The organism is Gemmobacter caeni (assembly GCF_003054195.1).
In the GTDB taxonomy this organism is placed as follows: Bacteria; Pseudomonadota; Alphaproteobacteria; order Rhodobacterales; family Rhodobacteraceae; genus Gemmobacter; species Gemmobacter caeni.
Window position 1 is genome coordinate 451747 of sequence record NZ_QBKP01000001.1, and the last position, 54491, is coordinate 506237.

The following is a 54491-nucleotide window of genomic DNA, read 5'->3' on the forward strand; positions in this document are numbered from 1 at the left end:
TGCAATCCGGCCTCTGGGCGCTGTTCTTCGCGCCCTATTACACCGCCGCCGTGACCGCGCTTGGCCTGCATACCGGCATCGCGCTAAGGCGCCGCACCGGGCAGCACTGGGCCTTCCCCCTGCTGACCGCCGCCGGGCTGGCGCTGGGGATCGGCCTTGTTCTGCTGATGGCGGGCCTGATTCATGATTACACTGTGCCGCAGGAATGGCGCGCCGCTTTCGGATAATGCACCGCCGCCACCTTGCCAGCCCGGCCCTTGCGGATTAAGGGGGCGCAACCCCACATCCCCGTCAGGAAAGGCCCGCCGATGATCCCGCGCTACTCCCGCCCCGAGATGGTCGCCATCTGGTCGCCCGAGACCAAGTTCCGCATCTGGTATGAGATCGAGGCGCATGCCTGCGACGCGCAGGCCCAGCTTGGCGTGATCCCCAAGGCCAATGCCGAGGCCGTCTGGCGCGCGAAGGATGTGGAATTCGACGTGGCCCGCATCGACGAAATCGAGGCGGTGACCAAGCATGACGTCATCGCCTTCCTGACCCACCTGGCCGAACATATCGGCTCGGAAGACGCGCGTTTTGTCCATCAGGGCATGACCTCGTCGGATGTGCTGGACACCACGCTGAACATCCAGCTTGTCCGCGCCGCCGACATCCTGCTGGCCGATATGGACCGGGTTCTGGCCGCGTTGAAGACCCGCGCGTTTGAGCACAAGGATACCGTGCGCATCGGGCGCAGCCATGGCATCCATGCCGAACCGACCACCATGGGCCTGACCTTCGCGCGGTTCTATGCTGAAATGGATCGCGGCCGTGCCCGTCTGGTCGCCGCGCGCGAGGAAATCCGCACCGGCGCGATTTCAGGCGCCGTCGGCACCTTCGCCAATATCGACCCTTTCGTGGAGGAATATGTCTGCGAAAAGCTGGGTCTGGTGCCGGAGCCCGTCTCGACCCAGGTCATCCCGCGTGACCGCCACGCCATGTTCTTCGCCACGCTGGGCGTCATCGCCTCGTCGATCGAGAATATCGCCATCGAGATCCGCCACATGCAGCGCACCGAGGTGCTGGAGGCGGAAGAATTCTTCAGCCCTGGCCAGAAGGGTTCGTCGGCCATGCCGCACAAGCGCAACCCGGTGCTGACCGAAAACCTGACCGGCCTCGCGCGGCTGGTGCGCATGTCGGTGGTGCCGGCGATGGAGAATGTGGCGCTCTGGCATGAACGCGACATCAGCCATTCCAGCGTCGAACGCGCCATCGGCCCGGATACGACCGTGACGCTCGACTTCGCGCTGAACCGTCTGGCGGGGGTGATCGAGAAGCTGGTGATCTACCCCGAGAACATGCTGAAGAACATGAACAAGTTCAAAGGGTTGGTCATGTCGCAGCGCGTGCTTCTGGCGCTGACTCAGGCAGGGGTAAGCCGCGAGGATGCCTACCGTCTGGTGCAGCGCAATGCGATGAAGGTCTGGGAAAAAGGCGCCGATTTCAAGACCGAACTGCTGGCTGACCCGGAAGTGACCGCCGCGCTGTCGCCCGCCGAGATCGAGGAGAAATTCGATCTGGGCTATCACACCAAACATGTGGATACGATCTTCGCCCGGGTGTTCCGCGCGTAACAGCGCCGGGCGCAGGAGGGTGGCATTTCAGTGGGGCGGGCCGTTGGGCCTGCCCCTTTTTTCATCGAAAGGCCCCGTTTCCCTTGAAAGATCCGGCGGGTATCGGACCAAGGTCCGGCCCATGCAGGTTCCACACCCTGAAAGGCCGGAAACGTGGTATCCTTTCCCAAACCGGAGAACCGCCATGCGCCTGATCCCTGCACTACTGCTTGCCGTCACGCCCTTCGCCGCCTTCGCCGCCGGGTCTGATGACACCGAGCCGCCGAAACCCACCGAAACATCGCAGACCTGCAAGAACGGTCAGGTCTGGGACGACAAGATCAGGGCCTGCGTGAACCCCGAGGAATCGCGGCTGGACGACGACGCCCGCTTCCGTGCCGTACGCGAACTGGCCTGGGCCGGACGCCCCGCCGACGCGCGCCGGGTGCTGGCAGCCATGCACGAAGGCGACAGCGACCGCGTGATGACCTATGACGCCTTCACCCTGCGGATTTCCGGCCGGATCGAGGACGGGCTGGCCCGTTATGAACAGGCGATTTCGGCCAATCCCGCCAATATCCTCGCCCGCAGCTATTACGGGCAGGCTCTTGTTCTGCAAGGTGAATACGGCATGGCCCGTGAACAGCTCGCCGCCATCGACAACCGTGAAAGCTGGGCCTGGCGCGCCCTGAACCATGCCATCGAGACCGGAGAAACCGCCAACTATTAAGGAGGGAACCATGCGCCTCAGAATTGCTGTTCTTGTCTGCCTCGCCCTGCCTGCCCCCGTGCTGGCCGAAGGCTGCCACCAGCAAACCGCCATGAACTGCGCCGAAGGGATGCAGTGGAACGCAGGCACCAAATCCTGCGAACCCATCTCCAGCTAAGCGCCCGTTAACCGGCGCCTGTCAGCCTGACCCCGGAAGAATCACCGGAGGCGACATGGCGCAGGCGCTTGCTCGGATCAAACCTGTCCAGATTGCCGTGCCCCGGCCACCGGGCACGGCGCTGCATTTGTCACGGCGGCAGAAGGCGGCAATCATCGTGCGGCTGATGCTGGCCGAAGGCTCACCCCTGCCGCTGTCCTCGTTGCCCGAGGCGATGCAGACCGAACTCGCACAGCAGATCGGCGAAATGCGGCTGGTGGATCGCGGCACGGTGCAGGCGGTGGTGGCGGAGTTTCTGGAGGAACTGGAACAGGTCGGGCTCAGCTTCCCCGGCGGTCTGGAGGGCGCATTGTCCCTGATGGATGGGCATATTTCCGGCGCGGCGGCAGCGCGGCTGCGCCGGATGGTGGGGCTGCGCCCCGATGCCGACCCATGGGACCGGATCACCGCCCTTCCCCCCGATCTGCTGCGCCCGGTGCTGGAGGTTGAAAGTACCGAAATCGCTGCCATCATGCTGTCAAAACTGCCCGTGACGAAGGCGGCGGCGCTGCTGGGCAAGCTGCCCGGCGACAAGGCGCGGCGCGTCGCCTATGCCATGTCACGCACCGCCAATGTCGATCCGGGCACGGTGCGGCGGATCGGGATGTCGCTGCTGACCCAGCTCGACAACCAGCCCGCCAAGGCCTTTGATGCGGGGCCGGTGGAACGGGTGGGGGCGATCCTCAATGTCTCCCCCGCCGTCACGCGAGAGGAGGTCTTGCAAGGGCTGGACGAAACCGATCAGGGCTTTGCCGAACAGGTGCGCAAGGCGATTTTCACCTTCGTGCACCTGCCGCAACGTGTGGCCCCGCGCGATGTGCCGCGCCTGACCCGCGCGGTGGACCAGCCGACGCTGGTCACCGCACTGGCAGGCGCCCGCAGCCCCGATCAGCAGGCGGCGGCAGAATTTATCCTCTCGAACCTCTCGCAACGTATGGCGCAAACCCTGCGTGAGGAAATCGCCGAACGCGGCAAGGTGCGGGACCGTGACGCCGAAGCCGCCATGACCAGCGTGATCGAGGCGGTTCGCGGCATGGAACGTGAGGGCGAACTGACGCTTGTCCGCAGTGAGGAAGAGGAGGAATGACCCTGCCCACCGCGTCTTGCCCTTCCCGCGCCCCGCCCCTAGGGTCTGCCGGACCCAGACAGGCGAAGGCAGATGCACCAGACCGAAACCACCCGTGGCATCCTGCTGATGCTGATCGCCATTGCGACCTTCACCAGCATGGATGCGCTGGCCAAGACCATGGTGGCCGATTACCCGGCACTTCAGGTGGTCTGGGCACGCTATACCGGGCAGACCGTTATCGTGACGCTGGTCTTCCTGCCGCGTCTGCACCAGCTGTTGCGCACGCGGCATCCGGGCCTTCAGGCGCTGCGCTCGCTGTTCCAGTTCGGCGCAACGGCCTTTTTCTTCCTCAGCCTCGGGCATATTGGCCTCGCGGAGGCGACCGCGATCACCGATCTGAACCCGGTTCTGATCACACTGGGCGCGGCATTGTTCCTGGGCGAGAAGCTGGGCCCGCGCCGGCTGGTCGGGATTGGCCTGTCGCTCGTGGGGGCGATGATCATCATTCGCCCCGGTCTGGGCGTATTCCAGCCCGCCGCCCTGCTGCCGCTGGCCTGCGCCTGCTGCTATGCCGCCTTCGCGCTGGCGACCCGGTATGTTGGCCGCAGCGAGGGGTCATCGACCGCACTGCTGTACTCCGCGCTGTTCGGCACATTTGCCACCAGCGTTATGATGCCGGGCATCTGGCAACCCATTGCCAGTGCCGACCTCTGGAAATTCCTGCTGATCGGCGCGCTGGGGTCGGTGGCGCAATTCTTTCTGATCCGCGCCTTCACGGTGGCGGAAGCCTCGGCCATCGCTCCTTTCGGCTATGTCGGGATCATCTTCGCGACAGGCTGGGGCGTGCTGCTGTTCGACGAATGGCCCGATCTCTGGACTGTCGTCGGCGCCCTTGTGATCGTGGGGGCGGGCCTCTATGTCTGGCATCGCGAAACGCGGGATCGCCCGCGCCACCCGAGACCGGAATGAAACCATCGGAAAAGCCGCGATTCCGCGTGGATCACTGGCTTCAGAACCTCGTCCTGCGTGGCCTGATCGGGACGCTGCTGACCCTGCCCTATCGCTGGCGGGTGCCGCTTTGCGGCTGGATCTTCGCGCGGGTCATCGCCCCGCTGGCAGGCTATGACCGGCGCATCCGTGACAATCTGGCCCGGATCTTCCCCGACATGCCCGAGCCCGAGGTACGCCGCATGTTGCGCGCGGTGCCTGACAATGTGGGGCGCACGGTGATCGAACTGTATTCGGGCGCCCCTTTCATCGAACGGGCACTGGCCGCGCCGATGCACGGCCCCGGACTTGCCGCGCTGGAAGAGGCGCGGGCGGCGAACCGCCCCGTGGTGCTGGTGACCGGGCATTTCGGCAATTACGATGCCAGCCGCGCCGCGCTGATCGCACGGGGATTCCGCGTTGGCGGCCTTTATCGCCCGATGACCAACCGCTATTTCAACGCGCATTACGTCGCCGCCATATCGCGCATTGGCACGCCGCTGTTCGCGCGCGGGCGGCAGGGCATGGCCGGGATGATCCGCTTCCTGCGCGAAGGCGGGATTCTGGGCATTGTGCAGGACCAGCACATGAACCTGGGCGTGAAGCTGAAATTTTTCGGCCATGACGCGATGACAGCGCTGTCGGCGGCTGAACTGGCCCTGAAATATCACGCGCTGGTGGTGCCGACCTATGCAATCCGGCAGGAAAACGGGCTGGATTTCGACATTCTGGTCGACGCGCCGATCCCTCATACGACAGCAGAACAGATGACCCAGGCATTAAACGACCATCTGGAGGCGCATGTGCGCGACCATCTGGATCAGTGGTTCTGGATACACAAACGCTGGAAGGTTTAGTTCACGCGTTGCGCGGCCAGAATCTCTGCCGGACCGGCGCGCTGGATCAGAACCACCGCGGGCTCATCCCCCGCCAGCGGCAGCGTGAGATCAAGCGGCGGCTGGCCCGGCCATTCGGCCACCGGCTGCCAGTCGGTGACGATGTTGCGGTAGGTCACAGTACGGCCCGCATTCTCGCCGCGTTCAATATTCACGGTTTCCTCGGGGCGATACCGGACAAGCTGAATTTTCATCGGCAGGCCCGGCCCCTCGGCCGATTGCGCGCGGACGCGGATCTGCCCGCCCTCGTGCTGCACCTCCAGTGTCACCGGCGACCCGGCCCCCCGCGCGCTGCGAATGGCCTCCAGCACGGCTTCGGGGTCATTGCCTTCCACCCGCGTGCCGCCATTCACGATCATCTGCGGGGTATAGATCGTGCGGCTGCGCACGGCGCGGGCATAGGCTTTCTGGCGGGCGGTAAAGCCGGGCTGGGCCAGATGGTCCTCCCAGCCGATGTAATCCCAGTAATCGACATGCAGGGCCAGCGGGATAACGGCGGGATCGGCGGCCAGCGTCGCCAGCAGGTCATCGGCGGGCGGACAGGACGAACAGCCCTGCGAGGTATAAAGCTCCACCACCACCGGCCGGTCGGCTGCCGTCTGCGCCTGCCCGGCCACGGCAAAAGCAAGCCAGAGGCCGCATGCGGCTTTGAGTGCATCGCGCATCATGGTCTTCCCGATCCCCTCGTGATGTATCGGTTCTAGCCAACAAGCCCCCCGCTTGCCAATCAAGGTTTTGCGAGAGCCCGCGAGGCAGCGTATCCTGACGCCGGGCGACCTGCGGGCGGTGCCCGGCAAAACCGTGCCGAGCGGATCAGAAAGCGCTGGATTTTCGGCATACAATTGCATACAAAGCCCGCAGATTCCCTTGCGTGATGCGCCGCATTGCGGCATGACCGGAGGGAATACCACGTACCCGAGCCCGAATTTCCGAGCCACAGCCAGGAGGCGACCATGACCGTCACCGTCGGACACGACAGCAGCAAAACGAGAAAGACCCTGACCGCAGGCGGCCAGTCGGTTGCCTATTACTCGATCCCCGCCGCCGAAGCCGCCGGTCTGGGCGAGTTCGCCAAACTCCCGGCCGCGCTGAAGGTCGTGCTGGAAAACATGCTGCGCTTCGAGGATGGCAAGACCGTTTCGGTCGATGACATCCGTGCCTTTTCGGACTGGGGCAAGATGGGCGGCAAAAACCCGCGCGAGATCGCCTACCGCCCCGCCCGCGTGCTGATGCAGGATTTCACCGGCGTTCCGGCCGTGGTGGACCTTGCCGCGATGCGTGACGGCATCATCGGCCTTGGCGGCGATGCACAGAAGATCAACCCGCTGAACCCCGTTGACCTCGTGATCGACCACTCGGTGATGATCGACGAATACGGCCATCCCCGCGCCTTCCAGATGAACGTGGACCGCGAATACGAGCGGAACATGGAGCGTTACGTCTTCCTGAAATGGGGTCAGAAGGCGTTCAACAACTTCCGCGTGGTGCCGCCCGGCACCGGCATCTGCCATCAGGTGAACCTGGAATACCTCTCGCAGACCGTCTGGACCGATACCGACCAGAATGGTGAACTGGTTGCCTATCCCGACACGCTGGTCGGCACCGACAGCCACACCACGATGGTGAACGGTCTGGCCGTGCTGGGCTGGGGCGTGGGCGGCATCGAGGCCGAAGCGGCGATGCTGGGCCAGCCGGTTTCCATGCTGATCCCCGAGGTCGTGGGCTTCAAGCTGACCGGGCAGATGATGGAAGGCACCACCGCCACCGACCTCGTGCTGAAGGTCGTGCAGATGCTGCGCAAGCATGGTGTGGTGAACAAGTTCGTCGAATTCTACGGCGAAGGTCTGGATCACCTGCCGCTGGCCGACCGCGCAACCATCGCCAACATGGCCCCGGAATACGGCGCCACCTGCGGCTTCTTCCCGATCGATAACGAAACCCTGCGCTACCTGCGCAACACCGGCCGCGAGGAATCGCGGATCGCGCTGGTCGAAGCCTATGCCAAGGAAAACGGCATGTGGCGCGGCCCGGATTATGACCCGGTCTACACCTCGACCCTGCATCTCGACATGTCGGAAATCGTGCCCGCCATCTCGGGTCCGAAGCGTCCGCAGGACTACGTTCCGCTGAACCTTGCCTCGCAGGGCTTCTACAAGGTCGTGTCGGATTACCGTGGCGTCGATCTGTCGAAAGCCGCCGACGAAATGGCCGGTGAAGGCGCCGTGGCAACCGCCCCGGCCACCGATCCGCGCAAGACCGTCAAGGTCGAGGGCAAGGATTTCACCCTGACCGACGGCGATGTGGTGATCGCCGCCATCACCTCCTGCACCAATACCTCGAACCCCTATGTGATGATCGGGGCAGGTCTGGTCGCGCGCAAGGCCCGTGCGCTGGGTCTGAACCGCAAGCCCTGGGTGAAAACCTCGCTGGCGCCGGGATCGCAGGTCGTGGCGGAATATCTGAACGCTGCCGGGCTTCAGGAAGATCTGGACGCCGTGGGCTTCAACCTCGCCGGTTTCGGCTGCACCACCTGCATCGGCAACTCGGGTCCGCTGGGCGATCCGGCGATTTCCAAGGCTATCCAGGAAAACGATCTGGTGGCAACCGCCGTGCTGTCGGGCAACCGCAACTTCGAGGGCCGGATTTCGCCCGACGTGCGCGCCAACTATCTGGCCTCGCCGCCGCTGGTCGTGGCCTATGCCATCGCCGGGTCGCTGAACATCGACCTGACAGTCGATCCCATCGGCCAGGACAAGGACGGCAAGGATGTTTTCCTGAAGGACATCTGGCCGACCAACCGCGAAGTGGCGGATCTGGTGGAAAAGACCGTGACCCGCGAGGCGTTCCAGACCAAATACGCCGATGTGTTCAAGGGCGACGAAAAGTGGCAGGCGGTGGAGATCACCGACAGCGAAACCTACGACTGGCCGCCGAGCTCGACCTATATCCAGAACCCGCCCTACTTCCAGGGCATGGGCAAGTCGAAAGGTGTGATCAACGACATCGAGGGTGCCCGCGTTCTGGCGCTGCTGGGTGACATGATCACCACCGACCACATCTCGCCCGCCGGTTCGTTCAAGGCGACCACCCCGGCCGGCAAATATCTGTCGGAGCGTCAGGTTCCGGTATCCGAGTTCAACTCCTACGGGGCCCGGCGCGGCAACCACGAGGTGATGATGCGCGGCACCTTCGCCAATATCCGCATCAAGAACGAGATGCTGGATGGCGTTGAAGGCGGCTACACCAAGGGGCCGGATGGTCAGCAGACCTCGATCTATGACGCGTCGATGGCCTATCAGGCCGAAGGCACGCCGCTGGTCATCTTTGGTGGCGTCGAATACGGCGCAGGCTCGTCGCGGGACTGGGCTGCGAAAGGCACCGCGCTGCTGGGCGTGAAAGCCGTGATCGCGGAATCGTTCGAGCGTATCCACCGGTCCAACCTCGTCGGGATGGGCGTCATCCCGTTCGAGTTCACCGGCGGCGACACCCGCAAGACGCTGGGCCTGAAGGGCGATGAGGTCGTGGCGATCCATGGTCTTGCCGGTGACCTGAAACCGCTGAGCCTGGTGCCCTGCACCATCAAATACGCGGATGGCACCGAGAAGACGATCCAGATCAAGTGCCGCATCGATACGGCCATCGAGATCGAATATGTCGAAAATGGCGGCGTGCTGCACTATGTGCTGCGCAACCTCGCCTCGGCCTGATCGGCACTGAACGGACAGCAAGGGCCCCGGAGCGATCCGGGGCCTTTCGCATTTCCGGCGGCGTGGATACCGTGCGGGCGCAGAAAGGTGCTGCAAGGGGGGGTGAACCCCGCGCAGTGCCGCGTTATACAGGAACCGAAGTGCGCGGCGGCAAGCTGCTGCGTCAGGGCATAGCGGATGGGCGGGACAACCGCCAGAGCGGTGGAGGCAGATATGCGTGGGTTTCTGTCAGGCGTGATTTCAGGCGGGATCGTGGGGGTGCTGGGCCTTGGTGTCCTGTCGCAACTGGCGCCGCCCCCGGCCGGGCGTCCGGCCCCGGCAGCCGAGGTCGCCAATGTGGATGCGCCGCCGGTCACGGTGCCTGAGGCCGCACCCGCCGAAAGCCCCGCGGCGGCCCCTGCCACAGTGCCCGCGGCAGAACCTGCCGCCCCCGAACAGCCGGACATGGCAGAGGCAGCGCCGCCGCCGACTGCCTCCGAAGCCCCGGAGGCGCCGCAGCGCCCGGTGGAACCCGCCGCCGCACCGGATCTGGCACTGGCCCCGGCCACAGAGCCTGCCGCGCCGGTGCAACCCGCCTTGCCAGAAGCCGGGGCGGACAGCGATGCGGCCCCCGCTGCCGCCGAGCCGCCGCCGGTTCCGCCTCTGACGCCCGAAGAAGAAGCGATGCTGGCCCCGGTCGACGGGGGCGCGCTGCCCGATGAGATTCCGGCCCATTCGCCGCTTGCCCCCGAAGCCCCTGCGGAGGCAGAGACCGAGGCCCCGGCAGAACCCCTGCTGGACCGGCCGCAACCCGGACTGACCGGCACGGTCGATGGTGTAACCACCGGCCGCCTGCCCGCGATTGACGTGGCCCCCCCGGCCGATCCCGCCGCGACAGAGCCGGATCTGGCCGATGATCCGCGCCCGCTGATCCGTTATGCGATGCCCTTCGACAATCCCGCCGCCAAGCCGCTTTACGCCATCGTTCTGGCTGATAACGGCCTGCCGGGCGTCGACCGTGCCGCAATTGCCGCGCTGCCGCTGCCGGTGACCATCGCGCTGGACCCGGCCGCACCGGATGCCGAAGAGATTGCAGGCGCCTATCGCACCGCCGGGAAGGAAGTGGCCATGCTGGCGACCGGCCTGCCGAAAGGGGCCACCGCCGCCGATGTGCAGGTCACTTTCGCCGCAAATGCCGCTACGCTGCCGCAGGCGGTGGCCGTGGTGGATCTGCCGCAGGGCGGGTTCCAGAACGACCGCAAGCTGGCGAGCGACGTGGTGCCGGTGATCAAGGATCAGGGGCGTGGCCTGGTCACCTTCGACCGGGGGCTGAATGCCGCCGATCAGGTCGCCCGGCGCGAGTCGGTGCCTGCGGCGGTGATGTTCCGCCAGATCGACGGCGAGGGCGAAAGCGTGCCGGTCATGCGCCGCTATCTGGATCGCGCGGCCTTCAAGGCAGCGCAGGACGGCAAGGTGGTCGTTTATGGCACCGTCGCGCCCGACACGATCGCGGCGCTGCTGGAATGGTCGGTCGAGGGCCGTGCAGGATCGGTGGCTCTGGCGCCGCTTACCGCCGTTCTGGCCGAGGGCCAGTAACCGGCTGGCGGCGCCGCAGCGTCAACGCAAGCCATTGCGTTGGCACGCCGCCGAAACCGCCGCCACGGCGCAAGGTCAGGGCCACCAGTTCCCAGCCCGGCCCGCAGGCGGCCAGCAGCCAGGCCGGATCGGGCTGGTTGAAGTATCGCCCCAGCGCATCCGCCCCTTCCGCGTCGCCGGTCTTGAAGCTGGCAAACATCAGGCCACCGGGCCGCAAGGCGCGACGGATACGGGCAAGAATGTCGGGCAATTCCGGGCGCGGCACATGCAGAAGGCTCGCATTGGCCCAGACAGCATCATAAGCCGCATTTGCCTCCAGCGCGTCGAACTGCAAAAGCCGCGCGGGGCGCCCCAGCCGTTCAGAGGCGATCCGCACCAAGGCGGCGCTGCCATCGGTCGGGTCCAGCCCGAACCCTGCGGCAAGTATGGCCGCCGCGTCCGTGCCCGCGCCGCAGCCCAGTTCCAGAATATGCGCACCGGGCGCCAGCCTGGCCAGAAATCCGGCAAGGGCGGGATGCGGGCGGGCGCTGCCTTCGGCCGCATAGCGCGCAGCCTGTGTTTCGTAGAACAGCCGGGTCCGGGGATCGCCAGCCATACCCGGCTCAGGGCGTGATCATGGTCACGCCGGGCAGGCTTGCGATATAGGCCATGTCGCGGTCATAGGTTTCGGTCATCACCGCGACCATGTCATCGGTCCAGTCCGGCAGGGCAAAGGACATTTCGACCACATCGGGCCGCGCGAATTTGTCGAGGAATGCCGAAACCACCCGACGCCGTTGCGCCACGCCCTGCGGCGGGTGCTTTTCCATATAGGCGGCCATCCGGCTCATGCCGTCCACGGTCATCACCGTGCCCAGCAGATCATCCGCGCCCTCCAGATACATGCCGGAGGGATGGCCCGACACCGCCTGCAGCACCTCGGGCCAGATCAGCGGCGTATCCTCGTCCGCCCAGACGGTGATCGGAACGCCGGGATTGCGGTCAATCAGTTGCAGGATCAGGTCGGACCAGCGCAGGCTCAGCGGGTCGGTGCCCTCGATGAACTCGGCATAATCGCGGCCCCGCTGACGACGGTGCAGTTCCGGCAGATAGGTGGCGGGGTTGCGCAGGCCCAGATGGAACTCTGCCCCGATCTCGGGGAAGATCTGGCAGATCGTGCGCATCCGGTCGCCGCCGGTATGATAGAACCGCCCCTTCACCGCCCAGGCGGGGAAGGACAGAAAGTTCTCCCATGACAGGACAAGCCGGTCGGCCGCATCGGCATCCATGATCTGATCCAGCAGATTGGCCTGCATTTCCATACTGGCGGGCTGCCCTTTCAACTGGATCGCCGCGTCGCGGATCAGGTTGCGATAGCGCCCCGGTTCCGGCACTTCGATGCCGACCGCAGCCAGCTGCCCGGCGTTGCGGTGCAGGGTCCGCACCAGACGGTCATCATCGGTGCAATGCACCCCGAGGTGATAGGCAATACGCATTTGGCTCTGTTCTGGCAGTTGCTGCTCGTTGATGCTGAATATACGGGGTTTTCTGGACAGATAAACCGCTTTCCTGTAATCGGGCCTGATGATGCCCGAGCAAAAGACTCAGTCACAGCCTTTCAGCCTGCCGCGCCTGCCCGATGTCTGGACGCTGGCCGCCGTGGTGATCGGGGTTGTGGTGCTGGCGCCCGTCCTGTCCGTGGTCTGGATTGCCTTCCACCCGACGGAAAACATCTGGCCGCATCTGATGGCGACCGTGATGCCGCGCTATCTGGCGACGACGGGTCGCATGATGCTGGGGGTCGGGCTGCTGACGGCCGCCGTTGGTACCGGCGCTGCATGGCTGGTGACGATGTACCGCTTTCCGGGCGCAAGGTTCTTCGACAGGGCGCTGCTGCTGCCGCTGGCGATTCCGGCCTATGTCGGCGCCTATGCGCTGGTCGATTTCTTCGATTATTCCGGTGCGTTTCAGGTCGGCCTGCGGTCGCTGATGGGCTGGCACAGTGCGCGGGACTACTGGTTCCCGACAGTGCGGTCGGAAGGTGCGGCCATCGTCGTGCTGTCAGCGGCGCTTTATCCTTATGTCTTCCTGCTGGCGCGCGCGGCCTTCCGCGAACAATCGGGCGGCTGTTACGAGGTGGCGCGCGCGCTGGGGTCGGGCCCCTGGAGCGTGTTTTTCCGCGTGGGCCTGCCGCTGGCCCGGCCCGCCATTGCCGCAGGCGTGGCACTCGCGCTGATGGAGACGGTGGCCGATTACGGAACGGCGACGCATTTCGGGGTTCAGACCCTCACGACAGGGCTGTTCTCCACCTGGCTGACCACCGGCAATGCGGGGGGCGCGGCCCAGATCGCGGGCGTCTCGCTGACGGTGATCGTGCTCCTGCTGGGGCTGGAACGCTGGAGCCGCCGCAACGCCCGCTTCCATGGCTCGGCCCGGCAGGCCCGCCCGGTAGAGCCACAGCCGATCCGGGGCCCGCAACGCTGGCTGGCGACGGTGGCCTGTGCGCTGCCCTTCGCCATGGGCTTTGTGCTGCCGGTGGCAGTGATGACCGGCCACGCCATCCGCAAGCCCGAAGCCTGGGTCTCGCCCGGTCTGGGCCGCGCGCTGGTCAATACACTGATCACCGGCGGGCTGGCCGCCCTGCTGACCGTCGGTGCGGCGTTGATCATGGTCTATGGTTTGCGGTTGCGCGGGCGCGGATTGCCACGCTGGATTTTGCCGATCACGGCGCTGGGATATGCCGCGCCCGGTGCGGTACTGGCGCTGGGTCTGCTGATCCCGCTGGCCGCCCTTGATCACTGGATGGCCGATACCCTCGCCGCGACCACAGGCTGGGATCCGGGCCTGCTGCTGACCGGCACTGCCGCCGCGCTGGTGCTGGCCTATGCGCTGCGCTTCTTCGGCATCGCGCAGGGGGCAGTGGATGCCGCCTTTGGCCGCGTCTCGCCCAATCTACCGCTGGCGGCACGGGCGCTGGGGCGCAGCCCTGCGCGGGTGCTGCGCGACGTTTATCTGCCGCTGATGCGCAGTTCGGTTGCCACCGCATTGCTGGTGGTCTTTGTCGATTGCGTGAAGGAACTGCCCGCCACGCTGCTGCTGCGCCCCTTCAACTATAACACCCTAGCGACGCGGGTGTTTGAACTGGCCAGCCTCGAACGGCTGGGCGAGGCCGCACCCGCAGCACTGCTGGTGATGGGGGTCGGGCTGATCGCCGTGCTTCTGGTTGCCCGGAACGAGGGCTGAGGCACCTTTGTCGCATGCCGCCGCTTTCGCTTTGCGCGGGCGGCGCAATCGGCTAGGCAGGGCAGGAAACCGGGAAAGGCGCATGACGGCGAAAGACTATCGGGTATCTGACCTTGCCGTGGCGCGCGGCGGGCTGGTGGTGCTGGAGGGCGTGGGCTTCACCCTGCGCCCGGGGCATGCGCTGGTGCTGCGCGGGCCGAATGGCGTGGGCAAGACCACCCTGTTGCGCACGCTGGCCGGTTTGCAGCCGCCCGTTGCGGGCGACATCGGCCTGCCGCCCGAGGCCATCGCCTATGCCGCCCATGCCGACGGGTTGAAAGCGACGCTGAGCGTGGCCGAAAACCTTGCCTTCTGGGCCGCGATCTACGGCACCGACCGGGTTGAAACCGCGCTGGACCGCATGAACCTGCGCGAACTGCGCGACCGCAGCGCGGCCAGCCTTTCCGCCGGGCAGAAGCGGCGGCTGGGGCTGGCGCGGCTGCTGGTCTCGGGTCGTCCGGTCTGGATGCTCGATGAACCAACCGTCAGCCTGGACGCCGCCTCGGTCGCGCTGTTCGCCGATGTGGTGCGCGGCCATCTGGCCGAAGGCGGTGCCGCGCTGATGGCGACACATATCGACCTTGGCCTGACCGAGGCCGGGGTGCTGGACCTGACCCCCTTCAAGGCGCGCGGGCAGGCGGCGGGCACCGCCTCCGACTTTGACGAGGCTTTCGCATGATCGCCCTTCTGCTGCGGGATCTGAGGCTGGCGGTGCGCGCCGGGGGCGGCTTTGGACTTGGCCTTGCCTTCTTCCTGCTGGTCGCGGTTCTGGTGCCGCTGGGCGTCGGCCCGGAAGGCGGGACGCTGGCCAAGATCGCGCCGGGCATCCTGTGGGTCGGCGCGCTGCTGGCCTGCCTGCTGAGCCTCGACCGCATCTTCGCGCTGGATTTCGAGGATGGCTCGCTCGATCTGCTGGCCACCGCACCGATCCCGCTGGAAGGCGCGGTGGCGATGAAATCCGCCGCGCACTGGCTGGTGACCGGGCTGCCGCTGACGCTGGCCGCGCCGGTGCTGGGGGTGCTGCTGCATCTGCCCGGCGAGGGATATTTCTGGCTCGTCGCCTCATTGGCACTCGGAACCCCTGCCCTGTCGGTCATCGGCACCTTCGGCGCGGCGCTGACCGTGGGGCTGAAACGCGGCGGCCTGCTGCTGAGCCTGCTGGTCCTGCCGCTTTATGTACCGACGCTGATCTTCGGCGCCGAAGTGGTCAAGCGCGGCGCGGCAGGGATGGCGGTGGAAGTGCCACTTCTGCTGCTGGCGGGCATTACACTGGGCGCGGCGGCCGTGCTGCCCTTTGCCTCGGCGCTTGCCCTGCGCATCAATCTGCGGTGATCCTGCCCGATGCCGCTTGTCGCACAACGAAACTGGATTTAGCGAGGCCCCATGTCGCTCTGGGAATATGCCAATCCGAAGAAGTTCATGCAGACCGCCACACGGGTGCTGCCCGTGGTCAGCGTGCTGGCCGCGATCTGCATGGTCGGGGGGCTGGTCTGGGGGTTCTTCTTCACGCCCGATGATTACAAGCAGGGTGCAACGGTGAAGATCATCTTCATCCATGTTCCCGCCGCCATGATGGCGATCAATGTCTGGGGCATGATGCTGGTCACCTCGCTGGTCTGGATCGTGCGGCGCCACCATGTCAGCGCATTGGCCGCCCGTGCCGCAGCACCGCTGGGCATGACCTTCACCCTGATAGCGCTGGTGACCGGCGCGCTGTGGGGGCAACCGATGTGGGGGACGTGGTGGGAATGGGACCCGCGCCTGACCTCATTCCTCATCCTGTTCCTGTTCTACCTTGGCTATGTTGCGCTGTGGCAGGCGGTGGAAAACCCCGATACCGCCGCCGACCTGACCAGCGTGCTGTGCATCGTGGGGTCGGTCTTCGCCGCACTCAGCCGTTATGCGGTGAAATTCTGGAATCAGGGGCTGCATCAGGATTCGACCATCATGAAGGTGGGCGAGAAAGACCCGCTGGACCCGGCCTATTACTGGCCGCTGATCGTCTGCATCGCGGGCTTCATCCTGACCTTCGTTGCACTGGTGCTGCTGCGCACCGTCACCGAAATCCGCGCCCGCCGTCTGGCGGTGCTGACAGCGCGGGAGAGGCTGGCATGATGCCCGATCTTGGCAAATATGCGGTGCCGGTTCTTGGCTCTTATGCGGTGGCGATTGGTCTGATCGCCGCCATTGTCGCGCTGTCCATCTGGCGGTCGCGGCGGATGAAACGCGCGCTTGATGCTGTCGAGGCGCGCGCCGGGAGGAAATGACATGTCGCGTATCCTGATGATCCTGCCGCCGCTGGTTTTCGCGGCACTGGCAGCGATGTTCTGGCTGGGGATGCAGCGCGAGGACCCTGACGCCCTGCCCTCGACGCTCGTCGGGCGGGCGGCGCCTGTCGTGCAGGTGGGCACGCTGGGCAGTCATCCCGCGCTGCTGCACGAGGCGCTGACCGCGCCGGGGGTGAAGCTCCTGAACTTCTGGGCCAGCTGGTGCGCGCCCTGCCGGGCCGAACATCCGATGCTGAAACAGTTGCAGGCCGAAGGCGTCACCATCCTTGGCGTGAACTACAAGGACAAGTCCGATCAGGCCGAGGCATTTCTGGCCGAGCTGGGCAATCCCTATACCGCCATCGGCACCGACAGCGGCCGCATGGCGCTGGAATGGGGGGTTTATGGCGTGCCGGAAACCTTTGTGATCGACGGCGCGGGCAAGGTGGTGCTTCGTTACGCCGGTCCGATCACGGCGCAGGAGCTTGAGCGGGTCATTCGCCCGGCACTGGCCAAGGCGGCGGAATAACCGCCGCTGACCCTGAGGCAAAGGCCCGTCACCCTGTGCAGGCGGTCATGCTTTCCGCGAGCAATACGCTATCCTTGCCCGGATAGCGTAGCGACGGAAAGGACCCCTCAACCATGATCGCTTATGTCACGGTCGGCGCGGACGATATCGCGCGCGCAAAACGATTCTATTCAGCCCTCCTGCCCGCCCTGGGTTACGCTCTGGAGGAGGGACCGGAGGGGCTGAGCTACACGCTTCCCGCCGCGCCGGGGGCATCCGGCCCCGCGCCCGATTTCTACGTCAAACCCACTTTCGACGGGCGCCCTGCCTCGGCTGGCAATGGCACCATGGTGGCTTTCATGGTCCGCAGCCAGAAGCAGGTGCGCGACCTTCACGCCGCAGCACTGATCGCAGGCGGATCGGACGAGGGCCAGCCGGGTTTCCGCGCCGCCTACGGGCCGCATTTCTATGTGGCGTATCTGCGCGACCCTCAGGGCAACAAGATTGCCCTGTTCTCCAGCGATCCGAACGAACCTGGACGAGAAGGGTGATATCTGGGTGCAGACGCCAATCACAGCATCCTCGCGCCCTATGTTTCGGCGACAAGGCCGGCTCGATCCGGCGGGCGATGCAAGTGCTGATGGTACCGACTCCCCGGCTCGAACGGGGGACCCCCAGATCCACAATCTGGTGCTCTAACCAACTGAGCTAAGTCGGCACTTGCGGGCGATGTAGCCCCCTGCGCGGGGGAATGCAACCCCCCTCGCGCGCTTGCCATGATGGTTTTTCGGCGCTAAAGCGTTTCGGGAATTACCCGAGCCATGAAACATCGTAAAAAGCCCGTAAGCATCGAAGATGTGTCAGGGTTTTGGCGATTGAGGGTATCCCTGAAACGCTCCGGGCCACGAAATCGGAAAACGGAGAATGCCATGAGTATCAACGACCAGAGCGAAATCGCCGCCAACCTGCAAATCGGCCCGACCGATCAGGGCATGGTGCGAATCTATGTCGAGGCGGAAGGCGGCATCGACCTGCCGCTGGACTTCGACCCGGACGAGGCCGAAGAGATTGCCGAAGAACTGCGCGCCGCCGCCGAGGCCGCCCGCGCCATGGGCGCCCCTGCCCCTAAGGGGAAAAAGCGCTGACCTTGCCCACCGCAGCCGGATCGCGCAGCGCCTGAAGGCGCAGCGCGGCATGGCGGGCGAACTTCTGTACCATGACCTTGCGGCGGGCTGCCGCCAGCGGCGCCTGCGGCCCCATCCGCAGGATTTCGGCGTCGTAGTCATCGGCAACGATCAGCCCGCTGTCGGGCGGCAGCAGGCCGGTCGGGAAATCGGCATCCACCGCCCAGAAGAAACGGTCACACCACTCCAGATAATTGTGCCATTTGCGATCTGCCGCGAAATCCGCGCGCGAAGATTTGCACTCGACCACCCAGACCTCGCCCTTCGGCCCCAGCCCCATCACATCGACCCGCAGACCGGGCGCGGGCACCAGCTCCTCGACCGTGGCGAAGCCGTGGCTCAGCAAATGGCGGCAAACCCCGCGCGCAAGGCGCTGGCCGGGCGTCGGAGGCGGAAGTGCGACAGTGTCATCCATGGGAAAATCTTGAACGAAAAGGGAACATTTCGCAAGCCCCCCCTGCACCCCAAGGGTTGACAGCATGGCGCCCCTTGGCCAGCCTGCCCGCAGTTCATTGAGAGAGAGATTTCATGTCCGGTATCCTGATCACCCGTCTGTTGCCGCTTGCCCTTTTGTCGCTGCCGCTGCCCGCCCTTGCAATCACGGTGGCCGACTGCACCCTGCAACAGGGCTGCGCCTGCTCCGAATCGCCGCTCAGCGCCGAGGAGATCGGCATTGTCATGGGCGCGACGCCGCCGCAGGGTGCTGACGGCATGGTTTTTGTGTTCCAGGACGGCGACGCTGGCACATGGTCGCCGCTGACGCCCGAGGAAATCGACATTGTTTCGGGCGGTGATGGCGCCTGTGACGGGCCGCTGGTGCCCGAGGATGGCACCTGGGTCACGCGATCCACCCTGAACAGCCTGCATTGCGGTGCGGGCACGGCCATGATGCGCAGCATGATCGAGGGCACCCTGAACAAGGAGAACCCGGTTCCCGTGCGCTGGAACGGCGATTTCAGCGCTGATACCTGGCGCCGCGCATGGATCGCCGCCAATCCGCAGGCCGAAGCGCCGAACACCCCGACGTTCAACCGCGTGTCGCCGGTCGAACTGTCAGGGCGTGACAGCATCAAGGGCATGACCAGCACGCAGCGCATGGTGCTGCTGACGCCGCGCAGCTTCCGAATGGACTGGCAATTCGAGGGGCAGAACGAAATGGGGGCCTGCGGCTGGTCTGTCACGCATATGGTGCGCCGCACCGGGGGCTGAGCCCTTGCCGTCGCGCCCGCCGCATCCTATCTGTGGGGACGGCGGGTGCTGCTCTTCGCGTGTGGGACACTTTTCCAGTGGCCGATAAGCAAGCGAACGGGGGCTGGCTCTGGCAGGATCCTGGTCCTGTTACCTGGCACCCACCTGAGACCTCTGGCTCTCGGGAAAACACCGTCGCCCACGGTCGCTGCGGGCCCGCCACTTTACGACCCTTTCCCTGTCGCCACCGGGGCAGCAATCGCCGGGCATGGCCCTAGGCTTGCGGGCATTCCAACGCGCCCGAGGCTGTGCCCCATGTTCCGCATTCCCCGCCCCACCCTTCTGGGTATCCTCTGCCTGTGCAGCGGTATCGCGGTCTTTTCGGTGCAGGATCTGATCCTGAAGCTGCTGTCGGGCAGCTATCCCTTGCATCAGGCCATGGTGATCCGCAGCATGACCGCCATGCCGCTCTTGTTCCTGCTGGTGCTGCGCGACGGCGGTGTGGCGACGCTGGTGTCGCCGGGATGGTGGCGGATGGCGGCACGCGGCTGGCTGAACTTTGCCGCTTACACCGCCTATTACCTCGCGCTGGCGGCACTGCCCATCGCCTCGACCGTCACGCTGTTCTTCTCGGCCCCGCTGATGATCACGGCGCTGTCGGTGGTGATGCTGGGGGCGCGTGTCGGCCCGCTGAGGTGGAGCGCGGTGGCGCTTGGTTTCGGCGGCGTGGTGCTGATGCTGCGACCGGGCAGCGCGTTGTTCGACTGGGCCGCACTCTTGCCGGTGGTGGCGGGGCTCGCCTATGCGATGACGATGATCCTGACCCGTATTCAGGGCACGCGCTTCACCGCCCCCGCCATGGCCTTTCATGGCAATGTGGTCTTCCTGTTCTGCGCGCTGGCACTGTCGGCGGTGTTCGGATCGGGCGAGATGGCACAATCCGGCCATGCCAGCCTCGATTTCCTGACGCGGGGCTGGGTCATGCCACCGCTGCGCGATCTGGGGCTGATGGCGCTGTGTGGCGTCATTGCCGCCGCCGGGCTGACGCTGCTGACCCAGGCCTATCGCATCGCCCCCTCGTCGGTGCTGGCGCCGTTTGAATATACCGCGCTGATCTGGGGCGTGATCTATGGCTGGCTGGTCTGGGGTGACTGGCCGGATGCGATCGGCTGGCTGGGCGTCGCGGTGATCTGCGGCGCCGGGCTGATCGTGCTGTGGAGCGAGGCGCAGGACCAGCGCAGCGCCGCCGCCCCCACCGCCGCCTGAAACGTAAAAGGGCCGCATCCTGCGATGCGGCCCCCGTGATCCGGTCTGACGCCGGGATCAGATCTCGTCCAGCGCCTCAACGGCTTTCTGGAGATCTTCTTTCGACACTTCCTTGTCGCTGACCTTGGCACCGGCGACGATGAAATCGACAACCTTGTCCTCGAAGATCGGCGCGCGCAGCTGCTGTTGCATCTGGGCGTTCTTCTGCACGAATTCGAAGAAGGCGCGTTCCTGACCCGGGTATTGACGCGCGGCGTTCAGCACGGCTTGCGTCATCTCGGCGTCAGTCACCTGCACGTCGGCCTTGCGGCCCACTTCGGCCAGCAGCAGGCCCAGACGCACGCGGCGTTCGGCCAGCGACTTGTGCTCGTCAGTGGGTTCCACATTGCCGTGGTTGTGGTCATGCACATCCGGGTTTTCTTCGTGCCACAGCTGATGCGCGATCTGTGCGGCTTCGGCATCGACCAGCGCGCCCGGCAGGTCAAACTTCACCAGACCGTCCAGCTGATCCAGCAGCGAGCGCTTCAGCACGGCGCGGGCAGCGCCCTTGTATTCGGCTTCCAGACGCTCGGCGATCTGGCCTTTCAGCGCATCCAGCGACTCGGCGCCGAATTTCTTGGCAAGTTCGTCATCCAGATCGGCAGCTTTCGGCGCTTTCACCGCATGGACCTTGCACTTGAACAGGGCTTCCTTGCCCGCCAGGTGCTTGGCGCCATAGTTTTCCGGGAAAGTCACTTTGACTTCGACCTCGTCATCGACCTTGGTGCCGACCAGTTGGTCTTCGAAGCCCGGAATGAACGAACCCGAACCCAGAACCAGCGGATAGCCTTCGCCCTTGCCGCCCTCGAATGCCTCGCCATCAACGAAGCCCTCGAAGTCGATGGTCACCTGATCGCCGTCCTTGGCCTTGGAGCCTTTCTTGCGGTCATCGAAGGATTTGGCGGTATCGGCGAGGTTTTGCAGCGCCTCGTCAACGGCGGCATCCTCGGCCTTCACGACCAGACGCTCCAGCGTCACGGCCGAGGCGTCCAGTTCCGGGATCGGCGGCAGGGCTTCGTAGGTCATCTCGACCACGACATCCTGACCTTCCTTCCACTCTTCGCCGCCCACCATCTTCACTTCGGGCTGAAGCGCCGGACGGTCGCCCGAGGCTTCGAAATGCGACTGCATCGCGCCGTCGATGGCGTCCTGCATGGCCTCGCCCAGCAGGCGCGGGCCGAACTGCTTGCGCAGCATGGCCAGCGGCACCTTGCCCTTGCGGAAGCCCTTCATCTCGATCTCGGGCTGCGCCTCGACCAGTTTCTCCTGGACTTTGGCGTCCAGCTCGGCTGCGGTCACCGTGATGGTGTAGCCGCGCTTCAGACCTTCGTTCAGGGTCTCGGTGACCTGCATGAGTGTTCCGTCCTTGTTCACGTCTCTGGTGCGGGTGGAGGGACTTGAACCCCCACGCCTTGCGGCGCCGGAACCTAAATCCGGTGCGTCTGCCAATTCCGCCACACCCGCTTTCCCAAAACGCGGACGGCCCCCTGCGAGGCCGCCCGCGCCCTGAAATTCCGCGTCCTTCTAACAAAGGCCCGCAGCGGATGCGAGGGAAAAATCGCGCGCGTCCGGCTGCGGCAAATGGGGCACGTCCGGCAGGATCGGCGGCCCCTGGCGCGGAAAAGCCTCGCGCCGGGCGCATTCCTGCCATAATCTGCCTTGAAAAGAGCAGAACATACAAAAAACAGGTGTCACCCATGTCCATCGTGACCGAGGGGCGTGTCGCGCAAGCGGCCGCCGAGACCGATTTTGCTGTGGCCGATTGCGGGATTGCCGCCGGAACCCCGGTGCTGACGCTGGCCGGAGCCGTCGCGGTCGAGGATCTGACGCCGGGAACCCGGATCATTACCCGCGATGGCGCGCGTCAACTGACCGGACTGCGCCAGGTTGCACCGTCGCGCATGGTGCGGGTTTCGGCTTCGGCCATCGGAGTCGAACAGCCGGAAGAGGATATGGTGATCGGCGCCGCGACGCCCATCCTGATCCGCGACTGGCGCGCCAAGGCCCTGAAAGGCTGCGATCAGGCGATCATCCGCGCCGACCGGCTGATCGACGGTGAATATATCCGGCACGAAACCGCCACCTCCCCCACGCTGTATGCGCTGGAATTCGACGCACCTGCGGTGATTTATGCGGGGGGTCTGGAACTGGCACTGGCACCCGCGCGGCAACCGGCCTGACCATCACCTGCCCGGAAACGCAAAAGGCGCCCCTCAGGGCGCCTTTCTTATTTTCGGGTCTGATCGCTCACTGATCAAGGAAACTGCGCAGTTTGCGCGAGCGCGACGGGTGCTTGAGCTTGCGCAGTGCCTTCGCCTCGATCTGGCGGATACGTTCGCGGGTCACGCTGAACTGCTGGCCCACTTCCTCCAGCGTGTGATCGGTGTTCATGCCGATGCCAAAGCGCATCCGCAGCACACGCTCCTCGCGCGGGGTGAGGCTGGCCAGAACGCGCGTCGTCGTCTCCTTCAGGTTCTCCTGAATCGCCGAATCAAGCGGCAGGATCGCGTTCTTGTCCTCGATGAAATCGCCCAGCTGGCTGTCCTCCTCGTCGCCGATCGGCGTTTCGAGGCTGATCGGCTCCTTGGCGATTTTCATCACCTTGCGGACCTTTTCGAGCGGCATTTGCAGCTTCTCGGCCAGTTCCTCGGGCGTCGGTTCGCGGCCGATCTCGTGCAGCATCTGACGGCCGGTACGCACCAGCTTGTTGATCGTCTCGATCATGTGCACCGGAATACGGATGGTGCGCGCCTGATCGGCGATGGACCGGGTGATAGCCTGACGGATCCACCAGGTCGCATAGGTCGAGAACTTGTAGCCGCGGCGGTATTCGAACTTGTCCACCGCCTTCATCAGACCGATGTTACCTTCCTGGATCAGGTCAAGGAATTGCAGGCCGCGGTTGGTGTATTTCTTGGCAATCGAGATCACGAGCCGAAGGTTGGCTTCCACCATTTCCTTCTTGGCCTGACGGGCCTCTTTCTCGCCCTTCTGCACCTGCTGAACGATGCGGCGGAATTCGCTGATGTCCACGCCAACATACTGGCCGACCTGCGCCATCTCGCTGCGCAGATCCTCCAGCTTGTCACGGCTTTTCTCGATCAGAGTCTGCCAGCCGCGGCCCGCCTTGGCCGCCATGCGGTCGATCCAGGTCGGGTCCAGCTCGTAGCCCTGATATTCGTCGATGAACTCGCGCCGGTTGATGCGCGCGGCATCGGCCAGCTTCACCATGCCCGAGTTGATCGACATGATCTTGCGGTTGATGCCGTAAAGCTGGTCGATCAGCGCCTCGATCCGGTTGTTGTGCAGGTGAAGCTCGTTCACCAGCTGCACCACTTCCGACCGCAGTTTCTGATAGGTCGCTTCCTCGTTCACGCTGAACCTGGCGCCACTGCTGGTCATCGCGGCATGCATCCGCTTGTCCTGCATTTCGGACAGTGTCTCGTAATCCAGCGCGATGCGTTCCAGCATCTCCAGCACGCGGGGGCGCAGCGCGTTTTCCATCGCGGCCAGCGACATGTTCGACGAATCGTCATCTTCATCGTCATCATCGGCACGCGAAATCGGGTTGCCGTCAGCATCAAGCTCGGGTTCCGAACTGGCGGGGCGGCGCGGGGTTGCCGGGGAGGCCCCGGACATGTCCACCTCATCGAGCCCGCCCATTTCGTCATCGCCGTCCAGATTGCGGCCGAAGGTGGCCTCAAGGTCGATGACATCGCGCAGCAGGATGTCTTCGTTCAGAAGCTCCTCGCGCCAGATGGTGATGGCCTGAAAGGTCAGCGGGCTTTCACACAGCCCGGCGATCATGGTGTTGCGGCCAGCCTCGATGCGCTTCGCAATGGCGATCTCACCCTCGCGGCTGAGCAGTTCGACGCTGCCCATCTCGCGCAGGTACATGCGCACCGGATCGTCGGTGCGATCCAGCGTTTCGGCCGGCCCACCGGCCAGCGCCACCTCGCGCGAGGTCGATCCGGTCTCGACCAGCTCGCTGCCGGTTTCGCCTTCCTCGGCCTCGTCATTCTCGACGACGTTGATGCCCATTTCGGACAGCATCGCCATGACATCCTCGATCTGCTCGGACGAGGCCTGTTCGGGCGGCAGCACCGCATTGAGCTGATCGTAGGTGATATAGCCGCGCTCGCGGGCGTCGGCGATCATCCGTTTGACCGCCGCCTGGCTCATGTCGAGGGAAACCTCGGTCTCCTGATCCTCGGGCTTGGCGTCGTCGGTGTCTTTGACCATGAGTTCTCCTCGGGTCCGAATCGGTCTCGTCTCGTTACGAATCAATAGCGCGAATCACGCCGGGGGAAAGGGGGCAGCGTTCGCTTCCCCCCGTTCCCATGCAACAGGGCGGCGATTCCGCCCGTTTCAGGGGCGTGACTTGCCCCCTTTGGTAAAGTCGATGCTGGCCCAAATCTTCTTGGCATGGTCCAGTTCCTCCCTGTCCATTTCCACCCCGTTCGGCGCCACCACGCCTTCGGCCCGGGCGGCCTCGGGGCCACGGTCGGCGTCAGCACGCGCGCGTGCCGCCTGCCCCAGCCGCCAGGTCAGCCCCTCATCCGCCAGCGCCTCGATATCCTCGGCCGCCTCGCGCATTTCCTGCGCATGGCCCCAATAGGCCTCCAGCTTGGCAAATTCCATCTCCAGGCATTTCGCGGCGCAATCCGTATCGTCGAGGCGACGGATATGCGGCTGGATACGGATCTGGGGATGCGCCAGCAGGGTTTCAAGATCATCCCCCGCAGCGCGACGCACCCGTTCGGCCCGGCTGTCAGGATCAGCGTCATGGGCATGGGTCAGCACAACCTGCCGCAGGTTTTCATGCCGCGAGTCATGCAGGTGCATCCGTTCAATCCGCGATTCATGCGGGTCGATCAGATGCGGATGCAGGCACAACGTCGTCAAAACCACCGACACGCGCAGATCGACGACCGCTGCCTCGCTATCGGCAGACCCCAGAAGCGAGGCGCGGGTCTGGGGCACCGGCTCCACCGGCTGAAGCCGCGCATTCCGCGCGAAACCGCCCCGTGCCACGCCGCCGACTGGCCGGCCGTCCGGCCGGGAGGGTCGGCGGCCCTGACGGAACAGCTGCCAGCGCAACTCCTTGATATCCTCGCCGTAATGGCTGCGGATGGAGGGGTCCCTGATCTTCATCAGCGCGGCGCGCAGCGATTTGTCCAGCGCGGCCTTGCGTTCGGGGCTGTCGAAAACGCGGCCCTCGGTCTCGCGCTTCCACAGAAGGTTCACCATCGGCTGCGCCTGATCCAGCACCTCTTGCAGCGCCGGCGCCCCTTTGGCCTTCAGCAGGTCATCCGGGTCCATCCCCTGAGGCAGCACGGCAAACCGCAGGCCCTGCCCCGCCTCCAGCAGCGGCAGCGCAAGGTCGATCACCCGCATTGCTGCACGCTGGCCTGCGGTGTCACCGTCCAGCGTGATCACCGGCTCTGGCGCGATGCGCCACATCAGGCGCAACTGGTCTTCGGTGATGGCAGTGCCCAAGGGTGCCACGGCAGCGGGAAAACCCGCCTCCACCATGGCGATGACATCCATATAGCCCTCGGCCACCACTAGCGCGGCACCCTTGCCCGCAGCTTCACGCGCGGGGCCGTGGTTAAAGAGGTTGCGCCCCTTGTCGAACAGCTCCGTCTCGGGGCCGTTCAGGTATTTCGCCCGCGCATTGGGATCGAGCGACCGCCCGCCCAGAGAAATCGCCCGCCCGCGCGCATCGCGGATCGGAAAGATCACGCGGCCCCGGAAACGGTCGTAAAGGCTGCCATCATCGCCCTTGGCGATCAGGCCCGAGGCCACCATCAGATCCGGCGGCACTCCCTTCGCCTTCAGCGCGTCCAGCAGTGCATGGCGGTTGTCGGGCGCCCAGCCGATTTCCCACCGCTCCTGCGCCTGCGGGCTGAGCCTGCGCTTGCCGCCGATATAGTCGCGCGCCATCTGCCCGGCGCCGGTGCGCAGTTGCAGCCGGAAGAAGCGCACCGCCTCTTCCATCACCTCGGCAAGCTGGCTGCGGCGGTCAGCCTTCTGCGCCGCCTGCGGATCGCGGGCAGGCATCGGCATCCCGGCCTCGCGCGCAAGAATCTCCACCGCCTCCATGAAGCCCACGTTTTCGCTTTCCTTCACGAAGGTCAGCGCATCGCCCTTCGCGTGGCAACCGAAGCAGTAGTAGAACCCCTTGCGGTCATCGACGTGGAAGCTTGCGGATTTTTCCTGATGGAACGGGCAAGGCGCCCAGAAATCGCCCTTCGCCTGGTTCGACTTGCGCATATCCCATGTCACCTTCCGGCCGATGACGGCGGAAAGCGAGACGCGGTTGCGCAGCTCGTCAAGGAATCCGGGCGGCAGGGACATGAGTTCTATATCGGCCCTCGCGGCGGCACTGTCCAGTGCCGGGGTTCGACGTCAGCCGCAGAGATCGCGGATCACGCGCAGGAAGGCCGTGACACCGGGGGCGATAAGGCTGTCGGGAAAATCGTAGTCCGGCGCGTGCAGGGGCGGATGGGTTTCACCGGAACCGAGGAAGGCCATTGCACCACCGAGACGCGCAGCGGAGGACAGGCGGCCAAAATCCTCGGACGCGCGCATCGGGCCGAAGCCATTGGCCAACGGGATGCCCGACGCCGTGATGGCGGCGCGGAAGCGCGTGACAGCCTCGGACGCATTGGTGGAAGCCGCGAAATCATCGTGCCAGTCATGGGTCAGTGTCAGCCCGCCCGCACGCGCCTCGGCCCCCGCCAGATGCAGCGCGGCCTCTTTCAGCGCCTGCATGCCGTCGTCGGTCAGCGTTCGCAGCGTCGCCCAGATTTCGGCCCGGCCCGGTGTGATGCCGAAGGCCGGTTCGCCCATCGTGGCATGGGTCACCGTCACCAGCCGGAAGTCGGGGGTCAGCGCGCCGCCCTGCCCCAGCGCGGCAAGGCCGGGGATCAGCCGCGACAGTGCCAGCGCCGGGCTGACGGCCTTGTCCGGCTCCGCCGCATGCGAGGTGCGGCCGTTCAGCACCAGCCGCAGCCCGACCGAGGCGCAATTGGCAGGCCCCGGTTCAACCACGAAGGCGCCCAGCGGCAGGCCCGGCAGGTTATGCAGCGCAAAGGCCCAGTCCGGCGCAATCTCGGCAAAGCGCGGATCGGCGAGCACAGCGGCAGCGCCCGAGCCGTCTTCCTCGGCGGGCTGGAACAGCAGCACGACCCGGCCCCGCGCCGGGCGGTCACGGCCCAGCGCAAGCGCCAGCCCCGCGACGATGGCCATATGGCCGTCATGGCCGCACAGATGCCCCTTGCCCGGAATGCCAGACGCCCAGTCGGGGCGCCCCGTCTCCTCGATCGGCAGGGCATCGAGTTCACACCGGATCAACACGGTCGGCCCGTCTGCGGCCCCCTGAAATTCCAGCGCGACACCATGACCACCCAAACCCGTCAGCACCCGGTCAGGCGCGCTGTCCGCCGTGAAGGCCAGCACGGCACGGGCGGTTTCCGCCTCGTGCCGCGACACTTCGGGCGCGCGGTGCAGCGCGTGGCGAAAGGCCGTCAGCGCGGCAAGGTCGCTCATGCCCCCGCCCGCGCCGCCAGATGCTGCATCGCATGTTCAAGCTCGGTCCAGGCACTGCGCGCCATCGACCGGAACACAAGGATCTCGAACCCGCCCTCGACGCGCATCAGGACCGAGGACATATGTCCCAGCGCCGCCCGTGCTGCACGGCCCGGCGGGAAGGCCGCCGCGCGCAGGTCCAGCGGGTAAAGCCGCGCCAGAACATCTGCCGCAGCCGCCCCTTCCAGCCGCAGGCAGGCCCAGCCATCCGACTGATCGGTCAGCGCCGCGCCCTCGCAGGCCAGCGTTCCGTTCAGCAGGAACGCCTGATCCCGCCCCGTCCAGACCAGCCGCAGCGCGCCGTTCTCGGAGAACAGCCCCGGCGCGGGGAAAGCCACACCCAGCGGCTTCAGCGTCTTGTCCACCGCCTTCTGCCCGCCAGGCAGAACGGCGACAGATGTGATGCCCTCGAGCACGACCTCGGACAAGGCCACCCCGCCATGGGTGACCGGCCACAACCCCGCCAGCGGGGATTTCGTAATCAGCCTAGGCACGGAGCTTCACCCCTTCCCTGTCATGGAATACCGGATCGCAGACCTCGCACAGCACATCCAGCCCGCGCAGATGATCGACCAGCCGCACCGTCTCGCCCAGCCGGGCGGGGCCGTTCTTCAGGAAGGCGAGCGCCAGCCACGACCCCAGCGTCGGCGACCAGCAGACCGAGGTGACATAGCCCTGATCGCGGGCACGTTCGACCGTATCGCCTGGCACGAACAGATGCGCCCCGGCGGCCAGCGTATCCTGCGGCTGGCGCGGGCGCAGGCCGACCAGCTGTTCGCGCTCTGGCCCGGTCAGCCCCGGACGCTGACTTGCAGCCTTGCCGATGCAATCCTTCTTCGCGCTGACCATGCGGCCCATACCGATGTCAAAGGCGGTGGTCCGGCCGTGGATCTCGGCATGGGTGATGAAGCCCTTCTCGATCCGCAACACGTTCAGCGCCTCCATCCCATAGGCGCCGCCGCCCATGGTTTCCGCCCGCGCCAGCAGGTCGCGGAACAAAGCCTCGCCATAGCGGGCGGGCACCGCGATCTCATACCCTTCCTCGCCCGAGAACGAGATACGGAACAGCCGCCCCGCCACCCCATGCACCGAGACCGGCGCACAACCCATGAAGGGCAGATCCACGGCTTCATCCAGAACCGAGGCCAGAAGCGCCCGCGCCTTTGGCCCGGCGACGGCGAATTGCGCCCAGGTCTCGGTGACCGAGATGAAGCGCAGATCCCAGTCGGCGCAGAAGGCCTGATGCACGAAATCCAGGTGCCGCATCACCAGCCCGGCAGCGGCGGTGGTCGTGGTCATCAGATAATGGTTCTCGTCCAGCCGCGCGGTGGTGCCGTCGTCCAGCACCATACCATCCTCGCGCAACATCAGCCCATAGCGCACCCGCCCGACCGGCAGGGTCGAGAAGGTGTTGCAATAGACCAGATCAAGGAAGCGCGCCGCATCCTTGCCCTGAATGTCGATCTTGCCGAGGGTGGAGACATCGGCCACCCCCACGGCCTCGCGCACCATGCGGACCTCGCGGTCACAGGCCTCGCGCCAGGTGGTTTCGCCCGGCCGGGGGAAATAGCTCGGTCGATACCACAGCCCCGCCTCGATCATCGGCGCGCCGCGCTCGACACTGGCCTGATGCGAGGTCAGGAAGCGCTGCGGCGCAAAGCCCGCGCCGCGCCCGCCCGCGCCCATGGCCGCAATGGAAACAGGGCTGAACGGCGGGCGGAAAGTGGTGGTGCCGGTTTCGGGAATGCCGCGCCCGGTGGCATCGGCCAGCAGCGCCAGCGCCGCCACGTTGGAGCTTTTGCCCTGATCCGGCGCCATGCCCTGTGTGGTATAGCGCTTCATATGCTCGACCGAGGCAAAGTTTTCCTGCGCCGCCAGCTTCACATCCTTGGTCGTCACGTCATTGGCGAAATCGAGCCAGGCCCGCGCCCAGCGCCCGCCAGAGGTCGGCACCGACCAGATCGGCTCGATGGTATAAGGCGCGTCCTCGGCCACCGGCAGGGCGGCACCGGGGGCCTTCAGGCCCAGCGCCTCCAGAGCCTCGCGCGCGGCGCGCTGACCCGAGGCCAGACCGGCGGCGGTGGACATGATGCCCGTCGCAGCCCCCACCGGCGCCAGCCCCGGCACCGCACCCGGTGCAGGCACGAAGGCCGCCAGCGCCTCGTTCCAGATCGGGCGACCGTTCAGGTGACAGGTCAGATGCAGCGTCGGGTTCCAGCCGCCAGAGACGGCCAGACAATCCGTCTCGATCATCGCCTCGCCACCGCCATGGCGAATGGTGATCTGGCGCAAGCCCTTGCGGCCGCGCGTGCCGGTGACCACGGCGCCGGTATAGACCGGGCAATCCTCCACCGCGCTTGCATGCGGTCGCGGGTCGATGATCGCCGCCACCTGCACCCCCGCCGCCATCAGGTCGCGCGCGGTGCGGCGCGCGTCATCGGTATTGCCGAACACCGTGACCCGCCGCCCCGGTGCCACACCGTAACGATTAAGGTAGCTGCGCACCGCCGAGGCCAGCATGATGCCGGGCCGGTCATTGTTTTCAAACGCAATAGGCCGCTCCAGCGCCCCGGCGGCAAGGATCGCCCGCTTCGCCACGATGCGCCAGAAACATTCGCGCGGCAGATGCGGCCGGGCGGGCAGATGCAGACCCACCCGCTCCAGCGCGCCATAGGTGCCATGGTCATAGGCGCCGGTCACCGTGGTGCGCGACATCAGCCGGACATTCGGCAGCGCCCGAAGCTCGGCCAGAACCGTGTCAGCCCAGGTCACACCAGGCTGACCATCCAGCACCAGCGTTTCCGACAGCAGCCGCCCGCCCATCCGGGCGTCCTCGTCGGCAAGGATCACATCGGCTCCTGCCCGCCCGGCCTCCAGCGCCGCCATCAGCCCGGCAGGCCCGGCCCCGATGACCAGCAGATCGCAGAAGGCAAAGGCCTTTTCGTATTCCGCCTCGTCATGGCGGCCTGACAGCCGCCCCAGCCCGGCAGCGCGGCGGATCAGCGGCTCGTAAAGCCCTTCCCAGAACCGGCGCGGCCACATGAAGGTTTTGTAGTAGAATCCGGCGCCAAAGAAGGGTGCGGCAAGATCATTCACCGCCAGCAGATCGAACTGCGCCGAGGGGAATCGGTTCTGGCTGCGCGCCTCCAGCCCCGGAAAGATCTCCTGCACGGTGGCACGGACATTGGGCGTCTGCTGCCCGGCCTCCAGCACCTCGACCAGGGCATTGGGTTCTTCCGGCCCGGCAGTCAGCACGCCGCGCGGGCGGTGATACTTGAAGCTGCGCCCGACCACCCGCACATCATTGGCCAACAGCGCCGAAGCCAGCGTATCCCCCGCGAAGCCCACATAATCGCGGCCGTCGAAGCGAAAGCTGATCTGGCTGGTGGGATCGACCAGCCCCCTGCCCGCGATCCTCATTTGCGCCCCCTCTTCTGAGCGACTGGCGCCACCAGATCGACAGCAAGCACCGCATGAGTCACGGTATTGCGCATCACCGCCAGCCACTGCCCGCAGCCCGCCTCGTGATACCAGAGGTCACGCGTCTCGCCTGCCGGGTTGTCGCGGTTGTGCAGGTAATCATCCCATGCGGCGGCAGGCGCCCCTTCCGCCGGGCGGCGCAGATAATCGTCGGCGCCGTAGTAATAGAACTCGCGGCGGTCCCTTTCGCCGCACAGCGGACAGGTCAGGCGCATGGCCGGGGCTCCTTTGGGTTCGATGCGGAAGAAAGGGGCGCTGCCCCTCGGCCTGCGGCCTCACCCCGGGATATTTGAACCAAGGCGAAAAGCCGTTTCATCTTGGCAAAAATATCCCTGCCGGAGGCATCCGACGGCCCAACCAGGTGCGGAGATCTGAGTGACAGAGCCATGGTCAATGCAGGTTGTGCTGGCTGCCGGTGCCTTCCTCGTCGAGAAGATGGCCGGTGGCAAAACGGTTGAGCGTGAAACGGCGGGCAACTTCGTGCGGCTGGCCGGTGGCCATCAGATGCGCCATGCACCAGCCCGAGGCCGGCACCGCCTTGAAGCCGCCGTAATTCCAGCCGCAGTCGATATAAAGCCCGTCAACCGGCGTGCGGTCGATGACGGGCGAGCCGTCAGGCGACATGTCCATGATGCCCCCCCAGCTACGGAGCACCTTTGCCCGGCCGATCATCGGCATCAGCGTCATGCCCGCTTCCATCACATGTTCGACCATCGGCAGGTTGCCGCGTGCGGCATAGGAGGCGTAGAAATCCAGATCGCCGCCAAAGACGAGGCCCCCTTTGTCGGACTGGCTGATATAGAAATGCCCCATGCCGAAGCTGATCACATGGTCAATCACCGGCTTCAGCCCCTCGGTCACGAAGGCTTGCAGGATGTGGCTTTCGATGGGCAGGCGCAGCCCTGCCATCGCCGCGACCTGGCTGGACCGGCCCGCGACGACAATACCCACCTTCTTCGCCCGGATCGCGCCGCGCGTGGTCTGCACGCCGGTCACGCGGCCGTTTTCCACGTCGATGCCCGTGACCTCGCAATTCTGGATCAGATCGACGCCGCGCTGGTCGGCGCCGCGGGCATAGCCCCAGGCCACCGCATCATGCCGCGCCGTGCCGCCGCGACGGTGCAGCAACCCGCCGTAGATCGGGAAGCGGGTCTGTTCGAAATCCAGATAGGGCAGCAGCGCGCGCACGCCGTCCCGGTCAAGGAGTTCCGCATCGTCGCCCTGATTGACCATCGCATTGCCGCGCCGGGCAAAGGCATCCCGCTGACCATCGGAGTGGAACAGGTTGATCAGCCCGCGCTGCGAATGCATGACGTTGTAGTTGAGGTCAGCCTCCAGCCCTTCCCACAGCTTCAGGGAATGGCTGTAGAATTCGGAATTGCCGGGGAGGAAATAGTTGGCGCGCACGATGGTGGTGTTGCGCCCGATGTTGCCGCCGCCGAGGTAGCCCTTTTCCAGCACAGCGATATTGGTCAGGCCGTGGTTCTTCGCGAGGTAATAGGCCGTCGACAGCCCGTGCCCGCCGCCGCCGATGATGATGGCATCGTATTCGGCCTTCGGCGCCGGGTCGCGCCATGCGGGTCTCCAGCCCTTGTTGCCGAAAAGCCCCTCGGTAAAGACCTTGAAGCCGGAATAGCGCATTCTGACCGTCCTTCCCTGCCCGATAGCGGGCCTCGGCCCATCTGAGCCAGGCTTTGGCTGAATATCAACCCCCGGAGCAAAAAGCCTTATCCGTGAGCGACAGGATCATGTCGCCTTCAGCTTTCATGCGGGCCTGCACACAGGGAATGATCGCCCAGGCTTTCCAGAACGTGACAATCCGCCGTACTGCCCGCCCCGCAATCGGCCATGCGCTGCAATTCTGCCCGCAGGGCAGACAGGCTGCGGATGCGCGCCTCAACCTCGGCCAGTTGCTGACGCGCGATGGCATCCGCAGCGGCGCAGGGCGCTTCGGGATGCCCCGCGAGGCGCAACAGGTCGGCGATGGCAGGCAGGCCGAAGCCCAGTTCGCGCGCATGGCGGATAAAGCGCAGCCGCGCCACCGCCGCCGGGTCGTAGAGCCTGCGATTCCCGGCACTGCGCGGCGGTGCGGGCAAAAGGCCCCGATCTTCGTAGAACCGGATGGTGTTGATCTTGATGCCACTTTCGCGGGCCACATCGCCGATGGTCAGGTCAGACATATCGCTTGCTCCTCCAGTGACTGGAGATGTTACGCCTGATTCGATGCAAGAAGGAGAGTGAAATGTCGGCATCCTGTCACAACCATGCGATCACCTTCGACGGCACCAGCCCGGCCTATCGCCGGGCACTGGTGGCGGTGATCGTGTTGAACGCGGGCCTGTTCGGGGTCGAGATCACCGCCGGGGCGCTGGCGGGCAGCCGGGCACTTCAGGCCGATGCGCTGGATTTTCTGGCCGATGCGCTGACCTACGGCGCCAGCCTCGCGGTCATTGGCCGGTCGGTCGCGCTGCGGGCAAGGGTGGCGCAGATCAAGGGGATTTCACTGGCTCTGATGGGTCTTTGGGTCTTTGGCCGCACGCTGGCCGATTTTCTGGCGCCCGGTGTGCCGAAGGCCGAGGTGATGGGCGCGGTAGGTCTTGCAGCGCTGGCGGCGAACCTCGCCTCGGTGCTGATCCTGATGCGCTGGCGCGACGGGGATGCCAATGTCCGGTCGGTCTGGCTGTGTTCGCGCAACGATGCGGTGGGCAATATCGCCGTGATGGGGGCGGCCGGTATGGTGGCGATGACCGGCAGCGGCTGGCCTGACCTGATCGTGGCCACCTTCATGGCGGGGCTGTTCCTGTCGTCAGCAGTGCAGATCCTGCGCCGGGCGGCCAGCGAGCGCGCAGATCACGCCTGCGGCCACAGCCATTAGGGCCCGGCGCGGCGCAGGGTCATCACCGGCTCCACCCGCCCCGCAGGTTGCCGGGGCGCGGCGGGCTGGGCCGGGGCCTCGGGCGCGCGGGTCGCGGTCAGCGCCGGGGCGGCAGGCTGCGCCGCTGTGGCGGGCGCTGTGCTGTCCCGGTGCCGCGCCTGCCGTTCGGCGGCATCGGCGATGCGGTGCAGCAGGCGGTTGTTCTCGATCTGAAGGGCCAGCATGCCGAACAGCGTAATGACCAGCGCCAGCCCCCCTGCCGCCAGCAGCGCCGCAGAGACACCATTGCCGGTGGCGAGATAGTAAAGCCCTGCCCCGCCCAGGGTGCCAAAGACGAAGGCCAGCGCAATCACGCTGAACAGGGTACGGAGGGCTTGCGCAAAGCTGCGGGACATGGGCGGTTCCGGTTACTGGGTCGGCTCGTCCGGGGGCTAATGCGCCCCGGACGGTCCTGTCAAGCAAACTGCCCGTGAGGCCCGGCCGTCAAAGCCCCTTCGACCTGTAGGTCTTGGCCACGCGATCGATCGCCACGATATACGCCGCAACCCGCAGATCCTCGACATCGTTCCGGCTGTGCCAGACCTCGCGCATCGACTGATAGGCGGTGCGCATCGTGTCATCGAGGCCCGAGCGCACCAGCGCCAGCTCGTCCGAGCCGGTGAGGAAGCGCTCCTTGAAGTCATCTGCCAGCGTCCAGCCCAGCCCCTTGTCAGAGGACAGCCGCTCCAGCTCCTCGACCAGCAGGCGCGACCGCGCCTCCTCGGCGCGGCGCTGCATCCGGCCAAAGCGGATGTGGCTGAGGTTCTTCACCCATTCGAAATAGCTCACCGTCACCCCGCCCGCATTGGCATACATGTCGGGGATGATCACCTTGCCCTTCTTGCGGAGGATCTCATCGGCGCCATAGGTGATGGGGCCGTTCGCCGCCTCGGCGATCAGCGGCGCACGGATGCGGTCGGCATTGCCGAGGTTGATCACGCCTTCCATGGCCGCCGGGATCAGGATGTCACATTCCGCTTCCAGCACCGTCGCGCCCTCGGCCACATAATCGGCGCCGGGAAAGCCCTTCACCCCGCCATGGACCGCGATCCATTGCTTGATCTCTTCGACCGGCAGGCCCGCATCGGAGACCAGCGCCCCGTCGCGTTCGATGATGCCGGTGATTTTCGCGCCATCCTCTTCCGACAGGAATTTCGCGGCGTGATAGCCCACATTGCCAAGGCCCTGCACGATGATGCGCTTGCCTTCCAGATCGCCGCTCAGGCCGGCCTGTGCCTTGTCTTCCTTGTGGCGGAAGAATTCGCGAAGGGCGTATTGCACCCCCCGGCCCGTCGCCTCGACCCGGCCCTGAATGCCGCCCGCATGCGGCGGCTTTCCGGTGACGCAGGCCTTGGCATTGATGTCGGTCGTGTTCATCCGCGCATACTGGTCCGCGATCCATGCCATTTCGCGCTCGCCCGTGCCCATGTCGGGGGCCGGCACGTTCTGCGCCGGATGGATCAGGTCGCGCTTGATCAGCTCATAGGCAAAGCGGCGGGTGATCAGCTCCAGCTCGTGCTCCTCCCAGGCGCGGGGGTCGATGCACAGCCCGCCTTTCGAGCCGCCGAACGGCGTTTCCACCAGCGCGCATTTGTAGGTCATCAGCGCCGCCAGCGCCTCCACCTCGTCCTGGTTCACATTGGTCGCATAGCGGATCCCGCCCTTCACCGGCTCCATATGTTCAGAATGCACCGAACGGTAGCCTGTGAAAGTCTCGATCTTGCCCCGCAACCGCACCCCGAACCGCACCGTGTAGGTGGAGTTGCACACCCGGATCTTCTGTTCCAGCCCCGGGCTCAGGTCCATCAGCCGGACCGCCCGCTCGAACATCAGATCGACGGATGCCCGGAAACTCGGCTCGTTCTGCACTGCCATGTAACGTCCTCCACGTTATGACCACCGCCCGCCATGGCCCGGCGGACAGGGCCCTTGGCTCACGCTAGGACGCAATGCTGAAAAATTCATCACCAAATTTGCAACGTTTCCGTGTCCATCAGGCCGAAGCGGAGGTGATTCGTGGCCATTTCGGCGGTTCAGCGCAAATGTGGCAAGAAGTTGACCGCTGCGCGACAATCCGCCACCGCCCGCATCCGCCGTTTCCGGCCCTGTCGAATTCTCTTCACATATCGGGACAAGTCACCGTTATCAGGCCATAATTTCGCCCGATGTCTGAATGTAGATGAACACTTGAGAAGGTCTGTGCCGCAAGCTGCGGCCGGATCGGAATACGAGTGAGCACAGTCCATCGAGGGGTCGGCGACATGGGCAAGGACAGAATACGGATTGCGGCGCGGATCACGGCGGCCCTCCGGGGATTCCGCCGGAGCGAGGATGGCAGCCTGCTGCCCTTCGGCATGATGCTGCTTCTGCTGATGCTGATGGTCGGCGGCCTCGCCATCGACGTGATGCGTCACGAACAGAAGCGTGTGACCCTGCAACAGACGCTGGACCGCAGCGTTCTGGCCGCCGCCGGGCTGAACCAGAGCCTTGATCCCGAAACCGTGGTGCGTGACTATTTCGACAAGGTCGACCTGTCGCAGTATCTGAAATCAGTCACGGTGGAGAGCGGTTTCAACTTCCGCAGCGTGACGGCGGATGCCGAGGCCGACACCCATCCGATGTTCATGCAGATGATGGGCGTCAACAGTTTCGACGTGGCCGCAGACAGCGGCGCCGAACAGCGGATCAACAACGTCGAGGTGTCGTTGGTGCTGGATATTTCCGGCTCGATGAGCGGGACACGCATCAACGCCCTGCGCCCCGCCGCGCGCAGCTTCATCGACACCGTCTTTGCCAATTCCGAAGCCGGGCGGACGACCGTTTCGATCATTCCGTACAACGCGCAGGTCAATCTGGGCCCCGATCTGATGGCACAATTCAACGTGCCCAAGCTGCACGACTATTCCTATTGCGTGGAACTGCCGGATGACGTGTTCGGCACCACCACGCTGTCACGCACCCGCAGCTTGGTGCAGAACGGCCATTTCGACCCGTTCAACGGCACGAGCTCCACAGCGCAGGATTACAACTGCCCACCCGAAACCGGAAACCGGATTGTCATGCTCAGCGACAACACGACAACGCTGAAGGATGCGATCACCAACCTTCAGGTGGGCGGCAATACCTCGATCGACCTTGGGGTGAAGTGGGGCGCTTTGCTGCTTGACCCCGCCACACAAGCCGTCACCCAGGGCATGATTGCCCGGGGCAAGGTGGCTGCCCAATATGCGAACCGGCCCCTGGACATCGTCAGCGGCAATACGATCAAGGTTCTGGTCGTGATGACGGATGGCGAGAACACCACCGAATACAAGCTGACCAGCAACTACCGCTCCGGCCTGTCGAACATCTATCGCCGCAACAGCAATGGCCGCGCGTCGATGTATTACAACCGCAGTGGCTCCAACGATTATTACTGGGTCAGTGATGGGTCGTGGCATTCCTCGCCCGAGGGCGGCACCAGCGGGGCGACCCAGCTCACCTGGCCTGAGGTGTTTCGCTACTGGTCTGTCCAGTATGTCGCCTATCAGCTGATGGCGCGGCCGCTGGGGGGGAACTATTCGACCTATTATTACGACATGGTCGACTACGTCAGCAGCACCAAGAACTCCCGCCTGCAACAGGTCTGCACCGCAGCCAAGAATTCGGGCATCATCATCTATGGCATCGCCTTCGAGGCGCCCTCGAACGGCCGCGCCCAGATTCAGGCCTGCGCGACCTCGGATGCGCATTACTTTGCGGCGACGAACCTCGATATCGCCTCGGTGTTCCATTCCATCGCCTCGCAGCTCAGCTATCTGAGGCTGACCCAATGACACTCCGGTTGCCAGACTGTCTGCGCAGGCTCTGGCCGCGTTTCCGGCGCGAGGACGGATCGGCCACAGTCGAGTTCGTGCTGATCTTCCCGCTGTTCATGACGGTGTTCATGGCCTCCTTCGAGACCGGGCTGCTGATGGTGCGGCAGACCATGCTGGAACGCGCGCTGGATATCGTGGTGCGGGAACTGAGGCTGGGTCAGTTTCCAAATCCCACGCATGACAGCATCCGCGATGCGATCTGCGACGCGGCGGTCGTTCTGCCCGAATGCAGGCAATCCATGAAGGTCAGCCTTGACCGGGTGGACATGACGACCTGGGCGCTGCCGACGGACCGCGTGGTCTGCCGCGACCGCGCCTCCAACATTGATCCGGTCACGCGGCTGGACCCCGCGGCACTGGCGCCGCGCGAATTCATGCTGGTGCGCGTCTGCGTCCGGGCCGATGCGATTTTCCCGTCCACCGGCATCGCGGCCAATCTCGAAAAAGACGGCAAGGGCGGGTACCGCCTGGTCGCGGCCTCGGGCTTTGTGAACGAACCGTAAGGATACGAGTAGATGTGGGGCAGCAGAACATGACAGGCAATCCGGGGCTTCTGGGACGGTTGTGCCACCGCCTGCGCCGTTTTGGCCGCGAAGAGGATGGCACTGCCCTGCTGGTCGAAGGCATGTTGCTGATGCCCATGCTGATCTGGGCCGCCTTCGGGCTGTACGTCTACTGGGACGCGTTCCGCACCATCAACCAGGTGCAGAAAGCCACCTATACCGCCTCGGACGCGCTGAGCCGGATGGAGCGCAATGCCTCGTTCACCTATGTGAACGGGCTGAGCAACGCCATGACCTACCTCATCCAGAACGACTTCGCGCCGGTGATGCGCTATTCGTCGGTGATCTGGGTCGCGGCGCGCAACAGATACGAGGTGCAATGGTCCTGTTCGATGAACCGCTCCAAGATGCCGCCATGGACCACCACCACCCTGCAAACCGTGGCCACCAAACTGCCGATCAGCGACAATGCGCAAACGCTGATCCTGGTGGAAAGCAGCACCAATTTCCGTCCGGCGCTGAACATCGGGCTGAATGATTTCGTCATCCGGCAGTTCGTGGCGACAAAACCGCGGTTCGTCACGCAGGTGGGCTTCAACGATGTCGGCAACTGCAACTGAGCCGCGGGGTCAGTCCAGCCGGAACAGCTTGTCCCTTGCGGTCGCCCCGCGCACCAGCGTCAGACGCGATTTGGCAACCCCCAGCGCTGCGGCCAGCAATTCTGTCACGGCGGCATTGGCCCGCCCGTCCTCCGGCACCGCGGTCACCTGACAGCGCAACTGCCCGTCGTCTTCGGTCAGCGCGTTGCGGCTGGCACGGGGGGTAACCCGCAGGGCAAATTCTGCCCCCGGCAAGGCCCGCGCCGCCAGATCAGGGACAGTCCGGCGCGCCATCAGCCCCGCAATCCGGTTTTCTCCAGCAGACCCATGCGCTTGGCTTCGTAGTAGTAGCCCCGCGAATACCAGCCGACCGCCCGGTCATGATTGCCGCGCGACACGAGCCAGGCGCCACGCAGATATTTCACCCCGTATTTCAGGTTGGTATCGGCATCCAGCAATTCCTGTGCCGATCCCCGGTGCCCCATCGTGCGGGCGGTCTGCGGCAAAATCTGCATCAGCCCGTAGTACGGCCCGTTGCGTGCCCCCGGATTGTAGTTGCTTTCCCGCTTCACCACCCGGTGCACAAGGCTTTCCGGCACGTCATAGACGCGGGAGTAATGGGAAATCAGGTGATTGATCTCTGCCGGTCCCTGCGCGGTATCGGGGCGCCGGGCTTCACGCCTGCGGCCGCCCCCACACCCCGCGACAAGCGTGGCAAGCGTCAGGGCTACAAGGGAACGGCGGGTCAACTGGCTCATGGCAAACTCCTGGCGGCAGGCTAAGCCCCGTTTAGCGGTTCCCTTGGCGCCGATAAAGGGGGCTTGCAGCGGCCCTGCGCCCTTCCGCCCGGCCCGGCCCGCGCCTATGTTGGCCGCGATGACGAGCTTAAGGACCGACAGATGACCCCGAACCCCGCCGCGCTGGATTTCCTGCTGACCCGCCGCTCGCGCCCGGCCAAGACGCTGACGCTGCCGGTGCCGACGCCCGAGGAGCTGGCGCCGCTGCTGACCGCCGCGCTGCGCGTCCCCGATCACGGCAAGCTGGAACCCTGGCGCCTTCTGGTGCTCACGCGCCCCGCCATGGCCCGGCTGGCCGACATGGCCGAGGCACGGGCCCGTGAAACCGGCGGCAACGAGGAACGCATCGCCAAGGGGCGCGGCCAGTTCGATCAGGGCAATCTGGCTGTCGTGGTGATCTCCAGCCCCAAGGCGCAGGACAAGGTGCCCGAAGCGGAGCAGATCCTGTCGGCAGGCTGTGTCTGTCTGGGCCTTGTGAATGCCGCGCTGGCGGCGGGCTGGGGCGCAAGCTGGCTGACAGGCTGGGTGAGCCATGACCGTGGCTTCGCCGAACCGGCCTTCGGCCTTGCCCCGCAGGAAAGCGTGGCGGGGATCGTGCATATCGGCACCGAAACCTCGGCACCACCCGAACGCCCGCGCCCGGATGTGGCCGCCCTGACCCGCTGGGTCGTGGAATGATCTTTTCGGATTTCACCCGCGCTGTGGGCCAGATCGGCGACCCGCGCTTTCGCCGCGTCCTGCTGCTGGGCGTTGGCCTCGCGCTGGCGCTGCTGGTCGGGGTCTACGCCGGGATGCTGTTCCTGATCGAATGGCTGGCCCCCGCCTCGGTCGATATCCCGCTGGTCGGGCCTGTGGGCGGGCTGGATACGCTGCTGTCCATCGGCTCGGCCCTTCTGATGGTCGGGTTGTCGATCTTCCTCATGGTGCCGGTGGCCGCCCTGTTTTCCGGCCTGTTTCTGGAGGATGTGGCACAGGCGGTCGAAGACCGGCATTATCCGACCCTACCCCCGGTGCCCCGGCTGAAACTGTCGGACAGCCTGATCGACGCTGTGAATTTTTTCGGCTTGCTGGTGATGGCCAATGTGCTGGCACTGCTGCTTTATCCCTTCGCCGGGCCATTGGTGCCGGTTGTCTTTTGGGCAGTGAACGGGTTTCTGCTGGGGCGCGAGTATTTCACGCTGGTCGCCATGCGTCGTCTGGGGCGCAAGGGGGCCAAGGCGCTGCGGGCGCGTCACAACGGGGCGATCTGGCTCGCGGGCACGCTGATGGCCGCGCCGCTGTCGTTTCCGCTGGTGAACCTCTTCATTCCGGTTCTGGGCGTCGCGACCTTCACCCATATGTTTCACCGCCTGAACAGCGCGCGCTGACACCAGCAGCGGACGTACCCTCAGGGGCAGACCGCCGAAGAAAGAAGGCGGGCCGATCCGGGCCCGCCTTTCCTATTTCTGCCCCTGCTGTTCCAGCGCAGAGGGCGGCGGCATATGCCCCATCACGTCGATGTCGCGGATGCTGACCAGACCGCTGGTGATGAACCAGACCAGCCCGGCCCAGATCACCACCGTGATCATGGTGGTGATCTTCGCCTTGCGGCCGACCATGTGATCGGCCGGAGCCGATTTCGGCGTGCCGGGCACCACCTCCCCCGCCTCGGCCTGCGAGCGGAAGCGCACCGGCAGCACCACGAAGAACACCATGAACCAGGTGACGGCGAAAAGGATGAGGGCGGCGGTGATCGTCATGGCTCAGACCTGTTCCAGTTCCACGAGGCAGCCGTTGAAATCCTTCGGATGCAGGAACAGCACGGGCTTGCCATGCGCGCCGATCTTCGGCTCCCCCGTGCCCAGCACCCGCGCACCGGCGGCCTTCAGCTGATCGCGTGCGGCAAGGATGTCTTCCACCTCATAGCAGATGTGATGGATCCCCCCGGCGGGGTTCTTTTCCAGAAAGCCCGCAATGGGGGAGTTCTCGCCCAGCGGATACAGCAGCTCGATCTTGGTGTTCGGCAAGTCGATGAACACAACGGTCACGCCATGATCAGGCTCGTCCTGCGGCGCGCGGACACTGGCGCCCAGCGTGTCGCGGTATTGCGCGGTGGCAGCCTCCAGATCCGGCACTGCAATCGCCACATGGTTCAGTCGTCCGATCATCCTCGCGCTCTCCTCTGCCTGACGCCGGTGCGGTTCGGAGCGCGGCGGGCCATGCCGCGCGGAACCCGGCCCGCTTATCCCGTGACCGGCGTCCGCACGCAAGAGCGGCTTTGCCGCAGCGCGTCAACGGTCGTGCATTCCCTTGCCCGCCCGGATATGCGGCGCCCATTTTTCAAGCCGCGCGCGCCGGGTTGCCGCCTGCTTCGCCTGGGTGAAATGCAGCAGGTAGCCGCGCCGCCGCCCCGGTGTCAGTGCATCGAAGGCAGCCGCCAGATCCGGGTCTTCGGCGAAGGCTTCGCCGATCTCTTCGGGCAGGTCCAACTCGCCCGGCGCCGGGATCACCTTCTGCCCGCTCTGTTCCAGATGCAGCGCCTGCGCCAGAAAACCGCGCAAGGCAGGGCTGGCGGGCGCCACCTCTGCGCTTGCGGTAAAGCGCATCATCCGCACGAAGCGCGAGTTTGGCCCCGGCGGCTCCAGCAGCCTGTCGGGGTCATCCAGCAGCACGCCCTTGAAGAACGACAGGCCAAAGCTCTCTTTCATGCGCCAGGGCATCGCCACATTGCCGCCCTGCCAGTCATAGCAGGGACCGCGCCATTTGAGGTTTTCGGCCAGAGGCGTTTCGCGCAACAGCGCGCGCAGGGCCAAAAGCCCCTCCTGCCAGCGGCTTTCAGTGCTGTACCATGCTTCGATGCGCGGATCTTCGGTCATGGGGCCATCCTGCCCGCCGCAGCGGCGCCTGTCCACCGTTCACCGGAGATTAGGGAATCTTTGCTTGGCTGGACACAGGACAACCCGCGAGGCCCCCATGCCAGACCCTCTGCACCTGCCCGATGCCAATGCCTGCCGCGCCGCACCGCTGCGCGGGTTGACGATCCTGCTGGTCGAGGACAGCCGCTTTGCCTGCGATGCGCTCCGGCTGATCTGCCAGCGCACCGGGGCACGGATGCGGCGCGCGGGAACGCTGGCCGCCGCGCGGGCGCATCTGCGGCTCTATCGTCCCGATGTCGTTCTGGTGGATCTTGGGCTGCCCGACGGGCGGGGCGAAGCGCTGATCCACGAACTGTGTCTGGGAAGTTTCGGGCGGGCACGCCCGGCAATCCTTGGCCTCAGCGGTGATCCGGCCGGGCGCGGCGCGGCGCTGGCCTCCGGGGCCGATGGCTTCGTCGAGAAACCCGTTCCGGGCCTGTCCGCCTTTGTCGCCCTCATCCTGCGGACCACCGGCACCCCGGCAGCCACCGCCTGCGAATCTGGCATGACGCTGCCTGCCGACCCGCTGGCGCTGCGGGACGATCTGGCCCACGCGGCTGAAATGCTGGACGTGCAGCCGGAAACCGGCAGCTATGTCGCCGGGTTTGTCGAAGGCATCGCCCGCTGCGCCGATGATCCGGTTCTGGCGGATGTGGCGGCGCGGGCGCGGCCTGCCGGGGCAGATACCGCGCCGCTGGTCAGGCTGCTGGCGTCACGGCTGGCCCGGCCGGTCACCGGACTGATCGTTCCCCCCATGTCGGGGGCCGGGCCACCGCCTCATCCGGGGACGCATTCAGAATAGACCGGGGTTTCTTCCGCCCCGAACAGCATCATGGCCTGATCACCCTTGCTCCACCAGACAAAGGGCTGGGCTGCATCCCGGCTTTCATAGCGCGCGCCGGACGCCGATTGCGCGATGGCAAAGCCGATCTGCCGCCCCTCGAAGGTGACAACGACAAAGCTGTCGGTCCCGCTATTGATATACGTCGCGCTGACCCGCGCCCCGTGATCGCAAAGGTAGGGGACGGTCGTCACATCCTCCGCGGCAAGCACGGGGGCCGACAGAAGGCAGAGACCGGCAGAAAGCAGGGTCATTCGCGGATGCATGCAGTTTCCTTTTCGCAAACGGGCCGGTCACAGCGCAGGGTCGCGCGCGGGCCGGGTCAGTCGGGTCAGATCCGAAAGCTTTTCATTCTGCTGCCCGCCCGCACCGAAATTCGCAGGCGCGAGCCAGGCTACGAAGGCCTCGCGCAGCGCCGGCCATTCGCTGTCGATCACGGAGAACCACGCGGTATCGCGATTATGTCCCTTCACGATCATATGCTGCCGGAACACCCCCTCGTAGCTGAACCCCAGCCGCTGCGCCGCGCGGCGCGAGGGCATGTTCAGCGCATTGCACTTCCATTCATAGCGCCGGTATCCGGCCGCGAAGGCCCATTGCATCATCAGGAACATCGCCTCGGTCACAGCGCGGGTTTTCTGCATTTCCGGTGCGATGCAGATATGGCCGACCTCGATCACACCATGCGTCCGGTCGATGCGCAGGAAAGAGGCCACACCGCCGCAATGCCCCGTCGCCCGGTCCCGCAGCGCCAGAAACACCGGGTCCTGGCTCGTCTCGTGATCCTTGACCCAGCGGTGATATGCTGCCGCTCCGGGAAACGGGCCATAGCCCAGATAATCCCACAGCCGGTCATCCCTGGCGAAGGCGCGGTACAGATCGCCCGCATGGGCCTCTGCCTCCAGCGGCTCCAGCCGGACATAGCGCCCCTCCAACACCGTGCCCGCCGGATGCGCGGGCGCCGTAAACCCTTGTATCTTCTGACCGAGATCAACCATGCCCACCTCCACCTCGGGTTTGAGCCTAGGCGGGCGCTGCGGTGAAGGCAACGGCCTGCTCAGCGCAGGAAACCGGGATCATCGCCCATGTCGAGACCGGGAAAAACCGCCTGTTCCAGCACCCGGCGGTCCAGCCCGTATAGCCCGCGCATGGCCCAGGCCGCCCAGCCGCGCACATCGCTGGTGGGCATGAGGTCGCGCCGTTCATACAGGGCTTCCTCGGCCAGGCCCGGCCAGCGGCCGTAGATGCGGCCACCTTTCAGTGCGCCGCCCGCCATCAGCATGGCCCCCCCGGTGCCGTGATCTGTGCCCGCACTGCCGTTTTCCGCCACCGTGCGACCAAACTCGGTCATCGCAAGCAGCATGGTGCGATCCCAGGCCGAACCCATCTGTTCACGCAGGACAAGGATCAGCCGCTCCAGCCCGCGCAACTGCTGCGGCAGCGCGCCTTCCTGACGGCGATGCGTATCCCAGCCCGACAGCGAGAAAGCGGCAATCCGCGTGTCACCTTTCAGCCGGTCCGCCGCGAAACCGGCCAGCCTGTCGGTATCTGCGAATTTGCCGCCCCCCTCCATCGAGGCGGGCGCGGCCCCGCCTGCAAGTTCGGCAGCCAGATCCATCGCCTCGCCGCCCGCGTCACGGAACAGCGCATCATCATGATAGACCTGTTCCAGCAGCAACCTGCTTTGCGCGCTGAGGCTCAGGGTCACTTCGGGCGTCCAGCTGCGGATTTCTGCCGCACCGGCCAGAAGGGGTTGCGCCTCGCGCCCGACCGCATAGGCTGTCTCCGATGCGATTCCCGGCACCGCCTGCAACATCCGGTTCAGCCAGCCATCGCGCACTTCGGGAACCGGCACATCCAGCCCGGTTCCGGCTTCAAGAATGTCCTGCCCATCGAAATGGCTGCGCTTGTCGCGATAGGGCGTCGACGTGGCATGAACAAATGCCAGCTCACCCGACGTCCACAGCGGCATCAGCCCGGCCATTGCCGGATGCAGCCCGAACAGGCCGTCCAGCGGCAGCACGCCCGCGCCGGTGCCCAGCTTCGGCCGCATCCGCGCAAACAGCGGGTCGCCAATGGGCTGCACCGCGTCCAGACCATCCATCGCCCCCCGCAGGATCACGACGATCAGCCGATTCTCCCCCAGTTGTGCCGCGCCTTGTGCGAAGGTCACGGTGGTCAGCCAGGGATGGGCCGCCGCCGAACAGGCCGCCGCCAGACCGCCTCGCAGGAAAAGCCTCCGGGTGACATCTTGCATCGCCGCCTCCTCAGCGCCGGTTGAATTCAGGCGAGGCCATCACGAGCCCTACCCCCTCGCGGGCAGATTCGGCGCGCGAGACCGCAACCCGCAGCGTGTCAGGTGCGAGTGTTCCCAGCGCGTGATCCAGAAAAGCCCTTGGATCAATCTGGTCCACCTGTTCCAGATTGCCCGGCATGTCCATCGCCCAGGCAATCCGCGCGCCCAGCCCCTGCGGTGTGATCCACTCCGCCGCCGCCTCGGCCCAGCCATCCGGGCCGATGGGCCGTCCCCATTCCTGCCCCATCAGACGCATCGGGTCGATCAGCAGAGTGTGGAAGCGCCGTGAGGGCATCCTGAACATGCGTTGCGGCCGCAAACCCAGCGCCCGGCAGGCACCGATGACGAACTCGGCCGGCTGGCGGGCCTTCAGGCGCGGCGCGGCGAAGGCCGATGAATCCGTCAGCATCACCTCATATACCGGCAGAAGCGCGGTATCATTGGCCAGATAGGCCGCCGCCATCCGGTCCACCAGCGCGGGATCCGGCGTGTCCGACAGGAAATGCGTTACCAGTTTCCGCGACAGATGCTGCGCGGTTTCCGGTCGGCGCGCCAGATCGTCCAGTACCCGGTGGATGGGCTCCAGCCCCCGCCCGTCATAGCTTTTGCCCAGAACCTGTTCCGCACCGGGTTCGGCCCGGCGCGGATAGAACACCGCCCCCCTGGCCGGGTCCACCGCAAGCCCGGTCAGAAGCTCGGCAAGCTGCCGCACATCGGTCTGGGAATATTGCGCGCCCACCCCCAGCGTGTGCAGTTCTATCGCCTCGCGCGCCAGATTCTCGTTCAGCCCCTTTCCCTTGCGCTTCCCGAAGGCCGATCCGGGGCCGATGGAACTTCGCTGGTCAAGGTAAAGCAGCATCGCAGGATGGAGGTCAGCCGCCCGCAGCATATCGGCAAAGCGCCCCGCGAGATGAGGGCGGATGGCACGTTCGGACATATCGCCCGTCAGAACCGAATGCTCGCGCAGGCGGGGCACCGTGGTGAAGTGATCTGCCCAGAACCAGGCCAGCCGTTCGCGAAAACCGTCCGGCGAGGCCAGCGCGCGCGCGATCAGCCTGCGGGAAAAGGCCTCGGTCTCCGCCTCCACCAGCTTGACCCGCCTGCGCACCTCGTCACGCTCTTCCTTCTTCTTTCGGAAGGCAACGCGGGCTTTCGCTGCATCGGCAAACAGGGCGAAAAGCGCAGGGGTTTCCGGCGCAGGAAACAGGTCCCGCGCCCGGTCAGGGCCGGCCAGTGCCGCCAGCATCTCTTTCGCACCGCGCGGGGCGCCTGCGGGCAAGGGTAATCCATAGCCATAACGGAAGGCGGCGATATCTTCGGCGACCGGCATGGCATCCTCCGGGCTGGCACAGACTGGTGCAGCGAAGATAGGCACAGGCCCGGAGATGGAAAGCCCTGACCTCTGGCCGCCGGCACAATTCCGCGCGAGGGATCAGAACCGGAAACCGTGCGGATAGTCGTGCAGCCCGTCAAAATCGGCCTTGCCGATCTCCAGCCCCTGCTGGCGCAGCACGGCAAAGGCCATGGCTGTGTGGAACATGAAATTCGGCATGCCGAACAGGTGCAGGAACTCTGCGCCGGACTGATCCAGCTCGGCAAAGCCCGCGCGATGACGGATGCGCCGGGTTTCGGCCCCGTCGAAGGCCTCAGGCTCCAGCCCGCGCAGCGCATGGCTTGCCGCCGCAAGACGACGGCCGAGGCCGATCCGGTCCATCCCGTGATCCGCGATCCCCGGCACCGCAGCCCCGGCCAGCGGAAAGGAAATCCGCAGGGCAAAGCCCGCCGCCGTCGCCACCTGTTGCGCGGCGGTGAACATGTCGGGGGCGAGACGGGCCTGAAGCACCTGCTCCTGCCGGGCAGTGCGCTCCACCATGGCCGCCAGACGGTCGAGGTAGTGCAGAAACACCGGGACGGAGGCGTCGAACATCGCAGTCATGGCAGCCTCTTGTTGAAAGACCCCGCCGGGGCGGGGCCAAATCTTTTGCAAAAAGATTTGCAAATTCCTTCACAAGGAATTTGCAATTCCCGCTCAGGCGTCTTTCGGCACCACGCGCAGGCGCAGTTCGCGCAGCTGTTCGTTGGTGGGTTCCGAAGGCGCGTTCATCAGCAGATCCTCGGCACGCTGGTTCATCGGAAACATGATGACCTCGCGGATGTTCATTTCATCCGCCAGCAGCATCACCGCCCGGTCGATCCCCATCGCGCAGCCACCATGCGGCGGCGCGCCATATCTGAACGCCTTGACCATACCGCCAAACCGCTTGTCCACTTCGCTGTTCGGATAGCCCGCCAGTTCAAAGGCGCGATACATGATTTCCGGCTTGTGGTTGCGGATACCGCCCGAGATCAGTTCATAGCCGTTGCAGGCCAGGTCATACTGATAGGCATGCACCTTCAGCGGATCGCCCGACAGCGCCTCCATCCCGCCTTGCGGCATGGAGAAGGGGTTGTGGCTGAAGTCGATCTTGCCGTCGTCGGTCTTCTCGTACATCGGGAAGTCAACGATCCAGGCGAAACGGAAGGTGTCAGTTTCGGCAAGGTTCAGCTCGCGCCCGATTTCATTGCGGGCACGGCCGGCAAAGCCTTCAAACTGTTCCGGCTTGCCGCCAAGGAAGAAGGCCGCATCGCCGAGGCCGAGGCCAAGCTGCTGACGGATCGCCTCGGTCCGCTCCGGCCCGATGTTCTTGGCCAGGGGGCCCGCGGCTTCCATCGCGCCATTTTCACCCTCGCGCCAGAAGATATAGCCCATCCCCGGCAGGCCCTCTTTCTGCGCATAGGCATTCATGCGGTCGCAGAATTTGCGGCTGCCGCCGGTCGGGGCCGGAATGGCGCGGATTTCGGTGCCCTCATTCTCCAGCAGCTTGGCGAAAACCGCAAAGCCCGAGCCTTTAAAATGGTCGGACACCACCTGCATCCTGATCGGGTTGCGCAGGTCGGGCTTGTCGCTGCCATACCAAAGCATGCTGTCGCGGTAGGCGATGCGCGGCCAGTCGGAGGGCACTTTGCAATCGGGACGGAATTCCTCGAACAGGCCCTGAATGACCGGCTGCACGGCGGCGAACACGTCTTCCTGCTCGACGAAAGACATTTCGATATCAAGCTGATAGAAGTCGGTCGGGCTGCGGTCAGCGCGCGGGTCTTCATCGCGGAAGCAGGGCGCGATCTGGAAGTAACGATCAAAGCCCGCCACCATGATCAGCTGCTTGAACTGCTGCGGCGCCTGAGGCAGGGCATAGAACTTGCCGGGATGCAGGCGCGACGGCACCAGGAAGTCGCGCGCGCCTTCGGGGCTGGAGGCGGTGATGATCGGGGTCTGGAATTCGTTGAACCCCTGATCCCACATCCGGTTGCGGATCGAGCGCACCACGTTCGAGCGCAGCATCATGTTGCCATGCAGCTTTTCGCGGCGCAGGTCGAGGAATCGGTAGGTGAGACGGGTTTCCTCGGGGTAGTCGGTTTCGCCGAATACCGGCAGCGGCAGATCGCCCTCCACCGCGCCCAGCACGCGGACGGATTTGATGTAGACCTCGATCTCGCCGGTGGCGAGCTTCGGGTTCACAAGGCTCGCGTCGCGCGCCTTTACCACGCCGTCGAGCGAGATCACCCATTCGGCACGCAGCTTCTCGATGTCCGCGAAGGCCGGGCTGTCGCTGTCGGCCAGCACCTGCGTCACGCCATAATGGTCGCGCAGGTCGATGAACAGCACGCCGCCGTGATCCCGCACCCGATGCACCCATCCGGCCAGACGGACATTCTGCCCGACATGATCCTTGTTGAGTTGCGCACAAGTATGGCTGCGATAGGCGTGCATCACGCTCCCCTTTTCCGAGGCTTCATCCGATGCGCCGATACACACCGCGCCAAGGGGCAAGTCAACCCCGCGCGATACGGGCGAAGCCGGGGCAGAAGGGTTTTGCGAAAGCATTTGCAAGGTGCCTTGCAGATGCCCTGCATGTTTCACCCCAGCCAGACCGCCGGGATCAGCCCGCGCAGCGCGTTCCCGGCCCAGAGCCGGACCTGCGGCAGGTCTTCTGCGCGCAACACCTCTTCCGGGCAGCCGAGTTCGGCACGCAGCACGCCGGGCAGGCAGCCGCTGGCCAGCGGCGGTGTCCGCATCCCCTGCCCCCGATCAAAGAACAGCGTGCTGATCGTGCCCTCGCAGACCTCGCCACGTTCGTTGAGGAAGATCACTTCCTCCACGCCCTCGGGCAGCGCGGCGCGGCTGGCATCATACAGCGCGCGGCGGGTGGTCTTGTGGCGCAGCCAGGGGTCCGCGCTGTCGAGCCGGAGCGGCGAAAGCGCCAGCCGCCAGTGCGACGCGGCGGGCGGCAGCGGTGCCGCCGTCACCTCGATATCGCCCGCCTGGCCCAGCGTCAGCCGGACACGAGCCGTGCCCTCGGGGGCGGGCAGCGCCTCCTGCACCGCCGTGAGGTCGCAACTGTAGCGCAGCACTGCGGCAGAGCCTGCCAGCCGCACCAGATGCAGCGGCAGGCGCGGATAGGACGCCCCATCCCACAGCATCGTTTCAATGAGGCGCGGCGTCATCGGACCAGCGCCGCGGCATAGCGCGCCTTCCAGTGAGCCTCGTCCCATTCGCCCTGCGTGGTGGAATCGTAGACCACGCCACCGCCGACGTTCAGCACCACGCGATTGTCCGGCCAGACCGACAGCGTGCGGATCGCCACGTTGAAAACCGAGGCACCATCCGGCGCCATCCAGCCGATTGCCCCGCAATAGACCCCGCGCGGGAAGGGCTCGACCTCGCGGATGATCTCCATCGCGCGGATCTTCGGCGCCCCGGTGATCGAGCCGCAGGGGAACAGAGCGGGCATCAGCCGGGCCATTGCGGGTGGTTCGACCAGTTGCCCGACGACGCGCGACGACATCTGATGAACGGTGGCGAAAGCCTCCACCGCGAAAAGTTCGGGCACCTTGACCGAGCCGACCTCGGCAAGGCGCGAGATGTCATTGCGCAGCAGATCGACGATCATCAGATTTTCGGCCCGGCCCTTTTCGGAACGGTACAGTTCTTCCGCCAGCGCGGCATCTTCCTCCGGGTCGGCGCCACGCGGCGCGGTGCCTTTCATCGGGCGGCTTTCGATGCGCCCGGCAGCGGTGGTGGAAAAGAACAGCTCGGGGCTGCGTGACACGATGACCGGGCCGCTGCCAAGATCCAGATAGGCGCCATACCCCACCGCCTGCCGCGCCCGCAGCGCCGCGTAAAGCCCAAGGGGCGTGCCGGTCAGGCGGCTTTCCATCGGGAAGGTCTGATTGATCTGATAGCAATCGCCCGCGCCGATATAGGCCGCCACCTTTTCGGCGGCCAAGCCGTAATCCGCGCGGCTGATCATTGGCACCAGCGGCGCGAGCGTGGCGCCACCTGCCGACCGTGCGGTTTCCAGCAGCGGTCCGCCCGGCGCGGGGGCATCAAAAACACCGAAGGCCAGCAGCGGGTGATCCCGGTTCTCCGGCATCAGGGGCGCCAGCTTCGGCTCCAGCGCATAGCCCGCCTCGTAGGACAGATAACCCGCTATCCAGCCGCCCGATGCCCGCGCCGCATCCAGCCGCGCCAGGGCGGGTGCCAGCGCGTCCGCCTCCCACACGACAATGGTCTCGCGCGGGGCGTCAAACAGGGCCGGGCGGCCCTGCGGCCCGTGTTCCAACAGGATCATGCCTCGCCCTCCGTTCGACCGCTTTCCCGCGATGTAGCAGCCATGCCGCGCGCCGACCAGCCCGATGCCGACATGCCGTTCCTTCCCTGCGCCAGATAGACCCTTGCGCCCCGAACTGACGCGACTATAACCCCGCCAATTTGCGCGATGCTCAGAATCCCTCCCCCGCCCCCTTGGGTGCGGCGGAGCACACACGGGGGCCCCCATGCCGAAAAGAACCGATATCTCCTCGATCATGATCATCGGTGCGGGGCCCATCGTCATCGGGCAGGCCTGCGAGTTCGACTATTCCGGCGCACAGGCCTGCAAGGCGCTGCGCGAGGAAGGGTATCGCGTCATCCTCGTGAACTCCAACCCCGCAACGATCATGACCGATCCGGGGCTGGCGGATGCGACCTATATCGAGCCGATCACCCCCGAAGTGGTGGCCAAGATCATCGAAAAGGAACGCCCCGACGCAATCCTGCCGACCATGGGCGGGCAGACCGGCCTGAACACCACGCTGGCGCTGGATGATCTGGGCGTGCTGGAAAAGTTCAACGTCAAGCTGATCGGCGCCAATCGCCAAGCCATCGAAATGGCCGAAGACCGCAAGCTGTTCCGCGAGGCGATGGACCGGCTGGGGCTGGAGAACCCGAAGGCAACCATCATCGCCGCCCCCAAGGTCGGGACCAAGTTCGACATCGCGGCCGGTGTGGCCGAGGCGATGAAGGCGCTGGATTATGTCGGCCTTCCGGCCATCATCCGTCCCGCTTTCACGCTGGGCGGCACGGGTGGCGGCGTCGCCTACAACCGCGACGATTACGAGGCCATCGTGAAATCGGGGCTGGAAGCCAGCCCCGTCGCGCAGGTTCTGGTCGATGAATCGCTTCTCGGCTGGAAAGAATACGAGATGGAGGTGGTGCGCGACCGCAAGGACAACGCCATCATCGTCTGTTCCATCGAGAATATTGATCCGATGGGCGTGCATACCGGCGACTCCATCACCGTGGCCCCGGCGCTGACGCTGACCGACAAGGAATATCAGATCATGCGCAACGGCTCCATCGCCGTGCTGCGCGAGATCGGGGTGGAGACCGGCGGGTCGAACGTTCAATGGGCGATCAACCCGAAAGATGGCCGCATGGTCGTCATCGAGATGAACCCGCGGGTGTCGCGGTCTTCGGCGCTGGCGTCCAAGGCCACCGGCTTCCCCATCGCCAAGATCGCGGCGAAGCTGGCGGTCGGCTATACGCTGGACGAGCTGGACAACGACATCACCAAGGTCACGCCCGCCTCGTTCGAGCCGTCGATCGACTATGTCGTCACCAAGATCCCGCGCTTTGCCTTTGAAAAATTCCCGGGGTCCGAGCCGCATCTGACCACCGCGATGAAATCGGTGGGCGAGGTCATGGCCATCGGCCGTACCATCCACGAAAGCCTGCAAAAAGCGCTGGCGAGCCTTGAGACCGGCCTCAGCGGCTTTGACGAAATCGCCATTCCCGGCGCGCCCGACAAGGCCTCGATCTTCAAGGCGCTGGGTCAGCAAACCCCCGACCGGCTGCGCGTGATCGCTCAGGCCATGCGCCACGGCCTCAGCGATGACGAGATCCAGCAGGCGACCAGTTTCGACCCGTGGTTCCTCGCCCGTATCCGCGAGATCATCGGGACCGAAGCACAGATCCGCGCCGAGGGTCTGCCGGTCACCGAAGAGGGCCTGCGCGGGCTGAAGATGATGGGCTTTACCGATGCCCGTCTGGCCAAGCTCACCGGCCGCGATGAAGGTCAGGTCCGCCGCGCGCGCCGCAATCTGGGCGTGAAGGCGGTGTTCAAGCGTATCGACACCTGCGCCGCCGAATTCGAGGCGCAGACCCCCTACATGTATTCCACCTATGAGGCCCCCGCGATGGGCGATGTGGAATGCGAAAGCCGCCCGTCGAATGCAAAGAAGGTAGTCATCCTTGGCGGTGGCCCAAACCGGATCGGCCAGGGCATCGAGTTCGATTACTGCTGCTGCCACGCCTGTTTCGCGCTGACCGCGCAGGGCTATGAAACCATCATGGTCAACTGCAACCCGGAAACGGTTTCGACCGACTATGACACCTCGGACCGGCTGTATTTCGAGCCGCTGACGCTCGAACATGTGCTTGAAATCCTGCGGGTAGAGCAGGAAAACGGCACGTTGCATGGCGTGATCGTGCAGTTCGGCGGACAGACGCCGCTGAAACTGGCCAATGCGCTGCATGAGGAAGGCATCCCGATCCTCGGCACCACGCCCGACGCGATTGATCTGGCCGAAGATCGTGAGCGGTTCCAGAAGCTGCTGAACGATCTGGGCCTGAAACAGCCGGTGAACGGCACCGCCCGTTCGCGCGACGAGGCGTTCGCTGTGGCCGCAGATGTGGGTTACCCGCTGGTCATCCGCCCCTCCTTCGTGCTGGGTGGCCGCGCGATGGAGATCATCCGCGACGACGCGCAACTGGAACGCTACATCCGCGACGCGGTGCAGGTCTCAGGCAACAACCCGGTGCTGCTGGACAGCTATCTGGCCGGCGCCATCGAGGTGGATGTCGATGCGCTGTGCGATGGCGAGAATGTCCA

At 65.5% G+C, this 54491-nt stretch carries 56 protein-coding genes and 2 tRNA genes (2 of these 58 only partly in view); 28 read left to right on the forward strand and 30 right to left on the reverse strand.

Annotation, left to right across the window (positions count from 1 at the left end; all coding sequences use genetic code 11):
- From C8N34_RS02115 to C8N34_RS02140, 7 genes are all read left to right on the forward strand, one after another.
- Positions 1-227, forward strand: partial view of a hypothetical protein gene (locus C8N34_RS02115; RefSeq protein WP_145693511.1) — the 3' portion only. The gene continues 358 nt to the left of window position 1, outside the view; the window shows 227 of its 585 coding nt (coding positions 359-585); the start codon falls outside the window, past its left edge; the stop codon is at positions 225-227.
- Positions 228-308: 81 nt separating this feature from the next.
- Positions 309-1613 carry an adenylosuccinate lyase gene (purB, locus tag C8N34_RS02120; protein ID WP_054301220.1) on the forward strand — a complete coding sequence of 435 codons (1305 nt, stop codon included), beginning with the start codon at positions 309-311 and terminating at the stop codon, positions 1611-1613.
- A gap of 184 nt (positions 1614-1797) precedes the next feature.
- Positions 1798-2322 carry a tetratricopeptide repeat protein gene (locus tag C8N34_RS02125; RefSeq protein ID WP_108127234.1) on the forward strand — a complete coding sequence of 175 codons (525 nt, stop codon included), beginning with the start codon at positions 1798-1800 and terminating at the stop codon, positions 2320-2322.
- Between the two features lie 10 nt (positions 2323-2332).
- Positions 2333-2479, forward strand: coding sequence for a hypothetical protein (locus C8N34_RS26145; protein WP_158640443.1), 147 nt, complete (start codon positions 2333-2335; stop codon positions 2477-2479).
- 55 nt (positions 2480-2534) lie between these two features.
- Positions 2535-3605 carry a flagellar motor switch protein FliG gene (locus C8N34_RS02130; protein ID WP_108127236.1) on the forward strand — a complete coding sequence of 357 codons (1071 nt, stop codon included), beginning with the start codon at positions 2535-2537 and terminating at the stop codon, positions 3603-3605.
- A 72-nt stretch (positions 3606-3677) separates the two neighbouring features.
- Positions 3678-4556: a DMT family transporter gene (locus C8N34_RS02135; protein WP_108127238.1), complete on the forward strand. Its 879-nt coding sequence runs from the start codon at positions 3678-3680 to the stop codon at positions 4554-4556.
- On the forward strand, positions 4553-5431 hold the full coding sequence (locus C8N34_RS02140) for a lysophospholipid acyltransferase family protein (protein WP_108127240.1): 879 nt from the start codon (positions 4553-4555) through the stop codon (positions 5429-5431). Before C8N34_RS02135 ends, C8N34_RS02140 begins: the two co-directional genes overlap by 4 nt.
- Here the strand turns inward: C8N34_RS02140 and C8N34_RS02145 are convergent.
- A complete protein-coding gene (locus C8N34_RS02145) occupies positions 5428-6135 on the reverse strand; it encodes a DUF1223 domain-containing protein (protein ID WP_054301228.1) in 708 nt (235 codons plus the stop codon). The genes C8N34_RS02140 and C8N34_RS02145 overlap by 4 nt on opposite strands.
- Before the next feature lie 288 nt (positions 6136-6423).
- Between C8N34_RS02145 and acnA the strand changes: the two genes are divergently transcribed.
- Both acnA and C8N34_RS02155 read left to right on the forward strand, forming a co-directional pair.
- Positions 6424-9177 carry an aconitate hydratase AcnA gene (gene acnA / locus C8N34_RS02150; protein ID WP_108127242.1) on the forward strand — a complete coding sequence of 918 codons (2754 nt, stop codon included), beginning with the start codon at positions 6424-6426 and terminating at the stop codon, positions 9175-9177.
- Between the two features lie 213 nt (positions 9178-9390).
- Positions 9391-10752: a divergent polysaccharide deacetylase family protein gene (locus C8N34_RS02155; protein ID WP_108127458.1), complete on the forward strand. Its 1362-nt coding sequence runs from the start codon at positions 9391-9393 to the stop codon at positions 10750-10752.
- Here the strand turns inward: C8N34_RS02155 and C8N34_RS02160 are convergent.
- Entirely contained in the window at positions 10724-11347 is a 624-nt protein-coding gene (locus C8N34_RS02160; protein WP_108127244.1) for a class I SAM-dependent methyltransferase, read from the reverse strand. The genes C8N34_RS02155 and C8N34_RS02160 overlap by 29 nt on opposite strands.
- Before the next feature lie 7 nt (positions 11348-11354).
- The gene (locus C8N34_RS02165; protein WP_054301101.1) at positions 11355-12227 is read right to left on the reverse strand and encodes a hypothetical protein; all 873 of its coding nucleotides are present in this window, start codon (positions 12225-12227) and stop codon (positions 11355-11357) included.
- Between the two features lie 91 nt (positions 12228-12318).
- Between C8N34_RS02165 and C8N34_RS02170 the strand changes: the two genes are divergently transcribed.
- The 7 genes from C8N34_RS02170 (at position 12319) to C8N34_RS02200 (ending at position 17339) form a co-directional block, all read left to right on the forward strand.
- Complete coding sequence (locus C8N34_RS02170) at positions 12319-13974, forward strand: ABC transporter permease (RefSeq protein WP_108127460.1); 1656 nt, start codon at positions 12319-12321, stop codon at positions 13972-13974.
- A gap of 82 nt (positions 13975-14056) precedes the next feature.
- Positions 14057-14692 carry a heme ABC exporter ATP-binding protein CcmA gene (gene ccmA / locus C8N34_RS02175; RefSeq protein WP_108127246.1) on the forward strand — a complete coding sequence of 212 codons (636 nt, stop codon included), beginning with the start codon at positions 14057-14059 and terminating at the stop codon, positions 14690-14692.
- On the forward strand, positions 14689-15345 hold the full coding sequence (ccmB, locus tag C8N34_RS02180; RefSeq protein ID WP_054301099.1) for a heme exporter protein CcmB: 657 nt from the start codon (positions 14689-14691) through the stop codon (positions 15343-15345). The genes ccmA and ccmB overlap by 4 nt, the downstream gene beginning before the upstream one ends.
- Positions 15346-15396: 51 nt before the next feature.
- Positions 15397-16128, forward strand: a complete 732-nt coding sequence (locus C8N34_RS02185; RefSeq protein WP_054301098.1) for a heme ABC transporter permease — start codon at positions 15397-15399, stop codon at positions 16126-16128.
- Positions 16125-16280 (forward strand): heme exporter protein CcmD, encoded by a 156-nt coding sequence (gene ccmD, locus C8N34_RS02190; RefSeq protein ID WP_108127248.1) that lies wholly within the window; start codon positions 16125-16127, stop codon positions 16278-16280. Before C8N34_RS02185 ends, ccmD begins: the two co-directional genes overlap by 4 nt.
- A gap of 1 nt (position 16281) precedes the next feature.
- Positions 16282-16809, forward strand: a complete 528-nt coding sequence (locus tag C8N34_RS02195) for a DsbE family thiol:disulfide interchange protein (protein WP_108127250.1) — start codon at positions 16282-16284, stop codon at positions 16807-16809.
- 113 nt (positions 16810-16922) lie between these two features.
- Complete coding sequence (locus C8N34_RS02200) at positions 16923-17339, forward strand: VOC family protein (protein ID WP_108127252.1); 417 nt, start codon at positions 16923-16925, stop codon at positions 17337-17339.
- Between the two features lie 90 nt (positions 17340-17429).
- Here the strand turns inward: C8N34_RS02200 and C8N34_RS02205 are convergent.
- A tRNA-His gene (locus C8N34_RS02205) sits at positions 17430-17506 on the reverse strand.
- Positions 17507-17717: 211 nt separating this feature from the next.
- Between C8N34_RS02205 and C8N34_RS02210 the strand changes: the two genes are divergently transcribed.
- Complete coding sequence (locus C8N34_RS02210) at positions 17718-17933, forward strand: DUF6324 family protein (protein WP_054301097.1); 216 nt, start codon at positions 17718-17720, stop codon at positions 17931-17933.
- Here the strand turns inward: C8N34_RS02210 and C8N34_RS02215 are convergent.
- Positions 17914-18387, reverse strand: coding sequence for an MmcB family DNA repair protein (locus C8N34_RS02215; RefSeq protein WP_054301096.1), 474 nt, complete (start codon positions 18385-18387; stop codon positions 17914-17916). The two genes, C8N34_RS02210 and C8N34_RS02215, sit on opposite strands and share 20 nt — an antisense overlap.
- 113 nt (positions 18388-18500) lie before the next feature.
- Here C8N34_RS02215 and C8N34_RS02220 point away from each other — a divergent pair, with 113 nt between their 5' ends.
- Both C8N34_RS02220 and C8N34_RS02225 read left to right on the forward strand, forming a co-directional pair.
- Positions 18501-19181: a hypothetical protein gene (locus C8N34_RS02220; RefSeq protein ID WP_108127254.1), complete on the forward strand. Its 681-nt coding sequence runs from the start codon at positions 18501-18503 to the stop codon at positions 19179-19181.
- A 294-nt stretch (positions 19182-19475) separates the two neighbouring features.
- Positions 19476-20426, forward strand: coding sequence for a DMT family transporter (locus C8N34_RS02225; RefSeq protein ID WP_108127256.1), 951 nt, complete (start codon positions 19476-19478; stop codon positions 20424-20426).
- Positions 20427-20483: 57 nt separating this feature from the next.
- Here C8N34_RS02225 and tig read toward each other — a convergent pair whose 3' ends face one another.
- Together tig and C8N34_RS02235 are read right to left on the reverse strand one after the other, a co-directional pair.
- Positions 20484-21818 carry a trigger factor gene (tig, locus tag C8N34_RS02230; protein ID WP_054301093.1) on the reverse strand — a complete coding sequence of 445 codons (1335 nt, stop codon included), beginning with the start codon at positions 21816-21818 and terminating at the stop codon, positions 20484-20486.
- A 26-nt stretch (positions 21819-21844) separates the two neighbouring features.
- Positions 21845-21929: transfer RNA gene (locus tag C8N34_RS02235), tRNA-Leu, on the reverse strand.
- Between the two features lie 233 nt (positions 21930-22162).
- Here C8N34_RS02235 and C8N34_RS02240 point away from each other — a divergent pair.
- Positions 22163-22645 carry a Hint domain-containing protein gene (locus C8N34_RS02240; protein ID WP_054301092.1) on the forward strand — a complete coding sequence of 161 codons (483 nt, stop codon included), beginning with the start codon at positions 22163-22165 and terminating at the stop codon, positions 22643-22645.
- Between the two features lie 67 nt (positions 22646-22712).
- Here the strand turns inward: C8N34_RS02240 and rpoD are convergent, their stop codons facing one another.
- The 8 genes from rpoD to C8N34_RS02280 all read right to left on the reverse strand — a co-directional run bounded on the left by rpoD (position 22713) and on the right by C8N34_RS02280 (position 33718).
- Positions 22713-24707 (reverse strand): RNA polymerase sigma factor RpoD, encoded by a 1995-nt coding sequence (gene rpoD / locus C8N34_RS02245; RefSeq protein ID WP_054301091.1) that lies wholly within the window; start codon positions 24705-24707, stop codon positions 22713-22715.
- Between the two features lie 126 nt (positions 24708-24833).
- Positions 24834-26825, reverse strand: a complete 1992-nt coding sequence (dnaG, locus tag C8N34_RS02250) for a DNA primase (RefSeq protein ID WP_108127260.1) — start codon at positions 26823-26825, stop codon at positions 24834-24836.
- Positions 26826-26876: 51 nt separating this feature from the next.
- Positions 26877-28019 carry an amidohydrolase gene (locus tag C8N34_RS02255; RefSeq protein ID WP_108127262.1) on the reverse strand — a complete coding sequence of 381 codons (1143 nt, stop codon included), beginning with the start codon at positions 28017-28019 and terminating at the stop codon, positions 26877-26879.
- Positions 28016-28552 (reverse strand): sarcosine oxidase subunit gamma, encoded by a 537-nt coding sequence (locus tag C8N34_RS02260; RefSeq protein WP_108127264.1) that lies wholly within the window; start codon positions 28550-28552, stop codon positions 28016-28018. The genes C8N34_RS02255 and C8N34_RS02260 overlap by 4 nt, the downstream gene beginning before the upstream one ends.
- Positions 28545-31478 carry a sarcosine oxidase subunit alpha family protein gene (locus C8N34_RS02265; RefSeq protein WP_108127266.1) on the reverse strand — a complete coding sequence of 978 codons (2934 nt, stop codon included), beginning with the start codon at positions 31476-31478 and terminating at the stop codon, positions 28545-28547. Before C8N34_RS02265 ends, C8N34_RS02260 begins: the two co-directional genes overlap by 8 nt.
- On the reverse strand, positions 31475-31753 hold the full coding sequence (locus tag C8N34_RS02270; protein WP_108127268.1) for a sarcosine oxidase subunit delta: 279 nt from the start codon (positions 31751-31753) through the stop codon (positions 31475-31477). Before C8N34_RS02270 ends, C8N34_RS02265 begins: the two co-directional genes overlap by 4 nt.
- A 175-nt stretch (positions 31754-31928) precedes the next feature.
- A complete protein-coding gene (locus C8N34_RS02275; RefSeq protein WP_108127270.1) occupies positions 31929-33179 on the reverse strand; it encodes a sarcosine oxidase subunit beta family protein in 1251 nt (416 codons plus the stop codon).
- Positions 33180-33295: 116 nt separating this feature from the next.
- Positions 33296-33718 (reverse strand): MerR family transcriptional regulator, encoded by a 423-nt coding sequence (locus tag C8N34_RS02280; protein ID WP_054301084.1) that lies wholly within the window; start codon positions 33716-33718, stop codon positions 33296-33298.
- Between the two features lie 62 nt (positions 33719-33780).
- On the opposite strand from C8N34_RS02280, the gene C8N34_RS02285 reads away from it, so the two are divergent.
- Entirely contained in the window at positions 33781-34413 is a 633-nt protein-coding gene (locus tag C8N34_RS02285) for a cation efflux transmembrane domain-containing protein (protein WP_054301083.1), read from the forward strand.
- On the opposite strand, the gene C8N34_RS02290 is transcribed toward C8N34_RS02285, so the two are convergent.
- Both C8N34_RS02290 and C8N34_RS02295 read right to left on the reverse strand, forming a co-directional pair.
- Positions 34410-34808 carry a hypothetical protein gene (locus C8N34_RS02290; RefSeq protein WP_108127272.1) on the reverse strand — a complete coding sequence of 133 codons (399 nt, stop codon included), beginning with the start codon at positions 34806-34808 and terminating at the stop codon, positions 34410-34412. The two genes, C8N34_RS02285 and C8N34_RS02290, sit on opposite strands and share 4 nt — an antisense overlap.
- Positions 34809-34896: 88 nt before the next feature.
- Positions 34897-36327, reverse strand: a complete 1431-nt coding sequence (locus C8N34_RS02295) for a Glu/Leu/Phe/Val family dehydrogenase (RefSeq protein ID WP_108127274.1) — start codon at positions 36325-36327, stop codon at positions 34897-34899.
- A 386-nt stretch (positions 36328-36713) separates the two neighbouring features.
- On the opposite strand from C8N34_RS02295, the gene C8N34_RS02300 reads away from it, so the two are divergent.
- The 3 genes from C8N34_RS02300 to C8N34_RS02310 are packed head-to-tail and all read left to right on the forward strand — an operon-like array spanning position 36714 to position 39432.
- Positions 36714-38267, forward strand: coding sequence for a pilus assembly protein TadG-related protein (locus C8N34_RS02300; protein ID WP_108127276.1), 1554 nt, complete (start codon positions 36714-36716; stop codon positions 38265-38267).
- Complete coding sequence (locus C8N34_RS02305) at positions 38264-38812, forward strand: TadE/TadG family type IV pilus assembly protein (protein ID WP_054301168.1); 549 nt, start codon at positions 38264-38266, stop codon at positions 38810-38812. The genes C8N34_RS02300 and C8N34_RS02305 overlap by 4 nt, the downstream gene beginning before the upstream one ends.
- 29 nt (positions 38813-38841) lie before the next feature.
- Positions 38842-39432 carry a TadE/TadG family type IV pilus assembly protein gene (locus C8N34_RS02310; protein WP_054301167.1) on the forward strand — a complete coding sequence of 197 codons (591 nt, stop codon included), beginning with the start codon at positions 38842-38844 and terminating at the stop codon, positions 39430-39432.
- Positions 39433-39441: 9 nt separating this feature from the next.
- Here C8N34_RS02310 and C8N34_RS02315 read toward each other — a convergent pair whose 3' ends face one another.
- Together C8N34_RS02315 and C8N34_RS02320 are read right to left on the reverse strand one after the other, a co-directional pair.
- Positions 39442-39705: a DUF167 domain-containing protein gene (locus C8N34_RS02315; RefSeq protein ID WP_108127278.1), complete on the reverse strand. Its 264-nt coding sequence runs from the start codon at positions 39703-39705 to the stop codon at positions 39442-39444.
- On the reverse strand, positions 39705-40169 hold the full coding sequence (locus tag C8N34_RS02320) for a lytic transglycosylase domain-containing protein (protein ID WP_054301165.1): 465 nt from the start codon (positions 40167-40169) through the stop codon (positions 39705-39707). The genes C8N34_RS02315 and C8N34_RS02320 overlap by 1 nt, the downstream gene beginning before the upstream one ends.
- Before the next feature lie 141 nt (positions 40170-40310).
- Between C8N34_RS02320 and C8N34_RS02325 the strand changes: the two genes are divergently transcribed.
- A complete protein-coding gene (locus C8N34_RS02325; RefSeq protein ID WP_054301164.1) occupies positions 40311-40886 on the forward strand; it encodes a nitroreductase family protein in 576 nt (191 codons plus the stop codon).
- Entirely contained in the window at positions 40886-41575 is a 690-nt protein-coding gene (locus C8N34_RS02330; protein ID WP_108127462.1) for an EI24 domain-containing protein, read from the forward strand. The genes C8N34_RS02325 and C8N34_RS02330 overlap by 1 nt, the downstream gene beginning before the upstream one ends.
- Before the next feature lie 72 nt (positions 41576-41647).
- Here C8N34_RS02330 and C8N34_RS02335 read toward each other — a convergent pair whose 3' ends face one another.
- From C8N34_RS02335 to C8N34_RS02345, 3 genes are all read right to left on the reverse strand, one after another.
- The gene (locus tag C8N34_RS02335) at positions 41648-41947 is read right to left on the reverse strand and encodes a DUF1467 family protein (protein WP_108127280.1); all 300 of its coding nucleotides are present in this window, start codon (positions 41945-41947) and stop codon (positions 41648-41650) included.
- 3 nt (positions 41948-41950) lie between these two features.
- Positions 41951-42355, reverse strand: coding sequence for a methylmalonyl-CoA epimerase (gene mce / locus C8N34_RS02340; protein WP_054301161.1), 405 nt, complete (start codon positions 42353-42355; stop codon positions 41951-41953).
- Positions 42356-42478: 123 nt separating this feature from the next.
- A complete protein-coding gene (locus C8N34_RS02345; protein WP_108127282.1) occupies positions 42479-43063 on the reverse strand; it encodes a YdeI/OmpD-associated family protein in 585 nt (194 codons plus the stop codon).
- Positions 43064-43160: 97 nt separating this feature from the next.
- On the opposite strand from C8N34_RS02345, the gene C8N34_RS02350 reads away from it, so the two are divergent.
- On the forward strand, positions 43161-43904 hold the full coding sequence (locus C8N34_RS02350) for a response regulator (protein WP_158640444.1): 744 nt from the start codon (positions 43161-43163) through the stop codon (positions 43902-43904).
- Here the strand turns inward: C8N34_RS02350 and C8N34_RS02355 are convergent.
- The 8 genes from C8N34_RS02355 to C8N34_RS02390 form a co-directional block, all read right to left on the reverse strand.
- Positions 43880-44209, reverse strand: coding sequence for an MliC family protein (locus C8N34_RS02355; RefSeq protein ID WP_108127286.1), 330 nt, complete (start codon positions 44207-44209; stop codon positions 43880-43882). The genes C8N34_RS02350 and C8N34_RS02355 overlap by 25 nt on opposite strands.
- Positions 44210-44236: 27 nt before the next feature.
- Positions 44237-44941 carry a GNAT family N-acetyltransferase gene (locus tag C8N34_RS02360; RefSeq protein ID WP_054301157.1) on the reverse strand — a complete coding sequence of 235 codons (705 nt, stop codon included), beginning with the start codon at positions 44939-44941 and terminating at the stop codon, positions 44237-44239.
- A gap of 59 nt (positions 44942-45000) precedes the next feature.
- Positions 45001-46200: a DUF1501 domain-containing protein gene (locus C8N34_RS02365; RefSeq protein WP_108127288.1), complete on the reverse strand. Its 1200-nt coding sequence runs from the start codon at positions 46198-46200 to the stop codon at positions 45001-45003.
- Positions 46201-46210: 10 nt separating this feature from the next.
- On the reverse strand, positions 46211-47569 hold the full coding sequence (locus C8N34_RS02370; protein ID WP_242013751.1) for a DUF1800 domain-containing protein: 1359 nt from the start codon (positions 47567-47569) through the stop codon (positions 46211-46213).
- 102 nt (positions 47570-47671) lie between these two features.
- On the reverse strand, positions 47672-48175 hold the full coding sequence (locus tag C8N34_RS02375; RefSeq protein WP_108127290.1) for a DUF1993 family protein: 504 nt from the start codon (positions 48173-48175) through the stop codon (positions 47672-47674).
- A 93-nt stretch (positions 48176-48268) separates the two neighbouring features.
- Positions 48269-50050 carry an aspartate--tRNA ligase gene (gene aspS, locus C8N34_RS02380; RefSeq protein WP_108127291.1) on the reverse strand — a complete coding sequence of 594 codons (1782 nt, stop codon included), beginning with the start codon at positions 50048-50050 and terminating at the stop codon, positions 48269-48271.
- A gap of 146 nt (positions 50051-50196) precedes the next feature.
- Positions 50197-50784 carry an aminotransferase class IV family protein gene (locus tag C8N34_RS02385; protein ID WP_242013752.1) on the reverse strand — a complete coding sequence of 196 codons (588 nt, stop codon included), beginning with the start codon at positions 50782-50784 and terminating at the stop codon, positions 50197-50199.
- On the reverse strand, positions 50781-51911 hold the full coding sequence (locus tag C8N34_RS02390) for an aminodeoxychorismate synthase component I (protein ID WP_108127293.1): 1131 nt from the start codon (positions 51909-51911) through the stop codon (positions 50781-50783). The genes C8N34_RS02385 and C8N34_RS02390 overlap by 4 nt, the downstream gene beginning before the upstream one ends.
- Positions 51912-52116: 205 nt before the next feature.
- Between C8N34_RS02390 and carB the strand changes: the two genes are divergently transcribed.
- Positions 52117-54491, forward strand: partial view of a carbamoyl-phosphate synthase large subunit gene (gene carB, locus C8N34_RS02395; RefSeq protein ID WP_108127295.1) — the 5' portion only. Its footprint extends 952 nt past the window's final position; the window shows 2375 of its 3327 coding nt (coding positions 1-2375); its start codon is at positions 52117-52119; its stop codon lies beyond the right edge, outside the window.

What these genes read in the sequence shown, in the direction of transcription:
- tig (WP_054301093.1), bottom strand. Translation starts at nt 21,818, where the DNA reads ATGCAGGTCACCGAGACCCTGAACGAAGGTCTGAAGCGCGGCTACACC.
- C8N34_RS02170 (WP_108127460.1), top strand. Translation starts at nt 12,319, where the DNA reads ATGCCCGAGCAAAAGACTCAGTCACAGCCTTTCAGCCTGCCGCGCCTG.
- C8N34_RS02350 (WP_158640444.1), top strand. Translation starts at nt 43,161, where the DNA reads ATGCCAGACCCTCTGCACCTGCCCGATGCCAATGCCTGCCGCGCCGCA.
- C8N34_RS02290 (WP_108127272.1), bottom strand. Translation starts at nt 34,808, where the DNA reads ATGTCCCGCAGCTTTGCGCAAGCCCTCCGTACCCTGTTCAGCGTGATT.
- C8N34_RS02195 (WP_108127250.1), top strand. Translation starts at nt 16,282, where the DNA reads ATGTCGCGTATCCTGATGATCCTGCCGCCGCTGGTTTTCGCGGCACTG.
- C8N34_RS02140 (WP_108127240.1), top strand. Translation starts at nt 4,553, where the DNA reads ATGAAACCATCGGAAAAGCCGCGATTCCGCGTGGATCACTGGCTTCAG.
- C8N34_RS02275 (WP_108127270.1), bottom strand. Translation starts at nt 33,179, where the DNA reads ATGCGCTATTCCGGCTTCAAGGTCTTTACCGAGGGGCTTTTCGGCAAC.
- C8N34_RS02375 (WP_108127290.1), bottom strand. Translation starts at nt 48,175, where the DNA reads ATGACTGCGATGTTCGACGCCTCCGTCCCGGTGTTTCTGCACTACCTC.
- C8N34_RS02300 (WP_108127276.1), top strand. Translation starts at nt 36,714, where the DNA reads ATGGGCAAGGACAGAATACGGATTGCGGCGCGGATCACGGCGGCCCTC.
- C8N34_RS02185 (WP_054301098.1), top strand. Translation starts at nt 15,397, where the DNA reads ATGTCGCTCTGGGAATATGCCAATCCGAAGAAGTTCATGCAGACCGCC.
- C8N34_RS02135 (WP_108127238.1), top strand. Translation starts at nt 3,678, where the DNA reads ATGCACCAGACCGAAACCACCCGTGGCATCCTGCTGATGCTGATCGCC.
- ccmB (WP_054301099.1), top strand. Translation starts at nt 14,689, where the DNA reads ATGATCGCCCTTCTGCTGCGGGATCTGAGGCTGGCGGTGCGCGCCGGG.
- C8N34_RS02280 (WP_054301084.1), bottom strand. Translation starts at nt 33,718, where the DNA reads ATGTCTGACCTGACCATCGGCGATGTGGCCCGCGAAAGTGGCATCAAG.
- C8N34_RS02385 (WP_242013752.1), bottom strand. Translation starts at nt 50,784, where the DNA reads ATGACGCCGCGCCTCATTGAAACGATGCTGTGGGATGGGGCGTCCTAT.
- C8N34_RS02335 (WP_108127280.1), bottom strand. Translation starts at nt 41,947, where the DNA reads ATGACGATCACCGCCGCCCTCATCCTTTTCGCCGTCACCTGGTTCATG.
- C8N34_RS02255 (WP_108127262.1), bottom strand. Translation starts at nt 28,019, where the DNA reads ATGAGCGACCTTGCCGCGCTGACGGCCTTTCGCCACGCGCTGCACCGC.
- C8N34_RS02285 (WP_054301083.1), top strand. Translation starts at nt 33,781, where the DNA reads ATGTCGGCATCCTGTCACAACCATGCGATCACCTTCGACGGCACCAGC.
- C8N34_RS02155 (WP_108127458.1), top strand. Translation starts at nt 9,391, where the DNA reads ATGCGTGGGTTTCTGTCAGGCGTGATTTCAGGCGGGATCGTGGGGGTG.
- C8N34_RS02240 (WP_054301092.1), top strand. Translation starts at nt 22,163, where the DNA reads ATGTCCATCGTGACCGAGGGGCGTGTCGCGCAAGCGGCCGCCGAGACC.
- dnaG (WP_108127260.1), bottom strand. Translation starts at nt 26,825, where the DNA reads ATGTCCCTGCCGCCCGGATTCCTTGACGAGCTGCGCAACCGCGTCTCG.
- C8N34_RS02160 (WP_108127244.1), bottom strand. Translation starts at nt 11,347, where the DNA reads ATGGCTGGCGATCCCCGGACCCGGCTGTTCTACGAAACACAGGCTGCG.
- ccmA (WP_108127246.1), top strand. Translation starts at nt 14,057, where the DNA reads ATGACGGCGAAAGACTATCGGGTATCTGACCTTGCCGTGGCGCGCGGC.
- C8N34_RS02320 (WP_054301165.1), bottom strand. Translation starts at nt 40,169, where the DNA reads ATGAGCCAGTTGACCCGCCGTTCCCTTGTAGCCCTGACGCTTGCCACG.
- mce (WP_054301161.1), bottom strand. Translation starts at nt 42,355, where the DNA reads ATGATCGGACGACTGAACCATGTGGCGATTGCAGTGCCGGATCTGGAG.
- C8N34_RS02310 (WP_054301167.1), top strand. Translation starts at nt 38,842, where the DNA reads ATGACAGGCAATCCGGGGCTTCTGGGACGGTTGTGCCACCGCCTGCGC.
- C8N34_RS02370 (WP_242013751.1), bottom strand. Translation starts at nt 47,569, where the DNA reads ATGCCGGTCGCCGAAGATATCGCCGCCTTCCGTTATGGCTATGGATTA.
- rpoD (WP_054301091.1), bottom strand. Translation starts at nt 24,707, where the DNA reads ATGGTCAAAGACACCGACGACGCCAAGCCCGAGGATCAGGAGACCGAG.
- C8N34_RS02220 (WP_108127254.1), top strand. Translation starts at nt 18,501, where the DNA reads ATGTCCGGTATCCTGATCACCCGTCTGTTGCCGCTTGCCCTTTTGTCG.
- C8N34_RS02325 (WP_054301164.1), top strand. Translation starts at nt 40,311, where the DNA reads ATGACCCCGAACCCCGCCGCGCTGGATTTCCTGCTGACCCGCCGCTCG.
- C8N34_RS02355 (WP_108127286.1), bottom strand. Translation starts at nt 44,209, where the DNA reads ATGCATCCGCGAATGACCCTGCTTTCTGCCGGTCTCTGCCTTCTGTCG.
- C8N34_RS02390 (WP_108127293.1), bottom strand. Translation starts at nt 51,911, where the DNA reads ATGATCCTGTTGGAACACGGGCCGCAGGGCCGCCCGGCCCTGTTTGAC.
- C8N34_RS02305 (WP_054301168.1), top strand. Translation starts at nt 38,264, where the DNA reads ATGACACTCCGGTTGCCAGACTGTCTGCGCAGGCTCTGGCCGCGTTTC.
- purB (WP_054301220.1), top strand. Translation starts at nt 309, where the DNA reads ATGATCCCGCGCTACTCCCGCCCCGAGATGGTCGCCATCTGGTCGCCC.
- C8N34_RS02145 (WP_054301228.1), bottom strand. Translation starts at nt 6,135, where the DNA reads ATGCGCGATGCACTCAAAGCCGCATGCGGCCTCTGGCTTGCTTTTGCC.
- C8N34_RS02225 (WP_108127256.1), top strand. Translation starts at nt 19,476, where the DNA reads ATGTTCCGCATTCCCCGCCCCACCCTTCTGGGTATCCTCTGCCTGTGC.
- C8N34_RS02360 (WP_054301157.1), bottom strand. Translation starts at nt 44,941, where the DNA reads ATGGTTGATCTCGGTCAGAAGATACAAGGGTTTACGGCGCCCGCGCAT.
- C8N34_RS02215 (WP_054301096.1), bottom strand. Translation starts at nt 18,387, where the DNA reads ATGGATGACACTGTCGCACTTCCGCCTCCGACGCCCGGCCAGCGCCTT.
- C8N34_RS26145 (WP_158640443.1), top strand. Translation starts at nt 2,333, where the DNA reads ATGCGCCTCAGAATTGCTGTTCTTGTCTGCCTCGCCCTGCCTGCCCCC.
- C8N34_RS02295 (WP_108127274.1), bottom strand. Translation starts at nt 36,327, where the DNA reads ATGGCAGTGCAGAACGAGCCGAGTTTCCGGGCATCCGTCGATCTGATG.
- C8N34_RS02265 (WP_108127266.1), bottom strand. Translation starts at nt 31,478, where the DNA reads ATGAGGATCGCGGGCAGGGGGCTGGTCGATCCCACCAGCCAGATCAGC.
- C8N34_RS02270 (WP_108127268.1), bottom strand. Translation starts at nt 31,753, where the DNA reads ATGCGCCTGACCTGTCCGCTGTGCGGCGAAAGGGACCGCCGCGAGTTC.
- C8N34_RS02365 (WP_108127288.1), bottom strand. Translation starts at nt 46,200, where the DNA reads ATGCAAGATGTCACCCGGAGGCTTTTCCTGCGAGGCGGTCTGGCGGCG.
- C8N34_RS02200 (WP_108127252.1), top strand. Translation starts at nt 16,923, where the DNA reads ATGATCGCTTATGTCACGGTCGGCGCGGACGATATCGCGCGCGCAAAA.
- C8N34_RS02125 (WP_108127234.1), top strand. Translation starts at nt 1,798, where the DNA reads ATGCGCCTGATCCCTGCACTACTGCTTGCCGTCACGCCCTTCGCCGCC.
- ccmD (WP_108127248.1), top strand. Translation starts at nt 16,125, where the DNA reads ATGATGCCCGATCTTGGCAAATATGCGGTGCCGGTTCTTGGCTCTTAT.
- C8N34_RS02130 (WP_108127236.1), top strand. Translation starts at nt 2,535, where the DNA reads ATGGCGCAGGCGCTTGCTCGGATCAAACCTGTCCAGATTGCCGTGCCC.
- aspS (WP_108127291.1), bottom strand. Translation starts at nt 50,050, where the DNA reads ATGCACGCCTATCGCAGCCATACTTGTGCGCAACTCAACAAGGATCAT.
- C8N34_RS02315 (WP_108127278.1), bottom strand. Translation starts at nt 39,705, where the DNA reads ATGGCGCGCCGGACTGTCCCTGATCTGGCGGCGCGGGCCTTGCCGGGG.
- C8N34_RS02345 (WP_108127282.1), bottom strand. Translation starts at nt 43,063, where the DNA reads ATGACCGAAGATCCGCGCATCGAAGCATGGTACAGCACTGAAAGCCGC.
- acnA (WP_108127242.1), top strand. Translation starts at nt 6,424, where the DNA reads ATGACCGTCACCGTCGGACACGACAGCAGCAAAACGAGAAAGACCCTG.
- C8N34_RS02210 (WP_054301097.1), top strand. Translation starts at nt 17,718, where the DNA reads ATGAGTATCAACGACCAGAGCGAAATCGCCGCCAACCTGCAAATCGGC.
- C8N34_RS02165 (WP_054301101.1), bottom strand. Translation starts at nt 12,227, where the DNA reads ATGCGTATTGCCTATCACCTCGGGGTGCATTGCACCGATGATGACCGT.